Raw genomic sequence first — 57,671 nt, 5'->3', positions numbered from 1 at the left:
TGACATCACCGCCCATCTGGCCCGCCATGGCGTGCGTGCAGTACTGGACCAGCGGCCGGGCGATGATGCCGGGGCCATTTTGCTGGAACGCTGCCGCGAACTTCACGCCGACATGCTGGTGATGGGGGCCGTTGGCCGCTCCCGGATCAGCGAATTCGTCTTCGGCGGGGCCACGCGCAAGCTGTTGGACAAGGCGGAATTGCCGTTGCTGCTGTCGCAGTAAAGTTGGTCATGCCGCCACCGGCATCCCCGCCCCGCCGGCCAGGCTTTCCGTCAGAAAGCCGACCAGCGGGCGGACCAGATCGCCGGCGCGGTCTTCCCCCACCACGGTGATTTCGGTCTGGGGCAGGGCCGGCCAGTCCGGCCCTTCGGGCAATATCCGCAACCCGTCGCGCAGGAAGCAGCGGCCCAGCACCTTCACCCCCAGCCCGCCCGCCACCGCCGCCTGCACCCCCATCAGGCTGCTGGCGGTGCAGGCGGCCACCCAGTTGCGGCCATTGCGCCCCAGGGCGGAGACCATCAATTCCCGATAGGTGCAGGGGGCCGGCAGCATCACCAGCCGCAAGGGGCCAGACAGGTCCAGCGGCTGGTCCGCCGCCGCCATCCAGACCAGTTGTTCACGCCAGATCACCCGGCCCCGCTGGGCGGTGCCGTCCTTCTTGGCGATCACCGCATCCAGCCGCCCCTCATCATAGGCCGCCAGCAGGGCACAGGACAGACCGGTCATCAGTTCCAGATGCACCGCCGGGTACAGCCGGCTGAACCGGGCCAGCAGGCGGGGCAATTGCTGGGGGATGAAATCTTCCGATATGCCCAGCCGCAAGGTGCCCGACGCCAGGGGGGAACGCAGGTCGGCCACCAGCCGGTCATTGAATTCCAGCATCTGCCGGGCCGATGCCAGCAGCCTTTCCCCCTGGGCGGTCAGGCGCAGGCTGCGGCTGGTGCGGTCGAACAGGCGCAGTTGCAGGATTTCTTCCAGCCGCAGCACCTTCTGGCTGACCGCCGATTGCGACCGCCCCACCAGATCGGCGGCGGCGGTGAAGCTGCCGGCATCCACCACCGCCACGAAGGCCCGCAACAGGTCGATTTCCAGATCGGGGTGACGCATCGGGGGGCTCCGGTGGTGGGACGTCTGTTATGGGTAAGGGACTGATTTACCCAAACGCACAAGGCTGCCTTCCCCGCGCAAGCGGGGATCCAGGGGCCAATGGGACTGAGGCGTATTTCCTGTGGCCCCTGGACCCCCGCTTACGCGGGGGAGGCCGTGAAGGAACGGAAGACCTGAACCGCTTCAGACGGCCCTCCCAGCCCTCAGAACCCAGCCAGCACCTTCTTGCCGAAGGAGCGGCCGCTTTCCAGCAACTGATGCAGCCGCGTCAGGTTGGCGGCGTTGATGGTGCCTTCCACCCCGGTCAGGGTGGTTTGCAGCAGGCCGGCATCCACCAAGGCAGAGACCTCGCTCAACAGCCGGTGCTGTTCAATGATGTCCGCCGTGGCAAACATCGACCGGGTGAACATGAACTCCCAGGAAATCGTCACGCTGCGCCGCTTGAAGGGCAGTACATCGAACGTCGCCGGGTCGTCGATCACCGACAGGTGGCCCTGCGGGGCAATCATCTCCACGATTGAGGGCATATGCTGATCGGTGTTGGAGAGGGCCGCGACATAATCCACCGCCTTGATGCCGATGGCGCGCAAGCCCTCCGCCAGCGGCTGGCGATGGTCGATCACATGGTGGGCGCCCATCTTCTGCACCCATGCCACCGTTTCCGGGCGGGATGCGGTGGCAATCACCGTCAGCCCGGTCAGCCGGCGGGCCAACTGGATCAGGATGGACCCCACCCCGCCGGCCCCGGCGATCACCAGCAGGGTGCCCGTCTGGTTCTTCACGCCATAGGGAACGCGCATCCGGTGGAACAGCATTTCCCAGGCGGTGATGGCGGTCAGCGGCAGGGCGGCAGCGGCCGGGAAATCCAGGCTGGCCGGCTTAGGCCCGACGATGCGTTCATCCACCAAATGATATTCGGCATTGGTGCCGGGCCGCGTCAGATCGCCGGCATAGAACACCGCATCACCCGGCTTGAACAGCGTCACCGCTGACCCGACGGCGGTAACGGTACCGGCGGCATCAAAGCCCAGCACCTTATGCTGGCCTTCCGCAGGCGCCGCGTTGCGGCGCACCTTGGTATCGACCGGGTTGACGGAGACGGCCGCCACCTGCACCAGCAGATCATGCGGACCAGGGGTGGGCACCGGCAATTCGATATCGACAAGCGCGCCAGCGCCATCCACGGGGCCGGCCTTCTGGTAACCAACGGCTTTCATGACAGGCGAACCTTTCAATCGGGCGGCAGCCGCCGCCAGTGAGGGGGATGACGGCAAAGGTGGGCCGGAACCGATAATAAGAAAAGCGCATAATTCAAATCGAATCCATCAGTTTATCAACTGCATATCCCCTCCAGGGGGATAGGACTCGCCCACTGTCCCAGCCTGTGCTAGGCTCCATCCCATGAGCCACGCACAAGACCCCGAGATCATGAACCGCCTGCGCCGTGCCCATGGGCATTTGGGCGCCACCCTGCGAATGCTGGAGGAAGGGCGCGACGCGTTGACCATCGCCCAACAGCTTCAGGCCGTGCTGAAGGCGCTGGACAAGGCCAAGACCGAACTGGTGCTGCACCATATCGAGCATCATCTGGAGGAGGTGACCGGCCCCCTGCCCAAGGAGGCGCGGGAGCGCATGGCCAGCATTGCCGAAATCACCAAATATCTCTGAAGGTTACGCATCATGACGCCCTTTGCCGATCTGTTGCGCGAAGGCACGGCCCATGCCTGGCTGTTCGCGCCCACGGCCATCCTGTTGGGGGCGCTGCACGGGCTGGAACCGGGCCATTCCAAAACCATGATGGCGGCCTTCATCGTGGCGGTGCGGGGCACCGTCACCCAAGCGGTGCTGCTGGGCCTGTCGGCCACGCTGTCACATACGCTGGTGGTATGGAGCGTGGCGCTGCTGGGCCTGTATTTTGGCCAGAATATGGATGTGGAGGCCAATGAGGGCTGGTTCCAACTGGCGTCGGGCGTGATCATTCTGCTGGTGGCACTATGGATGCTGTGGCGCACCTGGCGCGACCTGCATCCGCATGGGCACCATCATCATCACGGCCATCACCATCATGGCCACCATGACCATGGCGGGCATCATCACGGGCACGACCATCACCATGACCACCATCATGACCATGATGAAGATGAGCCCCAGGGTGCCCATGAACGCCAGCACGCCATGGAGATTGAGCGGCGCTTTGCCGGTCGCGCGGTGACGACACCGCAGATCATCCTGTTCGGCCTGACCGGCGGGCTGATCCCCTGCCCCGCCGCCATCACCGTGCTGCTGCTCTGCCTGCAACTGAAGGAATTCTCGCTGGGCGTGGCGCTGGTGCTGTGTTTCAGCATCGGGCTGGCGCTGACCCTGGTGCTGGTGGGGGTGGCGGCGGCTTTGTCAGTGCGCCATGCCGCCAGCCGCTGGCCCGGCTTCAACGCGCTGGCCCGCCGTGCCCCCTATTTCTCCGCCGGGCTGATCCTGCTGGTCGGGCTTTATGTCTGCTGGAGCGGTTGGCACAGCCTGCCAACCTTATACCAACCCGCCTGAAGGTTGGCCTTTAGGCGGGTTGGAGGCGGGCGACTGCCGGCCCGCCGCACGTGAGGGAACGCAAAATCTCCCTGGATCGGTCACGATCAAGGGAGATTGGTATTTTAACGCCCCCCTCCGTTACGCCGGCCGAATGGCCTGGGCGAAGGTGAAGAGGGACTTGGGGTCCACCTGTTTCTTCACCTTCTGCAGGCGGGGGTAATTCTCCCCATAATAGGCGATGGGCCAGTCACCCAGCGTGGGGTCGGAGAAGTTCTGATAGGCCCCCACCGCCCCGGTCTGCTGATTGGCCAGATTATAGAAATTCTGCTGCCAGAGCAGGTTGGCTTCCACCTGGGCTGGCGGATCAGTGGGCTGCCACCAGTTCATTTCCACCGTGAACAGCCAGTCAAACCCGCGATGCACATAGGCGGTTTCCGTCGGCTTCATCTGGTTGATGGTGCCGCCGAGCTGGAAGAATTTGAAGGCCACCGGCATGGCCGTGCCGGGCAGCTTGTGCGCCAGCTCCATCATTTCCCCGATGGCGGCCTCTGTTACGCGGCGGGCCATCATGTAGCTGGATTTTTCCTGATAATAATAGGGATAGGGAGATTCGCTGAGGAAATCCTGGCCTTCCCAATAGGCGATGTCCGGCTTCACCACCTTCTTGGTGGCTGTTTCCCACCATTTGCCAAAGATGGTTTCCAGGGTTTTGTCGCATTTATGCAGCTGGCCCAGCACCGAAAGGCTGATCCCCTTGCCGGCGCAGCGTTCAGCCAGGCTGGGCATGGTGACGCTGATCTTGCTGCCAAATTCCTTCGGCGCGCTGTTCAGCTGTTCCAGCAAGCCCGTCAGCACCTTTGTCAGGTCGCCCCCCTCCCAGGTCAGCTTGAATACGGTGACGGTGCTGACCGGGTAGGTTTGTAGGGTAAAGGCGGTGTTGATGCCGAAATTGCCGCCGGCCCCGCCGCGGCAGGCCCAGAACAGGTCGCGGTCATGGGTATCGTTGGCGCTGTGCAGCTCCCCCTCCGCCGTGACCAGATCGGTCGCCGTCAACAGGTCGGAGCCAATGCCCAGCAGGCGCATGTTGAAGCCGATCCCGCCGCCCAGCAGGAAGCCCGCCGCCCCCACCGCATCACAGCGGCCATGGGTGATGGTGCGGCCCATGCGTTCCAGTGACTTGTAAACCAGGGCGTTGGAGATGCCGCCCTCCACCCGCACCAGCCCATCCTTGCCGACAGGTTCCACCCCCTTCATCAGCGACATGTCGATCAGCAGACCGGGGGTGGAGGAGAAGCCGGCATAATTATGCCCGCCAGAGCGCACGGCGAACGGCTTGTTATGCTTCTTCACCCACTGAATGCAGGTCAGCACATCCTCCGCCCGCTCACAGCGGGCGATGCCCTGGGGCGGGATATTGTAGCGCAGGTTATTGGGACGGCAGATATCGGCGAAGTTCGGGTCTTCCGGGCGCAGCACCGGCCCCTGCATCGCCTTGGCCAGATCGGTCCAGGCGGACGGCGGCGGACAATAGGCCCGGTCGCCATCGGCGGCCCGGGCCAGCCGTATCGGCCCCGGTATTTGTGTGGCCACGGCCAGCCCACCCAAGCCAGCCAGGAAGGAACGGCGGTTATGTTCAATTTTTCGCAGCATGATGCCTCCGATATCCTATCGCATAGGTTTATCAGGGCATATGCGCAGAATGCAATATTTCAGCGAATGATTTGGTGAGTTTTACAATCAAAACGGCAGAACGCCGCGGGGCGGCGTGATCGCCGCCCCGTCACCGTCACCAGTAGAATTTCACGCTGAGGGAGGCGTTGCGGGTTTCCCCGACGCTGCTGAAACTCCAATATTTCTTGTTGAACAGGTTGTTGATATTGCCGGTAATATCGGCCCGCTGGCCGGCGATGCTGGTACTGTACTGGAACCCGACATTGGTCAGCACCCGGCTGGGCATATAGAGCGCATTATCATCGGCAACCGGCGCCTTGCCAAAATAGCGGACATTGCCGTGCAGGCGTAGCCCCTCCACCGCAGGCACCTGATAATCGGCATTGGCCAACAACTGCCAGCGCGATGCCTCAGCCGGGGTATTGCCTTCCAGCGCCGCGTTCCCGGCGGATACCTTGTCGATCTTGGGATCCAGGTGCAGGGCCCCAACGCCCAGACGCAGATCTGACGTCACCTTGTATGAACCGGAAAACTCCACGCCCTTGTAGATGTTCAACCCATCCTGGGAGAGATAGCGCAGCCCGTCTGTTTCCGTATCGATCTGGTTGGCCCGTTCAACGCGAAAGGCCGCCGCCGTCAAGCTGAGACTTTGATGTTCATACTTAACCCCGCCCTCATATTGTTTGGAAATGGTGGCCCCCAGGATTTCGCCCGCATTGGCATAATCCCCGCCGACACGGGTGCCCGCCTCCATGGATTCCACATAGGACCCGTAGAGCGAGACATATTCCGCCGGCTTGTAGATCAGCGCCAGGGTGGGCGTCGTGGCAGTGGTGCGATAGCCGCTATCGACTGAGGGGTCACCATCGAAATCCAAGGCCTTGTAGCGGGTACGCCGGGCCCCCAAGATCGCCTGCCATTGCGGACCGAAATGCAGCGTATCGGAGATGAACAAAGCCGTCTGCCGGTCCTCCGATGGATTGCCATTGGTGCTGTAATCAATATCGCGGGTGACCAGGAAATTCTGTTCCTGATAAATATTGCCGTTGAAATCATTGCCCCAGTAATAGCCATTACCAAAATCGCTGGGTCGGCGCAGCAGCGAAACACCCGCAACCAGTTCATGACGGATGGGCCCGGTTTCCACCTTGCCCTGCACCATGGCCTGACCGAAATGGCCCTGATCGGTCTCAGCGAAATTATAGGCATAGCCCTGATAGTCACCAGCCTGGTTCAGCATATAGATGAACATCTTATTCGACTGGTGCTTCTTATAGGCATAGCCATAATTCAGCTTGGCCGTCCAATCGGCTGCCATGTCCCAGTCCAGCCCGGTCGCCACGCTGGTGGTACGGGTGCGGTAATAGGAATTTTCGACATTCACATTATCGAAATCCAGATCGGGGGATGGCAAATCCGTACCTTCGTACTGGCTCCAATAGACGTGGAACGGCTCATGCTCCAGCTTGCTTTCTTCATGCGTCGCGGTGACATACCAACGCAGGTCCGGCGTGATGGCATAATCCAGCGCCAGGGAGCCAACCCAGCGATTGACCCCCGCCTTGGTGTAAGCTGTCCCCTGTTCGCCGGCCAAATTCAGGCGGTAGCCCAGCCGGCCATCGCCCACCGGGCCGCCAGCATCGATATGGCCATAGCGGACGCCAGGATTGCGGTAACCCAGTTCAGTGGTCAGCAGCGGCTGCGCCGTCGGGCGCTTGGTTTGATAAAGGATGGCCCCGCCCGGTGAGCCGAAGCCATACATGAAGCCGGTCAGCCCCTTCATGGCCTGTACGCTTTCCACCGGCTCCAGCGGGAAGTCGCCGCCCCAGTAAAGCAGCAGCGGTACATCATCAATATAGAAATTATTGACACCAATACCCCTGATCTGTGTGCCCCACCAGTTGGTAGTGCCGGGGCTGGAATAGGAGAAGACGCCGGGATCATTGATGAAAATCTGGCCGATGCTGGTGGCCTGACGTTTGGCGATTTCGTCCTTGTCCACCACACTCGTGGAAAAGGGGGTGTCCAGCAGGCTTTTTTCCCCCAGCGCCCCGCTGGTCACCGGCTGTTTCAGTCTTTCATGGGTGCCGATGACAACAATATCATCATCCGCCACGCGCTGGGCCAGTTGGTCATCCCCCTGCTGCGCCGCCACGGGTGCTGCCAGCGCCCCCAGCAGCCACAGGGCAGCACCCGCCCGCAACATCCCCCGCACCTTCATTGGTTTCCCCATCTGGCTGTAGACATTCATTCATACGGGTTTGGGATTTAATAAGAGTCACTATCATTTGCAAATCATCATGGCGGGTGGCAGCCGTGCGGCGGATGGGCAGCAGCCTTCCCCTGGGAGGGGCGTGCAATCTGCCAGCAGAATCCCTATGTTAATTGCCCTGCTTTCCGGTGCGGCCAGGGCCGCCTTCGACGATTGGTGATTGGGAATGAGCCGTTTCTGGAGCCCCCTTGTTCACAGCCTGACCCCGTATGTCGCCGGTGAACAGCCCCGGATTCATGGTCTGATCAAGCTGAACACCAATGAGAACCCCTATGGCCCCTCCCCGCGCACGCTGGCGGCCATCAAGGCGGCGGCGGATGACACGCTGCGCCTGTACCCAGACCCGACGGGGCTGGCCCTGCGGCAGGTGATTGCCGACAGCCACGGCCTGTCGGTGGATGAGGTGTTTGTCGGCAATGGGTCGGACGAGGTGCTGGCCCACTGTTTCCAGGCGCTGCTGAACCATGATCAGCCGCTGCTGTTCCCGGATATCAGCTATAGTTTCTACCCCACCTATTGCCGGCTCTACGGCATTGATTTCCGCACCATCCCGCTGGATGCGGCGATGCGGGTGCAGGTGGCGGATTACAAGCTGCCCTGTGGCGCCATCATCCTGCCCAACCCCAACGCCCCCACCGGCATCGCCCTGCCGCTGGCCGAGATTGAAACGCTGCTGCGCGACCATCCCGATCAGGTGGTGGTGATTGACGAGGCCTATGTGGATTTCGGCGCGGAGAGCGCCATCCCGCTGGTCAAGACCTATCCCAACCTGCTGGTGGTGCACACCTTTTCCAAGTCGCGCAGCCTGGCGGGCCTGCGCGTCGGCTTTGCCGTGGGCCAGCGCCCGTTGATTGAGGCGATGGAACGGGTGAAGGACAGTTTCAATTCCTACCCGCTGGACCGGCTGGCCCTGGCCGGTGCCGTGGCCGCCTGGACCGACCAGGACTGGTTCGAAACCCACCGCCAGCGCATCATCGCCAGCCGGGAGACGCTGACGGTCGCGCTGCAGGGGCTGGGGTTCGAGGTGCTGCCCTCCGCCGCCAACTTCCTGTTCGCCCGCCACCCGGACCACGCCGGCAAGGAACTGGCCGCCGCGCTGCGGGAAAAAGCCATCCTGATCCGGCACTTCCAGAAGGACCGGATCGGGGACTTCCTGCGGATCACGGTGGGGACGGAAGCCGAGTGCGCGCGGCTGGTGGCGGCGTTGGGGGAGGTTTTGGGATGAGGGGTGGCGGGTAACGGCTAGGCTGTCGCTACCCCCTGATTGAGCGTATATTTTCTTTCCCCACATACGCTGAAATCGCCAGGTTAAAGGCGCGGACAACGCTGATTGCCGGACTTTGGCGGGAGAGGAACAGAAAATGAGCAGCAGTGCTGACCGTATTCTCCAAGGGCTTCAGGAAGCCCTTGCCCATGCCAAGGGGGAGGATGTGCCGGGGCTGGTGGTGCATGTCCCCGAAACGGTGGATGTTGCCGCCGTGCGTCGCCAAAAAGGACTGTCTCAGGATACTGCCCCCGACCGCATCGGAGTTTCGTCTGCAACACTGCGGGATTGAGAGAAGGGTCGTCGTTCCCCAGAAGGCGCGGCACGGGTTTTGCTGGCGTTGCTGGATCGTAATCCGAGGATTGCGGAGGAGACTTTGGTTTAGGAAACCCAGAAGGCGGGGACCTAAAAACGAGGCAGGTCGAGAGAAAAACAACCATCAGATAGGACGCAATTGCTGCTTTAAATAAATTTATATCCAGGATATCATAATTTCGTATTTATAGATTTTCAGTATATACCCTTGAATGGAAAGGGACGGAAATATATTTTTCACTTTATTTATGAACGCAACAATCAAAGGGCTATAACCCGCGTTAGTCAAAGGTGCTGTAATAAATCTGGTTCATTCATAATAGAATCAGATATTAATATTTTTCATATAAAAATAGAAATAAAAAAACAGAGCAGCAAGAGGCCAAAAAATAAAAGGATACATCGAATGGAATATGATAAATTACGAAAAATATGGAATCAAGGAAAGATACCAGTTGCCCTAAGAAGAACTGGACCATGGGAACTGTTAAGGGTTCGCATCCCGCATAGCGAATTAAATTACAAATGGCTGAAAAACGGACGAAAATCGTCTCCGATATGGATAAGATCGGAAAATTACTGGGAGATACCAAAATCTTGGTTTAATGATTTTGTCGATAGATCCCTAGAGGACTATGGTCAGTTGTATATAATACAACCATATAGAGAAAAAGAAAAATGCGCTTCGGCGTGCTTACATGCAGAAGGCCACGAGTGTCAGTGCTCTTGTATGGGGCAAAATCACGGCACCGGAAACGATGGAACTTGGTTTGAAATCTCAGATGCTTTTGCTTGCAAATGGGGGGAAAAGAAATATGCGTGCAGACTAATGAAGAAGAAATATAAAATATACTGTTTTTAGTTATTTAAAATACCTGAAATAGCATTATTCTTAGTGTCCGTCCGGAAAGTTTCACGTTATTTCAACGTCTTACACGTCTTATCTTTAAACGCTACCGTCACCCCGGCGAAGGCCGGGGTCCAGAATCACAGGCGCTTTGCTCTACGAACTGGACCCCGGCCTTCGCCGGGGTGACGGGATTAAAACATTAACATGTTGAGAAAGAACGAAAACTTTTCAGACGGACTCTTAAATTCCCCCTCACCGAAACGTCTCAATCTCCAACCCGAACCGTTTCAGCTTATCGTACAGCGTCTTCCGCGGCACCTGCAACTCGGCACTCACCGCCGCCACATCGCCCTTGTGGCGGCGCATAGAGTCCGCGATCAGGCGGCGTTCGAAGCCGTCCACCAGATCGGCCAGACTGGCTGAACCGGGGGTGCCAGCGGGGGCCGTGGCCGGGGGTGCCCCTGCCCCACCGCTCAGCCCGGCGGGCAGCAGGGGCAGGCCGATCACCGCGCGTTCGGCCAGGTTACCCAGTTCGCGCACATTGCCCGGCCAGCCATGGGCGAACAGGGCCTGTCGTTCGGCCTCCGACACAAAGGGCGGCACGCGGCCCAGGCGGCCCGCCGTCTGGCCCATGAAATGGTCCAGCAGCAGGCCGATATCCTCCGGCCGGTCGCGCAAGGGCGGGATGGTCAGGGGCACCACGTTCAGGCGGTAATATAAATCCTCCCGGAACTTGCCGGCGCGCGACAATTCCCCCAGATCGGCCTTGGTGGCGGCGACAAAGCGCAAATCCAGCGGGATCGCCTTGTTGGCCCCCAACCGCTCCACCTTGCGATCCTGCAACACCCGCAGCAGTTTCACCTGCAGGGCCAGCGGCATACTCTCAATCTCGTCCAGGAAGACGGTGCCGCCATCGGCATATTCCAGCTTGCCGATGCGCAGCTTGCCGGCCCCGGTGAAGGCCCCGGCCTCGTGCCCGAACAGCTCACTTTCAAACATGCTTTCCGGGATGGCCCCGCAGTTCAGCGCCACAAAGGGCCGGTTGGCGCGGCTGGAAAACTGGTGCAGGGCGCGGGCCACCATTTCCTTGCCGCTGCCCGTCTCCCCCAGCACCAGCACATCGGCCCCGGTATCGGCCACCTGCAAAATGGTGCGTTTCAGCGCCTGCATGGCGGGTGACCGGCCCAGGATCAGGCTGTCAATGCCATGGTCACCATCCAGGGCCGCGCGCAGCCGCCGAACCTCCGCCGACAGGCGGCTTCGTTCCAGGGCGCGGTGAACGGTGGTGGTCAACCGTTCAGAGGCAAAGGGCTTTTCAATGAAATCATAGGCCCCGTCGCGCATGGCCCCCACGGCCATGCTGATATCGCCATGCCCGGTCATCAGCACCACGGGCAGATCGGGGTCCAGCCCCTGGGCGGCGCGCAGCAGGTCCATCCCGTCCATGCCGGGCAGGCGCACATCGGTGATCAGCAGGTCGGCGGGCCCGGCCTTCAGCGCCGCCAGCGCCGGTTCAGCGGCGGCAAAGGCGGTGACGGGCAGGTCCGCCAGTTCCAGCGCCTGTTCAATGCCCAGGCGCACGGCGTCCTCATCCTCCACCAGCAGGATGCGCGGGGGTCTCTCAGCCATGGGCGGGCAGGTCGATGGTGAACATTGCCCCTCCTTCCGGGCGGTTGGCGGCGTGAATGCTTCCCCCATGGTCCTGCACCATCCCGGCAGAAATCACCAGCCCCAATCCAAGCCCCTGGCCCGGCGGCTTGGTGGTGAAGAAGGGTTCGAACAGGTGGGGCAGGCTTTCCGGGGCAATGCCGGACCCGCTATCCAGCACCCGCACCAGGGCGCGCGGGCCTTCGCGCACCGCCTCCAGCCGCACTTCCCGCACCGGTCCACCGGCCACGGCATCCAGGGCATTGCCCAACAGATTGACCAGCACCTGTTCCAGCCGGATGGGATCAAACCGCACCCACAGGTCGGGGTCGATGGCGGTTTCAACATTCGCATCCAGCCGCCGGCTTTTTTCCGTCAGCAAAGCCAGACTATTACCGGCGGCCACGGCCAGCCGCACCGGTTCCGGCCGGTTTTCCGACTTGCGGGCAAAGCCGCGCAACTGGCCGGTGATGCGGGCCATGCGTTCGGTCAGCTGGCCGATCATGGTCAGATTTTCCGTCACCCGGTCCACCTTGCCGCGCGCCAGGAAGGCGGCGGCATTGTCCGACAGGGTGCGCAGGGCCGCCAGCGGCTGGTTCAGCTCATGCGTGATGCCGGCGGCCAACTGGCCCAAGGCTGCCAGCTTGGCCGCCTGGACCAACCCATCCTGGGCGCGGCGCAGATCATCGTTCGCCGCCACCAGCTCCGCCGTGCGGGCCGCCACCTCCCGTTCCAAGGCCTGGGCAGAACGTTCCAGGGCCGCACGGGTGGCGCGTTCGGCCGCGCGCGTGCGGCGGCGCTGGCGCACCAGCATGGCCACCAGGGTCAGCAACAGCACCGCCGCCGCCCCCGCCGCCCAGGCGATGCGTTGGGCATTGGCCACCGGCGCCATGTCGGTCAGCAGCAGCAATTGCCAATCGGTGCCAGGTACATTGCGGGCCGTGGCCAGCAGCGGCTTGGCCCCCGGCCCGCCAATGCGCAGGACAGAGGCCCCGGCACCCAGATCGGCCAGCTGCTGCACCGCCAGCCCCTGCAGCTCCACCCGGTCATATTGGCGGGTGGCGGCCAGCCGCTCGCGCAAACCATCGGACAGCGGTTCCAGGGTGCGGAAGGTCCAGCCCGGCACGGAGGACAGGATGGTCACGCCATGCCCATCCTTTACCAGCACCCGGTCGGCCGCCTGCCCCCAGGTGCGTTCCATGCCGGTCAGCGTCACCTTCACCACCACCACCCCCAGCACGCCATCGGGGCCGGGGATGGAGCGGGCAAAGTAATATCCCGCCTCCCCGCTGGTGGTGCCAATGCCATAGAAGCGGCCATAGCCCTTGGCCATGGCATCGCGGAAATAAGGCCGGTAGGAGAAATTCATGCCGACAAAGCTGGCCGGCCCCTGCCAGTTGCTGGCGGCCCGCGTCGTGCCCTCGGTATCAATGGCATAGATGGCGGCGGCCCCCGACACGGTAGCCACCTGTTCCAGATAGGTGCTGGCCCGCTGGCTCAGCGGTTCATTGCCGGGGGCGGACAGCATCTGCCGCAGGGTGGTGGAATAGGTCATGACCGACGGCAGGGTCTCGTACCGCCCCAGTTCGCTGCGCAAGCCTTCGACATAGATGTCACGGCGGGGGCCTGCCTGTTCCAGCAGCTGGGCAATGGCCAGCCGCTCCGCCAGCCACCCCGCCCCGCCGGCGGCCAGCACCGCGATCAGGGCGGGGATCAACCAGAACAGGGCACGGCGCCAATGCGGTTTCAGGATGGGCCTCGCTTGGGTTGGGCGATCTTTACCACCATAAACAAAGGGCCGGCGGTACGGAACAGGCGATGGGGTGGTCTCGCTTAGCACCCCATCGCTGTTCCGCACCGCCGGCCCTGGCCGGGAGACCCTGGGGCTTATTCAGCCGGGGCCAAACGGGTGGCCGGTGCGGCTTCCACATCCGGGGACGGGTTGGCCAGCTCCCGGGTCAGCTTGTCCTGATCCAGCGCGCCTTCCCACTTGGCAACCACCAGGGTGGCGACGCCATTGCCGATCAGGTTGGTCAAGGCGCGGGCTTCGGACATGAAGCGGTCAACGCCCAGGATCAGCGCGATGGAGGCAACCGGGATATGGCCCACCGTGGCCAGCGTGGCCGCCAGCACGATGAAGCCGGACCCGGTGACCCCCGCCGCCCCCTTGGAGGTGAGCAGCAGCACGGCCAGGATCGACAGTTCCTGCCAGATGGTCAGGTCGGTGTTGGTGGCCTGGGCCAGGAAGATGGCGGCCATGGTCAGATAGATGCAGGTGCCATCCAGATTGAAGGAATAACCGGTGGGCACCACCAGACCGACGACAGACTTTTCCGCCCCCAGCTTCTGCAATTTGGTCATCAGACGCGGCAGCGCGCTTTCAGAGGAGGAGGTGCCGAGCACGATCAGCAGCTCTTCCTTGATGTACTTGATGAAGCGCCAGACGGAGAAGCCGGTGGCGCGGGCAACCGCGCCCAGCACCAGGAAGATGAACAGCAGGCAGGTGAGATAGAAGGCGGCCATCAACTGACCCAGCGACACCAGCGTACCCACGCCATACTTGCCGATGGTAAAGGCCATGGCACCGAAGGCACCGATGGGGGCCACCTTCATGATGATGCCGACGATCTTGAAGAAGACGGTCGAGGCGCTGTCGATCATGTGCAGCAGCGGGCGGCCGCGCTCACCCATGGAATGCAGGCCGAAGGCGAACAGGATGGCGATGAACAGCACCTGCAGGATCTCACCTTCCGCGAAGGCACCCACCACCGTGGAGGGGATGACATGCATCAGGAATTCGATCGTGCCCTGTTCCTTGGCCTTGGCCGTATAGGTGGCAATCGCCTTGGTATCCAGGGTGGCGATATCGACATTCATGCCGGCGCCCGGCTGCCACAGATTGACAACCAGCAGACCGATGACCAGCGCCAGGGTGGTCAGCACCTCGAAATAGATCAGCGCCTTCAGGCCCACACGGCCCACCTTCTTCATATCCTCCATCCCGGCAATGCCGTGGACGACGGTGAAGAAGATGATCGGCGCGATCAGCATCTTGATCATCTTGATGAAGGCATCGCCCAGCGGCTTCATGGCGGTACCAAGCTCGGGATAGAAATGCCCAAGCGCGATACCGATGGCAATCGCCGTCAGCACCTGGACATAGAGGCTCTGATAAAACTTCTTGGGCTTTGGTGCCGCCACGGCACCACCGGTCATTTCCTGGGCCATTCTTTGCCTCCCGTTCGAACCATGACCACCCGCGGACAGAACAGGGTGGCTTGGGTATCCCTATAGGCACGTGGCGTGCCAACCGGCAGGTTTGGGAGGTCATCCCGATAATCGTTTGAAACAAAACAATTTCGCAAATGCGGAAAAAATATGCGGCGTTGCAACAAATTCTGCTTTTCCGGACTTTTACAGCGGCGCGTCCGGAAAACCAGACACCCCTTCCCAGAGGGGTGACCTGCTCCCCTAATTGTCACCGTTTATAAGTAGAGGCCTCTGGTTTGGTATTGGGGTTGAGGGGCGTTCAGGACCGGGGGCATGCGCTGAACGCATCCGATACGAAATCCAGGCTCCAGCGCTGGTTGAGCCCCTGAGGCACATTCATCGGCGCCCGTGTGCCCAGTGCGCGTTTACGGCCCCGTCGCCGGCGCACCGCCAGCCCTTCCTCCCGGTAAATCCGCTGCAGCTTCTTATGGTTCACCGCCATCCCCTCCCGGGCCAGCAGACATCCCAGACGCCGGCAGCCAAAACGCCGTCGCGCCGATGCCAGTTCCCGCAGCCTTCGCCGCAAGGCACCGTCATCGGGGCGCCGCGACCGGTAGCGGATCGTCCGGCGATGCACTTTCAGGACAGAACAAGCCCGCCGCTCACTGACACCGAACGTTGCCCGCAGATGGGCAACCGTCCGGCGGCTGGCGGCGGGCCTTACCACTTTTTTCCCGCCACCTCGCGCAGCATCGCGTTGTCCAACATCGCCTCGGCTAGCAGCTTCTTCAGCCGGCTGTTCTCTTCCTCCAGGCTCTTCAGGCGCTTGGCCTCCGACACCTCCAGCCCACCATATTTCGATTTCCAGGCGTAAAATGTCGCCTCCGATATCCCGTGCCGCCGGCAGATGTCCGCCGTCTTATGCCCAGCATCCTGCTCCCTCAGGATCCCGATGATCTGTTCCTCGCTGAAACGGCTCTTCTTCATCAAATGGCCCTCCTCGCATGGGAAGGACTCTACTTTACACCGGGCACATTTTCAGGGAGCAGGTCACACATGGGCTGTCAGTATAGGAAGCTCCTCAGAGCTCAGAAGGGGTTGGCAGCCTGCATACTCTAGACGCTCAATCCCTTCTCGGCCTTCCTTATGGTAAAGGCTGCGATGCGCCCGCACTGTTCCTTCATCCAGAAACAGCGCCGTCGCTACCTGCGACACTGACCAACCAGCGTCAAGTAGCAGCAACGTGTTCATCCAGCGATGAATGGCGCTGTTGATTTGACGCCGCATCATCGCCCGAAAATAAACCCGATCCGCCTGGCTCAGAACCAATTCGCTCATAAACATAGCGAATCAGAAATCTCAAAACATGTAAACCCCTCTCAGGAATTCTCCCGGATTCAGGGTATATCAGACCAATCTCCCTTGATCGTGACCGGTCAAGGGAGATTTTGTGTTCCCTCAGGCGCCGGGCGGGCGCATCCGCGCCCTTGGCTTACGCGTCACGAGGTGCTGAGCCGGCAGTCGCCGGCCCACAATCCGCCAAGGGTCAAACCCTCGGCGGATTGGTATTACATCTCGTTCTTCACCTGAGGGTCAGAGCTGGTGATGACCTGCCGGGTCTGGGTCAAACGCGCCCACAATTCAAAAGAAATACCGACCGGATGCGGATTCGTCACCGGCAAAGTATTTGCAAAGAAAATTGACGCTGTGCTGATGGTGCTGCTGCCATCAATGTTACCGGCATCAAATTGCAAGCCCAAAATCTGATCGAAGTCAGATAAACGGGTCGCAGCAGCCGGATTCGTATTGATCAGGGCGCTGAAAAGCTGATAGTCGCTGGAGTCTATCTTATAAATTACTTCCCACGGCCCATCATTGGCCGGAACTGTAACCGACCCGTGCGGCCCCAGCTTCGCATTTTCCGGCCAGGTTTCTTCGTTCCACTTGCTGTAGGACCATTGATAACCTTCATCAGAGGGCTGTATGTCAACCCGCACCGTTGCCTGATTGGTAACCGCAATCATCGATAAATCCTTTCTCAACCCTTGGATATGAAGCGCACATAGCTGGGGCGTTTGTAGCCGATCTTGGCAAGCCACTTTACGGATTCGGAAACCTTGTCAGTTTCCCCCAAGCAAATATGGGCTCTGACCCAAGAATCTTGTACCGAGAATCTTTTTCCGTCAACTGCAATTATTGGCTGCAACAAATTTACCACCTGGCGGCAATATTTTTGGGCTTCCTCCTGATGGCCAAGGCGTTTTTCCGCTTCTGAAAGGAACAGCAACCCCAATGTCAGATGCTGCGCGAAGACCACATCCTTACCCATACGGCTATCAGCAGACTCCAGAATCTGCTTCAGATGCTGACGCGCCTCCGACACCTGCCCCATCCGCAGCAGCGTTTCCCCCAAGAAGATGGCATTAGCAGTTTCCACCTGTCGCCACACAGCGTTGGTTGGGTTCTCCCGCGTCAACACAGCCAGCTTGTCAGCAGTTTCCTTCTGCAGCGCCAACACCATCGGCATTGGACGACGTTCCACCCATATGCCAGCGGCAACCCAGTTGATTCTCAGCAATGCATGTTGCCAAATACGGTTGCTCGGGTCGTGCAAAACCAGCGACTGGGCCAGTTGTTGCCCTTCCGTCACGGCAGCATCCGCTTCATCACCACGCCCCATTGCATCCAGCAAACGCGCATAGCGATGCAGGGCCGTGACGTGATCGTAGGTCCAGCGGAACTCCGACGGGGCGGCAGCCCGCAGCGCGCGCAGTTCAACCTGCTCCTGCTCATACAGGCCAAGAGCTTGCTGAAGTTCTCCTTCCTGTTCACGAACAGTACCCAGCCAGGAGAGAGTGTCTGCCAGTTCAGCCCGGAGCCCCCGGTCATCCGGGCGTCGCTCCAAAGCACGACGCTTCAGCTCCAACGAACTTCGAAAATATTCGCCCGCCTTCTCACTATTACCCTGCCCGCGGTAAACTGATCCAAGGCTGTTTCTCGCGTAGGAAAGCTCAATCCACGCATCAACATCCTCCGGACTCAACTGGTTCATCCGCTCTGTATGAAACTCGTATTGCTTGAAATACTCTTCGGCCTCGTCAAATTTATTGGCATCCAGTGCGATTTGCCCCAGCCAAAAGGCGTCCGCCCCCAAATCCTTCAGCAGGTCCAGTGACTCAATCCCCTGGGCCAGATTGGCATCCAGCAGTTTCTTAGCCAGCAACAGGGCGCTGCGGGCCGCATCCGGGTCGGCCCGGGCCCGCGCCACCTCGGCAATGGTTTGCAGGGCGCGGGCCTGCTGCATCCGCGCCTCGGGCGACAAATCATTGATATTACTGTTGCCAAAATAGCTGAGCGCCTTGCCGCCAATGTCCGACAACAGGTCCAGCCGGCCCAGCGGGCGCAGTTTCTCGGCGAAGTCGCCCACCATGAAATTCATCAGGTCTTCGGCCTGACGGCGGCGATGCTCGGCCATGTCCTCGGCCTGATTGGCGCGCAAGCCCAGCAACAGGGCCACCAGCGCCACCAGCCCGAACCCCAGGGAAATCACGAAACGGCGTTGATCGGCCTGGCGCTCCCGCCGCGCGGAAGCGGTGATGAAGGCACGGACATCGCCGCTGAGCGGGATCTGCACCTGCCGGGTCAGTTCCCGCGCCTCTTCCAGCTGCTTGCCACGCGGCAGCAGCAGATCGACGCGCCGCCCCTCCTCCGTCCAGCGCCGGGCCGATTCCTCCAGCCGGCTGCGGGCATTCAAAGCCTGACGATGCTGAGCAATCCAGCCCGTCACACGCGGCCATTGGCGTAGCATGGCTTCATGTGCCACCCCGAAGACCGGAACCCCATCATAAACCAGACTGACGAACAGGCGCTGCTGCACGAAGGTGCGCACCAAAATGCGCTCCATCTCGCTGCCCAGGGAGGACCAGGGCATACGCCGGCTGCGCGCTGCACCATCGGTAACACCACTGCCCCCCATGGTGACGATCAGGGACAGAACCTGCGGCAGACAGAGGCGCGATGCCTCCGGCAACTCGTTCAGGGTGGCCTCCGCCCTTTTGCCGATAGCGCCACCGATCCCGCCCAAGGCGCGATAGGCCGCGACCGTCAGCTCGCGGCTGGTGCTGCGCTGCAGATACAGCTCATGCAATGTATATTGCAGCAGGGGCAGCGCATCGGGATTATCCGCCGTGCCGTCGCACAGAATATCATCCAGCTGCGCCTTGCTTTCCTCATCCATCCCAAAGCTGAGCCCGGCGGCCAGGGCGGGCATCCGGATCATCTGCATGATCTCTGCCCGGCTGGGCGGCGCCAGATCGAAATGGGCACCGGCCGCCTTGGCCGCCATCAGCACCGGTTCGCGCGCCACGTCGGGGTAGAAATCATTCCGGCAGGCGGCCAGCACCAGCACGGCACCGGTGCGGGCCAGACGATCCAACCCGGTCAGAAAGCCACGCCGCTGCCCCTCTTCCACCGCCGGATTGTTGAAAATCGCTTCCAGCCGATCAACAAACAGCAAGACGCGGGTGTCGGGTGGCATTGCCGCGAACAGGGCATCCACCGCAACCGGCTGATCATCGGCCAAGGCTGCAGCAATTGTCTCCGCACTATGCCCATTCAGCAGCGGTTCCCCCGCCACCTCCAGGTCCAGCAGGGCGCCGCCGACCGCCATCAGCAGGGACATGTCGCTGATATCGCCCATGTCCAACATGCTGCTGTCCAGCAGGCGGAATGGCTGATCCGGGCGCCGCAGGGCCGGCAGCAGGCCAGCCCGGATCAGCGAGGTCTTGCCGCTGCCACTGGCCCCCAGCACCAGCACCGGGCCCCCGTCCGGCATCGCCGCCTGACGCAAGATTGTGTCCCGCAGGGCGGCGATGGCCGTATCCCGGCCAAAAAATACGGCCGAGCGCGATTCATCAAACGCTTCCAGACCCACAAAGGGGGATTCTTCGGACCAGTCGCCAGGAGATCCCGTTGCGGCAAGATCAGAAGCAATAGTGACAGGTGCGACGGTCCTGTAACCACGCTTACGTATGTTCTCTATATAACGAACCTGCCCCGGATCATCGCCCAGCAGCTTCCGCAGCTGGGCGATGGCCTTATGCACCTGGTTGTCACCGACCGCCAGCCCATCCCAGCAGGAACGCAGCAGGTCTTCCGCGCTGAAAATTTCCCCCGGTCGGCTGCACAGCGCCACCAGCACATCCATGGCACGCGGCTCCACCTTCACCGGCTGCTGGCGCTGGTGATGGGTCAAGGTGCAGCTGCTGGCATCGACCTGCCATTCGCCGAAATGGAAAAATCTTATCCGCAATATCGCCCCACCGACCAATTTGCCTGTGCCAGCCCCATTCTGCTGCGGTCACCCACCTGCATCCCCGCAGATCCGCCATCGCCAGAATGGAATCATGACACGGGCAGCCCCTCCGACCGCTTTCCCGCTTTCCCTGTGGTTTCCGGGGAAGCCGGTCGGTACCCCTTGCCAGCTGGAATGATAGGGAAGTCGAAGGTCATAGTCCAATCTGATTAACCCGATCAAATCGACCTTAGATTATGTATGTTGAAATTGATACCACATATGCGTGCATTCATAATCCTTCCAGCGAACTTCCCCACCTCGGGTGTGCTCACTTCCCCTTCGCTTCCGGGAGGAGAAAGGCCGCTTCCGGTATCGGAAAATCGCCTCTGCCGTTTCCGATATTTTTCATTATAAACAATTGGTTAGGTGTCGGAAGATTTTCAGAAGCACCCGATTTCGGAAAGCTGGTCTAGGCTTTGTGTCCATAGCGAACCTGCCGGGTTGGGTGACCCAGGGCAGGCCGCTGATTGGATCGAACGCCCAAGCAATTGGCCGCATCCCGGAAGAGGGTCGTGACATGGATTTCCACATTCCGTCGCTCATGAAGATGAACGAGGCACTCGCCTTCGGTCGCCTTGGCGCCCTCCATGGTGGAACCTATTTTCCGCGGGGTGAACGCCCTGCTCGCCGTGACCGATCACATTCAGCGGCCATCAGCGCGGCACAGCAGGCCATTGCACACCCTGTCACGCAGCCACAGCGTCCGCTCCCTCTGCCGCCCATGGCGGCCCCCATGCGCTGCATCACCCCGCAGGCACCCCGCCTGGATGATTTATGGACGACGGCTGAGAAGGATCAGCTTGATGGGCGCGATTGCTGGGTGATCGATGGCAGCAGGAGCAAGGAGGAGGATGGCGCGATGGCTTTCTTCTCCTTCAATCTGGAACGCCCGTGCGACATCGGTCTGACCCTGTCGATGCGGGCCGCCGACCCCGGCCCGTCCGCTTTCGAAATTATCGTAACCGGTCACGTTATCAGCCGGCATTATACGGTGGTTGACCGTTTCATCTCCCGGACCTTCACCATTCCGGCCTCTGTGCTGAGCACAGGGCGTAATGCGCTGTCCATCAGCACCATTCCGGGTTATCATGGTATCTGGATCGAATCGGCAGGCGTCAGCCCGCTGGGATGAGTCCGCAATGGTGAGTTTGTCCGGTTGAAAAGCCCGGTGACAGGGACTGCCATCCCCGTCGCCGGGCTTTTCATTATCGGGGTTTCATTGGCTCTGTTTCATTGGCTGCGGGCCAGCATGGCGCGGAATTGTGGCAGGGCGACTGCCAGAAAACCCGCCCCCAACCCTGCCAGGACCAGCAGTTGCGGCCAGATGATGGCCAGCCCGGCCCCGCGGTAAAGGATGGCTTGGGCCAGCTGCACGAAATGCATGGTGGGCGAGACCTGCACCAGCCATTGCAGCACCGTCGGCATACTTTCCAGCGGCGAGGTGGCGCCCGACAGCATGTTCAGCACCAGGAAAACCGGGATGCCGACCAGGGAAAACTGCGGCATGGAGCGGGTGACCGTGGCCAGCAGGATGCCCAGCGACATGGTGGCGAACAGGTAAAGCGCCACACAGGCCAGAAACAGCGGGATGGAACCTTCGATCGGCACGCCCAGCCAGAGCCGCACCACGAATTGCAATGACAGGCCGGTGGCCACCAGAATCACCAGACCATTGGCCCAGATCTTGGCAGCCGCGATTTCAGAGGCCCCCAGCGGCATGACTAGCAGATGTTCGATGGTGCCATGCTCCCGCTCCCGGATCACGGCGGCCCCGACCAGCAGGATGGACATGATGGTAATATACTGGATCACTGCCATCACCGCCTGGAACCACATGCCCTCCAGATTGGGATTGAAATAAGTGCGGGTCACCACGGAAACCGGGGCCCGGTTGGGTGCATCCGGCGACAGCGCCTCCGCCACCTCCTGATTGATGATGGTCTGGATATAGGCACTGCCCAGCCCGGCCATGGTCATGGCCGTGGCATCGATGTTTAACTGGATGGTCGGCTGGTGGCCTTCCCGCAGATCGGCTTCCAGCCGGGGCGGCAGGTCCAGCACGAAGGCATAGCGGCCTTCATCCATGACCCGATCCACCTGCGACCGGTCGATCAGCTCCGGCGTCTTGAATTGTGGGGGCAGCAGGGCATCGCGGATGCGGCGGGACAGGGCTGAGCCGTCAGCATCCACCACCGCCACCCGCGCGCCTGCCACATCCGTTTTCACGCCGGTGGCGACCGTATAAACGCTGACCGAAAAGCAATAGATGATGAAGGCCAGCAACACCTTGTCGGCCAGCACGGAAGACAGTTCCTTGACGCCCAGATAATAGACGGTGAGGAACCAGCGCTGGATATGGCCCATCTCACGCCTCCTGTTTGCGCAGCAGCAGCGATGCCGCCGTCATGAAACCCAGGGCGAACAGGCCCAGCATGACAAATTCCAGATGCAGCGCGCTGAAATCACGCGCCTTGGCAAAGGCGCCCAGGCTGATGGTCTGGAACCAGAGGGAAGGGAAGGCCCGACCGATCAGGGCGGCCCCCCCTTCCAGGGTCGAGGCGGGGTAAAGGAAACCGGAGAAATTGATCGCCGGCACCACGCTGATGATGGCGGTCACCAGAATGGCGGCCACCTGGGTGCGCACGAAGGTGGAGACCAGCAGCCCCAGCCCAGTGGCCGCCATGATATAGAGCGCGCCGCCCAGCAGCAGCCCGGCCAGCGAGCCATTCACCATCACCCCGAACAGCAATACCGTGGTGGCCACCAGGATCAACAGGCTGACAAAGCCGATCACCACATAGGGCATCTGCTTGCCCAACAGAAATTCCGGCACCGAGGCAGGGGAGGCGTAGAGATTGGCGATGGAGCCGATCTCCCGTTCCCGCACCACGCCGATGGCCGTCAACATGCCGGGGATCATGATCATCACCACCATGATGACACCCGGCAGAATAGCATTGGCGCTGCGGAAGGACTGGTTATAGCGGAAACGTGGCTGAATGATCGGCCCGCTGGCCTCTGCCGTGGCAAGGGTGGAACGCCGCAGCAGTTCCCGGGCATAGAGCTGGGCAATGCCCTGCACATAGCCACGCGCCGTTTCCGCCCGGAAGGGCATGGCCCCATCCAGATAGACCGCCAGTTCCGGCTGATGGCCAGTCAGCAGGTCACGCCCGAAGGAGGGTGGGATCGCCACCACCAGCCGCAGTTCCCCACTGCGCAGCCGTCGTTCGATCTCCAGATCGCTGCGCACCGGTGCCCTTTCCTGGAAATAGCGTGAGCCGGAGAGATTCTCCACCAACTGCCGGCTCTCCAGTGACTGGTCACGGTCAAATACAGCGTATGGTAGGTTTTCGACATCAAAGGTGATGCCATAGCCAAAGGTCAGCAACAGGATCAGTGGCCCGATCAGGGCGAAGGCAAGGCGTATCCGGTCACGCAAAACCTCCGTCATTTCACGGCGCGCAAAGGCCCAGATCCGCCCGAAGGAAGCCGCCAGTTCCCCCTTGCCCCCACTCTTCACCGGTTCGGCCGGCAAGTCCGGTTCCGCAGCCGGCGGCGGCTGGCTGGGGGAGGCTTCCTCCAGAAAGGTGATGAAGGACTCCTCCAGCGTCGCCCCGCCCTTGGCGTCGCGCAGCTCCACCGGGGTGCCCACCGCCAGTACCCGGCCGGAATGCATCAGGGAGATGCGGTCGCAGCGTTCCGCCTCATTCATGAAATGGGTGGAAACGAAGATGGTCACCCCGTCGCGGCGCGACAGGTCGGCCAGATGCCGCCAGAACAGGTCGCGCGCCGCCGGGTCAACGCCCGATGTCGGTTCATCCAGAATCAGCACATCGGGCTTGTGCAGACAGGCGGCCGCCAGTTGCAGCCGCTGCCGGATGCCCAGCGGCAGGGAAGCCGGCAATTCATCCGCCACCTCTGCCAGCCCGAAGGTCTGCAACGCCTCATCCGTGCGGGCCTGCACGGCGGCCGCATCCATGCGGTAAAGCCGGGCGTGCAGCAGCAGGTTGGCGCGGACGCTCAATTCCTCATAAAGTGAGAAGCTTTGCGACATATAGCCGACGCGCAGCCGCGTTTGCATGTCCGCCGCCCCGATGGGCCGGCCCAACAGGCTGGCCGTGCCCTCGGTCGCCGGCAACAGGCCGGTCAGCATCTTCATCGTGGTGGTCTTGCCGCAGCCGTTGGAGCCGAGGAAGCCGAAAATCTCCCCCTTGGCGATGCGGAAACTGACATGATCGACCGCCGTGAAGGCGCCGAACCGCCTTGTCAGCCCATCCGCCACAATGGCATCCGGCCCGTCATGCAGCACGCGCGGCGGCATCACCAGGGCGGCCCCCGCCCCACCCCCGGCGGCCAGATTGGCAAAGGCCTGTTCGGGATTATCGGCGCCGGCCTGTTGCAGCACCGCCTGCATCGGCCCCGCCGCCAGCACCCGCCCTTCATCCACCACCACCAGATGCTGGAAGCGCGCCGCCTCCTCCATATAGGCCGTCGCCACGATGACGGTCATGCCCGGCCGTTCGGCGCGGATATTGTCGATCAGGCTCCAGAACTGGCGGCGTGACAGCGGGTCCACGCCCGTGGTCGGCTCATCCAGAATCAGCAGGTCGGGATCATGGATCAGGGAGCAGCAGAGCGAGAGTTTCTGCTTCATGCCACCGGACAGCTTGCCCGCCGGCCGGTCGGGAAACGGGTCCAGCCCGGTGGCGCGCAGCAGCCGGTCGATGCGCTGCCGCCGTTCCGCCGCCGACTGGCCGAACAGCCGGCCGAAAAAATCGATATTCTCCGCCACCGACAGGGTGGGATAGAGATTGCGGCCCAAACCCTGGGGCATATAGGCGATACGCGGGGCCACAAGATCGCGGTGTTTGGCATCGGCCATATCACCGCCCTGCACCCGCACTTGGCCCGTTTGCAGCGCACGTACCCCGGCAATCAGGCCCAGCAGGGTGGATTTACCCACCCCATCCGGCCCGATCACCGCCACGGTGGCGCCGGCCGGCACCTCCAGACTGACGGCATCCAGGGCCACCTTGTCCCCATAATGGTGGGAAACGGCGCTCAATGTGATGGCGGCTTCAGACATGGGCTGACCCCCAGGGCGGCAGCGGGAAGGAACGGGTCAGCGGGCCGGCTTGGGCGGCAGTTTCACCGCCAGATCCGCCGGCCATTTCGCCCCCAGTTCCGTCAGCACATAGCCCTGGCCGGTCAGCCCGGCGCGGACATAATCCCGGTAGGTTTCCAGCAATTGCGGGTCGACCGACAGCTTCACCCGGTACATCAGCTTTTCCCGCTCGTCGCTGGTTTCCACCGTCTTGGGCGTGAACTGCGCCTCTGCGGCCACGAAGGAAACGCGGGCGGGGATGACATAGGTGGGGGCAGCATCCAGCACGATCCGCGCCTCTGACCCATGCGCCACCCGGCCCGCCTGCGATGTGGGCAGGAAGATGGTCATGTAAACATCGCTGAGATCCAGCAGGGTAGCCACCCGCCCGCCGGCGGCCAGCACCTCCCCCGGATGGGCCAGCTTATATTCAATGCGGCCGGCAATGGGCGCGGCCAGCACCATATCGGCAATGGTACTGTCGATCTGCGCCACCTGGGCGCGGGCCTGTTCCACGGCGGCCTTGGCGTCGGCCACGGTCGCCTCCGCCGCCTGGATATTGGCGTAATTCACCTCATGCTGGGACTTGCGACGATCCACCTCTGAGGCGGGCGTGGCGGAGGTTTTCAGCAATTCCTGCACCCGGCGCAGTTCCACGCCGGAAAGCTTATATTCCGCCTGCCGGATGGCCACCATGGCTTCGGCCTGGGTCACCCCGGTTTCCGCCCGGCGCAAGGCCGCCTGGGACGCGGCCAGTTCAGCCTTCAAGGTGGTGGTATCCAGATTGGCCACCACCCCGCCGCGCGGCACGGCATCGCCTTCACGGACAGTGATTTCCACCAGTTTGCCGGCATATTTGGTGGCGATATCAACCCGCTCCACCTCCATCCGACCATTGGCGGTGGCAAGCCCGGCCGGCAACTGCCCCGCCCGGCTCTGTTGCCAATAGAAAAAACCACCGGCCCCCAGGGCAGCCACGGCGACAATGATCAGCAATGGTGCGGCACGCATACTGAATTCCCCCTGGGGTTTTCCGTTCACCTTGGAAAGGCTCTAAACCTCATTGCCCGCTGCCGCATTGCGGAAGATCAATCCGTCACCGAAGTGTTTCCACTTTCGCCCGCTTCCGCCAGCAGCCAGTCCCTGAAGGCCACCAGCGGGGCATAGCGCTCCTTCTCCGCTGGATAGACGAGGTGATAACCACCGCCATCCTGGCCGGCAGCACCAGGCAGGCGGCAGAGGCTGCCATCGGCCAGCTCATCAGCCACCAGGATGCCGGGCACCAGGGCGCAGCCCAGCCCGGCCACGGCGGCGCGGATGACCAGCAGGAACTGTTCGAACACCAGCACCGGCTGATGCGGGTCCGCCGCCAGCCCCTGGGCGGCAAACCAATGGCCCCAGGCGGTGGGCCTGGTTTCCTGCTGCAACAGGGTGGCGCGGGCCAGATCGGCCGGCTGGTGCAGCCCCAGCCTTGCCACCAGGGCGGGGGCAGCCACCGGCACCAGCTCTTCCCCAAAGAAACGATGGCAGATCAGACCGGTGCTACCAGGATCAACGCTCATGATCGCCGCATCGATCCCTTCCGCCCGCAAATTAAAGGGGCGCACCCGGGTGGAGAAATTGACACTGATATCCCGGTGCCGGGCAAAGAAGCCGCCCATACGCGGGATCAGCCAGCGGGCACCAAAGGTGGGCAGGATGGCCAGATCCAGCGTACCGCCCCCGCCGGCAAAGGCGATGGTCTGTGCCGCCGCCTGGGCGATGCGGGCCAACGTATCGCGCGCCTGTTCGGCCAGGAAGCGCCCTGCCGGGGTCAGCACCACCCGCTGGCGCACCCGTTCAAACAGCACCACGCCCAACTGCCCTTCCAGTTGGGCCACCTGCCGGCTGATTGCGCCCTGGGTCTGGTTCAGCTCCAGCGCCGCCGCCCGGAATCCGCCCAGCCGGGCCGCCGCTTCAAAGGCAATCAGGGCGGCGGTGCTGGGGATCAGGCGGCGGGAAAACATAGGTGCGGATCAGCCAGAAGATGATGAGGGTTCATGCCAAGCTACCACGCATTTGCTTTGAACATGACACCAACTTGATGCCGATTAGGCATCAAGTTGGTGAGAAAACATGGTTTGCCGGCCGGGCCGGGCAGGCGTAAGCCAGAGACAGCAACCGCCCTTCCAACCAAGAGGACAGATGATGGCCGGCGATCTTGGCAGCTTTCAGTGGGATGACGCCTTTCTGCTGGATGACCAGTTGGACGAGACGGAACGGCTGGTCCGCGACAGCGCCCGCGCCTATGCCCAGGAAAAGCTGGCCCCCCGTGTGCGGGAGGCCTTTGCACGCGAACATACCGACCCGGCCATTTTCAAGGAGATGGGCGATCTTGGCCTGCTGGGCGTCACCATCCCGGCCGAATATGGCGGGGCCGGCCTGGGCTATGTCGCCTATGGGCTGGTCGCGCGGGAGGTGGAGCGGGTGGATAGCGGCTATCGCTCCATGATGAGTGTGCAGTCATCGCTGGTGATGCACCCGATCTTTGCCTATGGCAGCGAAGATCAGCGGCGCAAATATCTGCCCAAGCTGGCCTCAGGCGAATGGATCGGCTGTTTCGGCCTGACGGAACCGGATGCCGGTTCCGACCCGGCCGGAATGCGCACACGGGCGGAAAAGATCGATGGCGGTTATCGCCTGACCGGCGCGAAGATGTGGATCACCAATTCCCCCATCGCCGATGTCTTCGTCGTCTGGGCCAAGTCCGACGCGCATGGCGGTGCCATTCGGGGTTTCGTGCTGGAAAAGGGCATGAAGGGCCTCTCGGCCCCCAAGATCGAAGGGAAAATGTCGCTGCGCGCCTCGGTGACGGGGGAAATCGTCATGGATGGGGTGGAAGTGACGGAAGAGGCCTTGCTGCCCAACGTCTCCGGCCTGAAAGGGCCGTTCGGCTGCCTGAACCGGGCGCGCTATGGCATTTCCTGGGGGGCAATGGGGGCGGCAGAAGCCTGTTTCCATGCCGCCCGGCTCTATACGCTGGAGCGCAAACAGTTCAACCGCCCGCTGGCCCAGACCCAGTTGGTGCAGAAGAAACTGGCCGACATGTTGACGGAGATCAGCCTGGGGCTTCAGGCCTCCTTGCGGGTGGGACGGCTGTTTGAGGCGGGCAAGCTGGCGCCGGAAATGATTTCCCTGGTCAAGCGCAACAATTGCGGCAAGGCGCTGGATATTGCGCGGGCCGCCCGCGACATGCATGGCGGCAACGGCATTTCCGACGAATATCCGGTGATGCGCCATATGGTGAACCTGGAAACGGTGAACACCTATGAAGGCACCCATGATGTCCACGCCCTGATCCTGGGCCGCGCCATCACCGGGCTGCAGGCGTTTTTCTGAAGGCGGCAGGGCCTGACAGACCGCACAACATGGTGGCTGCACGGCTCAGCACCTTTGCTGCCCGGCAACCACCCGCTCAACCGTCACCCCGGCGAAGGCCGGGGTCCAGGGGCCACAGGCGCTTTGCTCTACGATGCTGGACCCCGGCCGCAGCATGGGTGACGGTAATGTGAGATGTCAGCTGCTTGGCACCGTAATCCAGGAGCATTCGTCGATGGCAGCACTGGCGGGCATCCGCGTCCTTGACCTCAGCCGGATTTTGGCGGGGCCCTGGGCAACCCAGATGCTGGGTGATTTCGGGGCGGAGATCATCAAGGTGGAACGCCCTGGCGAGGGGGATGATACCCGCCGCTGGGGCCCCCCCTATGTGGAGGGCGACGGGCCATCCGCCTATTTCCTGACGGCCAACCGCAATAAACGCTCCGTCTCTATCGATTTCACCGGACCGGAAGGCCAGCGGTTGATCCGCGATCTGGCCGCCCGCTGCGATGTGCTGGTGGAAAATTACAAGGTCGGGGGGCTGGCCAAATATGGGCTGGATTATGAGAGCCTGCGGCAGGTCAATCCCCGCCTGATCTATTGCTCCATCACCGGCTTCGGCCAGGATGGGCCTTATGCCCAGCGCCTGGGCTATGATTTCCTGATTCAGGGGATGAGCGGGCTGATGAGCGTGACCGGTCCCGCTGACAGCGGTCCGCATAAGGCCGGCGTGGCGCTGGCCGATATCATCACCGGGCTTTATGCCGGCAACGCCATCCTGGCCGCCCTGCACCATCGGGAACGCACGGGGGAAGGCCAGCATCTGGATCTGGCCCTGCTGGACTGCATGGTCGCCGCCATGGCCAATCAGGCGCTGAACCGGCTGGTCAGCGGGCGCGATCCGGGGCGGCTGGGCAATGGCCACCCCTCCATCGTGCCCTATGACACGTTCCCGGTGGCCAATGGGCATATCAATCTGGCCGTCGGCAATGACCGGCAGTTCCAGCGCCTGTGCACGGTGCTGGAACTGCCGGAACTGGCCAGCGATGACCGCTTTGCCAGCAACAGCGCGCGGGTAGCCAACCGGGTTGCCCTGACCAGCCTGTTGAGCGAGCGGCTGCGCCGCCGCAACGGGGCAGAGTGGCTGGCAGCCCTCGAGGCGGCGGACGTGCCGGCGGGGCCGATCAACGGGCTGGGTGCCCTGTTCGACGATCCGCAGGTCCGCCATCGCGGGCTGGCCCTCGCCATGCCGCATGAGAAAGCCTGCACGGTGCCGGGGGTTGCCAGCCCGGTGAAATTCTCCGCCTCCCCCGTGGTGGAAAGCAAGGCCCCGCCGGAACTGGGGGCCGATACCGATCAGGTGCTGGCCGACCTGCTGGGGCTGGATGCGGCGGGGCTGGCGGCCTTGCGGGCAGCGGGGGTGGTGGGGTAGTCGGCCTTACCAGCCCTTGTCGGCCACATCTTCCACATAGACCAGCGCCCGGCCCTGGGCCAGCATCTGACGATCCAGTTCACAGACCGTTTCCAGATCCACCAGATGCTTATCCGGGCGCAGGCGGGTGATGGTGACGCGGGCCAGAAGCGCCCGCCCCAGCGGGATGGGGGCCAGGAATTGCGTCTGCTGTTTCAGGTAATTGGTGCCCGGCCCCGGCAGCTTCACCCCCAGCAGATAGGAGAACAGGGCCCCCACCAGCGGTTCCGCCACCTGGCCTTCCGGCATCGGGGCGCCGCCCAGCGCCAGATAATCCGCCATATCGGCAGCGGTGAAGGTGCGGGTAAGGTGGGCGCTGTCGCCAAGCTTCAGCATGTCGTCGCCATCTCAAACGTCCCATCACAGGTGACCACGCCATCAGCGAGGCGGGTGACGGTTACCGCGATCTGCTGACCGGTCAGGGTGGCGCTGAAGCGCATCGGCTCCCCTGCATAGGTGGGGGCGGGAAAGCGGATATCCTGGCCCAGCAGCACCGCCCCCGGCAGCAGCCGGCCCGCCAGCCCGCGCAGGATGGTGCAGAGCAACAGCCCATGCGCCACCGTGCGCCCGAACCGGGTACGGGCGGAAAAGCCGGGATCGACATGGATCGGGTTGTCATCACCCGACAGGCGGGCGAACAGGTCAAAATCCGCCTGGGTCAGGGTGCGGTCGATCACCAGGGTGGGGGCGGTCATGGGGTCACCTGCTGCCGGTCCAGCTTATGTTTCTGCACCTTGCCGGCGGCGGTGCGCGGGAACTCCGACACCATCAGGAACTGTCTGGGCACCTTGAAAGCGGCCAACCGGTCGCGGCAGAACCGAGCCAGTTCCTCAGGATTCAGCGCCGGCCGGCCCGGCTTCAGCCGCACGAAGGCGCGGCCCACCTCCCCCCATTGCGGGTCGGGCACACCGATCACGGCCGCTTCCAGCACCGCCTCATGCTGGGTCAGCACATTCTCCACCTCCGCCGGGTAGACATTCTCCCCGCCGGAGATGAACATCTCCTTCAACCGGCCGACGATGTAGTAATAGCCATCCGCATCGCAGCGGGCGATATCGCCCGAGCGCAGCCAGCCATCCTCCGTAAAGGCGGCCTGATTGGCCGCCGGCTGGCGCCAATAGCCGGGGGTGACCCCCAACCCGCCGAACAGCAGCTCCCCCGCCTGGCCCGGCGGCACATCGCGGCCCAGCGGATCGACAATGCGCACCCCCACCATGATCTGCGGCTTGCCGACGGAGCCGATCTTTTCCAACGCATGGTCGGGATCGCCCAGAAAGGCGGTCGGCCCCGTCTCCGTCATGCCCATACCATTGCAGACGCGGGCCCCGCGTTCAGCGTAACGGCGTACCAGCACATCGGGCAAAGGCGCGCCGCCACAGCCCCAATGGCGCACGCGCGACAAATCCACCTGATCAAAGCGGGGATGCTGGGAAAGCTGCAGATAAACGGCGGGCACGCCGAAGAAATGATCCAGCCGCCCTTCCGCCAACAGGCCAATCATCACATCGGCATCAAAGCCCGGCAGCACCAGCACCTGCCCGCCCGCCATCAGCGTGGGCAGCGTGTGCAGGTTGATGCCGGCAGTATGGAACAAGGGCAGGAAATTCAGCGTGCGGTCCCGGCCCGACAGGCCGATGGGCTGGCTGATATTGACGTAATTCACGAACGCCATGGCATAGGTGTAGATCACCGCCTTGGGCGTGCCGGTGGTGCCGGAGGTATAGAGCAGATACCAGATATCATCCGCCGGCCAGCCGCCCCGGCCCGGATGCGGGCTGGCCATATTGCGCCGCTCAGCGTAATCGGTATCCAGGTCAAGCGTGACCAGACCGAGCTGAAACAGCTCCCGCGCCACGCCTATATCTTCCGTCCCATGCAGCAGCAGGCAGGGCGCGCAATCGGCCAGCAGGGGGCGCAGTTCGGCTGCCGGCATCCGCCAGTTCAGCGGCACCAGAATCGCCCCCAGCTTGGCACAGGCGAACAGGATTTCAAAAAACTCGATCCGGTTGCGGCAGAGAATAGCCACCCGGTCGCCCATCCGCACCCCGTCGGCCGCCAGCAGGCTGGCGGCACGGGCGGCGCGATCCTCCAGCCCGCGATAGGTGACGCGCTGGCCGCCCACCAGTTCCTCCATCGCCAGATGGTCCGGCGACAGCAGGGCGCGCCTGGCGGTGATGTCGGCGATCTCCCGGCTCATGACATCCCTTCCCCCTTATGCGGCGACAAACCAAAGGTGATCAACTCAGCAGCGGCGGCAGCAATCTCCGCCGCGGGCCGATCATCGCTCCACACCGCATAGCGCAGGCCCAGAAACACGCTCATCCCGATCAGGGCCCAGGCGCGTTCCTCCTCATGGCCGGGGCTGATCTCCCCCTTGGCAGAGGCATGGACCAGATTGCGGCGATAGGCTTCGGCGAAGACCCGGTAATAATTGCGATAGGCATCCTCGGCGACGAACTGCGCCTCCATGACGATACGATATAAATCCTTGTGCCCGCGCACAAAATCGATGAAGGCCTCCAGCCCCAGCCGTTCCGCCGTCAGCCGGTCACTGGTGCCGGTCACCCGCTCGGCAATATGCTGGCGGGTCAGCCGGCCCATATCATCCACCAGCGCCCGGAACACCTGCTCCTTGCTGTCGAAATAGGTGTAGAAGGTGCCCAGCGCCGCCCCGGCCCGCTGGGTGATGCCGCTGATCGAGGCTTCGTGATAGCCGCGTTCACCAAATTCCGCCGCCGCCGCATCCAGCAGCTTGCGCAGGGTGCGCTTGCCCCGTTCCGTGCGCGGGGCCTTGGAGAGGGCGGCATCCGCTGCCGGCCCGTCCGTCACATCCACACTTGCCGCCTTCGCGGTCATCTTCATCCCTCCCTAGCGCCTTCGATCCGGCGAAAGACGCATTCTACCGGCTTTGCCGGTCATCGGCACGGTCGGTATTTCTTCTGAAGTTGAATATTGACTCAGGTTTCGGTTTGGCGCAAGCATGGGGACGTTCAGCCGGCACTCGGGCCCCGCCACAGGGGCCAAACCAAACAATCGACAAAGCCGGCGGGCAGGGAAGCGGAACCAACCAGGGGGCGGACGGCCTATGCCGGAACTGCGTCTCAGCGATGGCGCCTTGATCGCCTATGAGGATGTGGGCAATGGTCGGCCCCTGCTGCTGATCCATGGCTGGGGCACACGCGCCAGTTTCTTTGCCCCCCAGTTGGATGGGCTGGCCGACGGGTTCCGCCTGATCGCCCCTGACCTGCGCGGCCATGGCCAATCGCGCCAGCACGGAGCCGGGGCCGATATCCCAAGGCTGGCCGCCGATATCAGTGAACTGGCCGCGGCGCTGGACCTGCGCGGCATTCTGGCCATCGGCTGGTCCATGGGGGCCATGGTGCTGTGGCAAGCCCTGCTGGAAGGCGGTTTGCGCCAACGCACTGCCGGGCTGGTCAGCATCGATATGGCGCCCAAGGTGCTGAACGGGCCGGACTGGCCGCATGGGCTGCGCGGCAGCCACCCGGCCAAGGCCGGCAGCCAGGCGCTGGACCTGATGCGGCTTGGCTGGGCCGCCGTGGCCCCGCGCATTGCCGCCCGCATCTTCGCCCAGGGGCACGAGGCGGAACGCGCCGTGCTGCGCCGCTGGGCAGCCATGGAAATCGCCGGGGCCGATCCGGTGGCCATGGCCAGCCTCTGGGCCTCGCTCACCGCGCTTGATTTCCGCGACCGGCTGCCGGGCCTGGATTTGCCGGCGCTGGTCAGTTTCGGCCAGCTCTCCCGGCTTTATCCGGCGGAGACGGCCCCCATCCTGGCCGGGCTGCTGCCCCAGTCCCGCCTGTTGGGCTTCCCCCGGTCCGGCCATGCGCCGCAACTGGAGGAACCCTTATCCTTCAACCAAGCCATCCGTGACTTCGCCGCCCGCCTGCCGACACACGCCGATAATGATAAAAGAGGGGAGTGAAACCATGAAAGCGTCAGCAAAACCCACTATCCGCCTGCTCTATGCCAGCACCGCCCTGTTCACCCTGCCGGTGCTGGGAACACCCGCCGCCCTGGCCCAGCAGCAGACCGCCGCCAGCGCGCCGATGATGGAGGAGATCGTCGTCACCGCCCGCCGGCGGGAGGAATCGCTGCAGGATGTCCCCGTCTCCATCACCGCCTTGACGGCGGAAACGCTGGAGATGCAGGGCTCCCCCGACATTACCAGCCTGACCAAGATGACGCCGAACCTGACCATGCAGCCGGCGCGCGGGTCCAATTCCACCCTGATCGCCTTCATCCGTGGCGTGGGCCAGCAAGACCCGCTCTGGGGGTTCGAGCCGGGCGTGGGGCTTTACCTGGATGATGTCTATCTGGCCCGCCCGCAGGGTGCCGTGCTGGATATTTTCGATATTGAGCGGGTGGAGGTACTGCGCGGGCCGCAGGGCACGCTTTATGGCCGCAATACCATCGGTGGAGCCGTGAAATATGTCACAAAGCGCATCAGCGACACGCCGGAAGGCAAGATCAAGGCGCAGATCGGTTCCTATGACCAGACCGACCTGATCCTCTCCGGCTCCACCCCCATCGGTGAAAAGGTGGGGGTCAGTGGGGCGGTGGCGATGTACCGCCGGGGCGGCTATGGCACCAACCTGACCACCGGCCAGGACCATTACGACAAGGATGTCAATGCCGGCCGGCTGGCGGTGGAGTTCAAGCCGACGGACACCCTGTTCATCCGGGTCGCCGCCGACAAGACGGTGGATGATTCCAACCCCCGCCACGGGTACCGGCTGGTCGCCACACCTACTGTACCCAAGCTCCTTTCCGTCTATGACACCCAGGCGGGGCTGACGGGCAAGAACAAGGTGAAAACAGAGGGCGTGTCGCTGACGGCGGAATATGAGGCGTCCGACACCATCACCTTGAAATCCATCACCGCCTACCGCGATGGGCGCAGCGACACGGTGATCGATTTCGACAATCTGCCGGCCAAGATTCTGGATATCCCCGCCTATTACAAGGATGACCAGTTGAGCCAGGAATTCCAGTTCCTCTATCAGGGTGAACGGTTCCAGGGCGTGGCGGGGCTTTATTACATGGATGGCCATGCCGAAGGGGCGTTCGACACCATTGTCGGGCTGGCCAACCTGACCACGCTGACATCCGGCAGCGTGGATACCAAGAGCTATGCCGCCTTTGCCGACTTCACCTATGACATTACCGACCAGTTCAAGATTTCGCTGGGTGGCCGCTATACGATCGACAAGAAGGAAGGTACGGTCTATCGCGCCAATTTCGCCGGGCTGACCAGCCCGTTCTTCGGCGGTACGGCGCGCAACCCCACGCTGATCCGCAGCAATTACACCAATGAGCGCACCTTCAAGGAATTCACCCCGCGCGTCAGCCTGACCTATCAACCGACGGATGATGTGACGCTCTATACCTCCTATGGCAAGGGCTTCAAATCCGGCGGCTTCGACATGCGCGGCGATGTGATCCTGACGCCGGACACGGTGAAGGGCTATGATCCGGAAATTGTCGATACCTATGAGGTTGGGTCCAAGCTGCGCTTCTGGGACAACCGCGCACGGCTGAACCTGGCGGCCTTCTATTCCGACTATGATGGCCAGCAGGTCACCACCCAGGTGCCCGCCGGCACCACCATCGCCAGCTTTGTCGATAATGTCGGCTCCTCCAAGATCAAGGGCTGGGAGGCGGAAGGCCAGTTCCTGCTGACCGAAGCGCTGATGGCCAGCTTCGCCGTTGGCTATATCGATGCGGAATTCAAGGAATTCCTGCGCTATGACCTGACGACCAAGCAATATGTGAATATTGCCAACACGGCCGTGTTCCAGAACACGCCGAAATGGACGACGAACTTCACGCTTTCCTACACCCATGACATGGGGGATGCCGGCACCGCCACCCTGACCGGCTCCGCCTCCCACCGCAGTCATTTCTCCCTGTTCGAATTCCCCAACCCGACCCTGGACCAGAAGGGCTATACGCTGCTGGATGCCAGCCTGGTCTGGACCACGGCGGATGAACGTTGGCGGGTGGGGCTGCATGGGCTGAACCTGACCGACAAGCGCTATCGGGTGGGTGGCTATAATTTCCCCGGTGCCACCTTTGGCGACAGCATCATCGGCTTCTATGGCGCGCCGCGCACGGTAACGGCGACGGTGGAATATCGCTTCTGATGGACGGCCGGCGGGAATGGCGCGCCACTTGCCGTTCCCGCCAGCCCCGCCTATTGCTTCTTCCGCCCGCGTCCCCAGAGGAAACCAGCCTATGCAAGCAGCCGTATCCCAGGGCCAGCGCCCCTATTATCGCTATTACGTGCTGCTGATTCTGATCCTGGTCTATATCTTCAATTTCATCGACCGGCAGATTCTGGGTATCCTCGCCTCCGCCATCAAGACGGAACTGGGGCTCAGCGATCAGCAATTGGGCCTAATGGGCGGCATGGCCTTTGCGCTGTTCTACACCGCCCTTGGCATTCCCATCGCCCTGGTGGCAGACCGCAAAAGCCGCACCTGGATCATGACCGGGGCGCTGACCATCTGGAGCGGTTTCACCGCCTTATGCGGCTTTGCCACCGGCTTCTGGCAATTATTCCTCTGCCGGCTGGGCGTAGGCGTGGGGGAAGCGGGCGGCGTGGCGCCAGCCTATTCCCTGATTTCCGACTATTTCCCGCCGCAGGAACGCGCGCGCGCGCTGGCCGCCTACAGCTTCGGCATTCCCATCGGCATGGCGGCGGGCGTGCTGTTCGGCGGGCTGATCGCCCACCAGATCGGCTGGCGCTGGGCCTTCATCATCTGCGGGCTGGCGGGGCTGCTGCTGGCGCCGCTGTTCAAGCTGACGGTACGGGAACCGGTGCGCGGTGGGTTTGATGCCAGACCGCTGGGGAGCCAGGCCACAGCCAGCCCCGGCCTGGGCGATGCGCTCGCCCTGCTGTTCCAGAAACCCTCCTTCTGGTTGCTGGCGCTGGGGGCTTCCTGCTCATCCATTCTGGGCTATGGGCTGGCCTTCTGGCTGCCTTCCTTCTTTGAGCGCAGCCATGGGCTGGCTTTGGTGGACCGTTCCATCTTCTATGCCGGTATCCTGTTCTTCGGCGGCATGGTCGGCGTCTGGTTCGGCGGGTCGCTGGGCGACCGGTTCGGGGCCAATGACAAGGGCAATTATGCCCGCGTGCCGGCGGTGGCCTTTCTGATCTCCCTGCCCTTCTTCATCGGCGGCATCATGTCACCGTCGCTGCCGCTGGTCTTTTTCTTGTTTGTGGTACCGCAGGCCCTGTCGCTGATGTGGCTGGGGCCCACCCTGTCGGCCGTGCAACATCTGGTGCCGGCCACCATGCGGACCACGGCATCGGCCATCTTCCTGTTCGTCAACAACCTCATCGGAATCGGCTTCGGCACCTGGTTCCTGGGCGTGCTATCGGATTATCTGGTGCCGCGCTATGGGGCGGACAGCCTGCGCTATTCCATCCTTTATGGCATGGGCTTCTATCTGCTGGCCTCGGGGCTGTTCTTCCTGGCCGCCCGCCGGCTGAACCAGGACTGGCACCGGGAATAAGGCTCGGAGCCTGCCCGAAAACTTTACACGCACTCAGGCCGCCGGCTTGTCCTGCAGGGGCAGCAGGGCGGTCAGGGTGCTGACCAGATTTTCCACCCGGATCGGCTTGGTCAGGAAAGCCTGAATGCCGATATCGCGGCAGAGCTGACGGATCTCCGGGGTGATCAGGCCGCTGTTCAGCGCCACGATGGGCACATTGCCGGCCGGCAGCGGCAGGTTGCGGATATGGCGGGCGGTTTCCAACCCCTCCAGCGCCGGGGTGGAAAGATCGATCAGGATGATGTCGATACGGCGCTGGGCCAGCAGGGCCAGCGCCTCCCCGCCATCGGCGGCCTGCACCACATCGGCCCCGCGCCCGACCAGCAGTTCGGTGGCAACCACCCGGTTTACATCATCCCCTTCCAGCAGCATCACCGCCGGGCCGCCCAGGGGGCCATGCGGCAGCAGCGGGGCGATGTGGCGCGGGCCCCCTTCCGCCTGGGAACCGGGCTGCACCACCGTCAGCGGCAGGGTGACAGTGAAACGGCTGCCCTGGCCGGGTACACTCTCAACCCCGATGGAACCGCCCATCATCTCGGCCAGTTGCTTGGCGATGGAAAGGCCCAGGCCGGCACCGCCGAAGCGGCGGGTCAGGGTATTGTCGCCCTGGGAAAAGGACAGGAAGATGCTGTCCAGCTTGTCCGCCGGCACGCCGATACCGGTATCCGTCACCTCAAACCGCACCCAGACGGGGGGCTGTCCATTCTCCAATGCCGACGCTGCCGCAGCGCCGGGCGGGGGGACAAGCGGTTCCACCGTCAGACTGACATGGCCCTTTTCCGTGAATTTCACCGCATTGCCCACCAGATTGAGCAATATCTGACGCAGACGCCGGCCATCGGCCAGTACCGCCGCCGGCAGGCCAGGGGCCGGGCGCAGGCTGAGCATCAGGCCCTTATGATCGGCCTTGGGCGTCGTCAGCACCATCACTTCACGCAGCAGGGCGCCCAGATCGGTGACGCCGGGGTCCAGCGTCACCCGCCCCGCCTCCATGCGTGCCATGTCCAGCACATCTTCGATCAGGGCCAGCAGATTGGCACTGGAGCTGCCCATCACCTCTGCCAGACGCGCCTGGGAAGGGTTCAGCCCATGGGCACCCAGAATTTGCAGACAGCCCTGGATGGCGTTGATCGGGGTGCGGATTTCATGGCTGATGGTGGCCAGGAATTCCGATTTGGCACGGTCGGCGGCACGGGCCTGTTCAGCCGCCTGCTCGGCGGCAAGGCGCTGCGCCTCCCGCTCTGCCATCAGCCGCTGCGACATGGTGATGACGCCGCCCATGCCGATGGTCATGACAATGAAGGGCTGAGCCATCAGCAATATCTTCATCGTCTCCGTATCCGGCAGGGGGCGGGGCGGATAGGAATTGAACAGCAGATCAACGATATGGACGGCATTGGCGAAAAGCAGGAAGCCGAACCCGCCCAGCAGCAGCCACTCCCCCGCCCCGGTCGGCAGCCCCCAGCGCCGCGTCCCATCGGCCGGGCGCAGCATGTCGATGGCGGCGGAAATCACCGCCGCCTGGATGAAGCCGGAATGCAGCAGCCGATGCAGCCCCTGATCCCCCCGGATCAGGGAGATGGCGGAAATGGCGACGATGACCGCGCCGGCAAACAGCCAGCGCCGCCAATGCATCCGCCGGCCGCGATAGCGGGCCATGCCATCGGCCAGGAAGAACAGCCCGGCATCACGGCAGATGGAGCCCAGCAGCGCCAGGAAGATGCCCACCGGGCCGCTATGGGGTGACAGCCCCAGCAACAGCGGCAGGCCCGGCAAGGCCACCAGCAGCGCCAGCGCCCAGGAGAGCGCGTACCGTTCCGTCCGCCCCTGCCACCAGATGGTGCCCAGCGTCACTGCCGCCCCCAGAAGGGTGGCCGAATTGACCAGCAGGATGGAGAGTAACAGGCTCATCAGCAGGCGGTTCGGGGGAGACGGGGCATGGGTGGCACGGGTTGAAACTGTGATACAGGAGCCGTGTTGATACACGTGAACGCATCATTTTTCTATAGTCGTTTATCAAACAATGCAACACAAACGCCCGAATGGACAAATTTCGATGACTTGCCCTATATTTGCCCCCGCCAGATAAAATCGACCAAAAAGTTAATGCATTAACACGGTATTTTAAATATTCACTTTGCAACACTGGTTGAATTTACACCGGTCGGCCACCGGCTTATCCTTTCGCGTCACCCGGACCAATGGCCTGGAAAAAAGGCCCCCGATGTGATTCAACAGGGGCCGTCGGTCAATCTACCACCATGGTACAGGCCGTGATGGCATCTGGTATCCCTGTCGGCCTCTGGAACGAAATTCATAAGGAATCGGGCTCATGAAAAAGCATCTCCTGCGGTTGGGGATCCTGCTGCTGCCCCTGCTGGGCCTGACGGTGCCGGCATCCGCCTTCCGCCTGATTCCCATCGAAATGAATTTCGAACCCTCTGGCCGCGGCGCCACACAGATATTCCGGTTGGAGAACGATGCCCAAACGCCGGTGGCGGTGGAAATCAGCATCGTCGGTCGCGGCCAGGATGAGAATGGCGAGGATGTGCTGAGCGGGAGCGGCGATGATTGGGTGATCTTCCCCGAACAGCTGATCCTGGAGCCGGGGCAGAACCAGTCCGTCCGGGTGCAGTGGATCGGCAATGCCGCCCCCCCGAAGGAGCTGCCCTTCCGGCTGGTGGCCGAACAGCTGCCCATCGATGTCGGGCAGGCGCCCGCCCAGGGGGCACAGGTGCGGCTGCTGGTGCAATATAAGGCCTCGCTCTATGTTGTGCCGCCGGGTGTGGCGCCGAAGCTGACGGTGCTGTCGGCCGGCCCCACCACCCTGTCCGATGGCGGCACGGTGCTGGACCTGCGGGTGCAGAACAGTGGCACCGCCCACCAGATCCTGCGTGACCCGACCCTGACCCTGGCCGCCGGCAATGCCAAGGTCAGCATCAAGGCGGACAAGCTGGGGGGACTGGCCGGGGAAAATCTGCTGCCGGGGGTGACGCGCCGCTTCCTGCTGCCCTGGCCCAAGGAACTGCCGGTCGGCCCGCTGACGGCCACGATCGCCCTGCCCTGATCATTGCCGGTCCGACCCCTTGCCCCCTTCCCGCCCCTGTCGCCGGTTGCTGCCGCATCGTCCCTGGATGATGCGGCCCCTGGTTGTCTGCGCCCTGGTGCTGCTAGCAACGGACCTGGGGCGGGCGGCGGAGGAAAAGACGGCGGGTAAGCCCGCCGCCTCGGCTGAAGAGCTTTACAAAAAGGTGTTTGGGGCCAAACGTCAGGCCGCGCGCACCCAGAAGGCCGACCTGCCCGTGTTTTTCGACGGGGCGGAGATTGGGCAGATACCGGGCATGGTGGGGCTGGACCCAGCCGATACCGGCTTTGATCTGACAGCGCTGGCAAGCCTGCTGACGCCGCTGGTGCAGCCGGGGGCCTTGACGGAATTCAAGGCCCAGGCCGATCCCGGTGGCTGGACGAAGCCGGCCCAGCTGTCCCGCCAGGGCATCCAGGTGGCCTATGAACCGACGACCCAGGTTCTGCAGGTGACGGTACCGGCCATCGCCCGGCAGCGGCGGGAATTGTCGGTGATGGAACGGGGGGCGGCGGCACGATCCTATGTCGTGGTGCCGCAGGCCGATTTCAGCGCCCAGATGAACATGCGCGCCGCCGCCGATTATCTTTCCGTTCCCGATGGCTTGGGCGAAAGCGGGCTGGGGCCGCTTTCCGTCGTCTATGAACCGGCGGTGAACTGGAAAGGCTGGGTGGCGGAAGGCAATGTCTATTACCGGGAGGATGGCAAAAAACGCTGGGCACGCGGCCCGGTGAAGCTGCTGCATGATTTCCAGGCCAGCGGCATCCGGGCGCAGCTGGGCGATCTCAGCACCCCGGTGACGGGCAGCCAGGTCGGCAAATCCGTGCTGGGTCTCTCCGTGGCGCGGGAATTCTCCATCCGCCCCTATGATCTGGTGCAGCCGGCCGGCAGCCGGGATTTTGTGCTGGAGAACCCGTCGGTGGTGGAGGTGCTGGTCAATGGCCGGCCCAGCCGATCCTTCCGCCTGCAACCCGGTCCTTATAATCTCAACAGCTTTCCGGGAGCGTCGGGCACCAATGATGTGCAAATCCGCATCACCGACGGGTTCGGCCGTGAGCAGGTTATTGATTTCCCCTTCTTCTTCGACAGCCAGCTGTTGGGCGCCGGGGTGCAGGAATTCGGCTATACGGTAGGTCTGCCTTCCAGCATCCGCGATGATGTCTATACCTATGACACGGCCGACCCGATGCTGACCGCCTATCAGCGGGTCGGCCTAACCGATCAGCTGACCATCGGGCTGGGCACCCAGATCGACCGCACCGAAACCAATGTGACGGGGGAGGTGCTGTTCTCCACCAACCTGGGCACGTTCGGGGTGGAGCCGGCGGCCTATCTGCGGCGCAAACCCAACAAGGATGCCGACCCGACGGATAAGGGGCGCAAAGCCGGGCTGGCCGGCACCCTGCGCTACCGCTCCTATGATAATGGCGCGGATAGCTGGGCCAATGGCTCCGTGACAGCGCAATTGAGCTGGTATCAGAAGGATTACCGGAATTTCGGGTCTAATTTCGATAGCGATACGAAATTGGACATGGCAGCCCGCGTTACCCGACCGCTGCTGGAGACTCTGACCCTTTCGCTGGGCGGCCGTTATCGTGATGTGCGCGGCACGGATAGCCGCGATAATTACAGTATTGACCTGTCGCTGCGTCAGCGACTGTGGCGCACGGGCAGCCTGGATGTCACCTTCTCCCACGGGCGGGACAGTCTGGGGGAGCGGGATACCGGCGTCTATGTCACCTCCCGTTTCTTCCTGGATGGCGGGCGGCAGAGCCTGGGGGCCAGCATCGATACCATCGCCGGGCAGCAGCGGCTGGACTGGCGTTATCAGTCCATGCATCCGGTGGATGCGTTGAGCGCCCGGCTGGAATTGACCAATCAATATGGCTCGGCCGGGGACCAGATTCAGGGCGGGCTGAGCTATGTGAACCAGCGGTTTGAAACATCGGTGCAGCATAATCTGGTCCGGCGCAGCCTGGATGCGCGCAGCGAACTGGAAAACCGCACCCAGATGACGGCAGCCACGGCCCTGGCCTTTGCCGACGGCCATGGCGCTGTCACCCGACCCATCAGCAACAGCTTTGCCATCATCGTGCCGCACCCGCGTCTGAAGGGGCGGGATGTCGGGGTTGATCCGGTGGATGATCATTATCTGGCGGAAACCGATTGGTTGGGCGTGCCGGTGGTGCCCAATATTTCCGCCTATCTGGTGCGGCCGCTGCTGCTGGATGTGCCCGACGCGCCGGCCAATTATGATCTGGGGGATGACCGGCCGGCGGTGCAACCGGGATACCGCGCCGGCACCATCGTCACCATCGGCACCGATGCCGTCGCCTCCGTAACCGGTCAGCTGCTGACGGCCGACGGGACCCCCGCCGCCCTGCTGTCAGGCGTGCTGCGGCCGCTGGACAGCAGCAAGGGGGCCAAGGATTTGCCCTTCTTCACCAACCGCAAGGGGCAGTTCCGGGTGGAAAGCGTGCGGCCGGGGCGTTGGGCGCTCAGCATTTTCGGTGTCACCATGGTGGCGGAGACGGTTACCGTGCCGGCCGACGCGGATGGGGAGATCAAACTGCCGCCGATCCACCTGCCGGCCCCGTAACCGCCGGTGCCAGCAGGGCCGCCACGTCCGGCCGCCGCTGGTGCCAGTCGGTGGCCTGCTGATAGGCGCTGGCGATCCCCAGCACCATCCCTTCCCGCCAGGGCAGGCCCAACACCTGCAGGGAAATCGGCAGGCCGGCCCGGTCAAAGCCGCAGGGCAGGGCCGCTGCCGGCAAGTCCAGCCAGTTGGCCGCCCGCACAAACCGGCTGAACGGCAAGGTGCCCTCATCCGCCGCCGCCAGGGCGGGGGCGGTCAGCGCCAGGGTCGGCGTCAGCAAACCATCCACCTCCTCCAGCCAGGCATGGAAACGCTGCTGATCGGCCCGGCGACTGTTGCGCAGGGTCGTTAATTCCGCATCCGAAACGTCTGCCCCCATTTTCAGCCGGGCGCAGGTACCGGGGTCCATTTCGGACTCGTAACGATCTAAGCGATCCCGCCACAGCCGCCAGGCAACCCCCGCCATCAACAGGCCGGACGGTTCGATGGCCGCCGGCAGCGGCAGGGGTGGGCGCACCTCCACCAGCCGGGCGCCCGCCGCCTCCAGCACGCGGCAGGCTTCCAGATAGGCGTCACCCACGGCATTGCTCACCCCATCCAGCCCCTGGTCTGCCAGCACGGCCAAGCGCCGGCCGCGCATGGACAGGGCCAGCGCGCGAGCCGGATCAAAGGGACCGGGTTTCGGCCCCCTGGGTTCCAGCAGGGTGGGCGGGTCGGCGGGATCGGGGCCGGCCATGGCGGCCAGCATCCAGGCGAGTTCCGCCACACTGCGGGCCATCGGCCCCACCGTGTCCAAATCCGGGCAGAGCGGCAGGCAGCCGTTGCGGCTGACCCGGCCCAAGGTGGGCTTCAGCCCGGCAATGCCGTTAAGGGCGGCCGGGATGCGGATGGAACCGCCCGTATCCGTCCCCAGCGCCAGATCGGCCAGCCCCGCCGCCACGGCGACGGCCGACCCGCTGCTGGACCCGCCCGGCACGCGAACCACCGCCGCATCCCACGGGTTACGCGGGGTTGCCGTGGCACGGTTGATGCCCCAGGTACCGAACGCCAGTTCCACCGTATGGGTTTTGCCCAAGGGCAGCATTCCCGCCGCCGCCAGCCGGGTAACGGCAACAGCGTCACTCTCCGAGTCGGCCTTGTGCGGCTGGCGGGAACCGCCGCCGGTGGGCAGGCCGCGCAGGTCCAGCAGATCTTTCACCGCCAGTGTCAGGCCGCACAACCGCCCCTCGGGGAAGCTCTGCCGATCCATGGCCCAGGCCCGTTCGCGCAGCCATTCCGGCTCAAACCCGGCAAAGGCCTGCAGATGCGGGTCCAGCCGGGCGATGGTGCTGATGGCATGTTCGGCACGCTGGGCGAAACGGGTCGGCGAAACGGCGTTCATGGCAATGGTCTCCCATGGCGGGCGGGGACGCGCATGATAGTCGCCATCCGCCCCAGGTCCAGCCCTGGTGATGGGGACAACCACTGCAGGCTGCAACAGGTCGTAGGGCGAATGGCCGATGGGTCATACCACCCAAGAACCCTGGTATTTGCAGATGAAACGGTTAATGATCAATAACCCTTTCTGTTGAGCCTCCTTGATCCCCGTCCATAGCCAGGACGGGGATTTTCTTTTGCCCCATCCCAGGCTGGCAGCCGGCGGGGCGAACTGGCATCCTGCCGGACGGGCATCCGCACCGGGTGCCCGCGCCGATGCCATGTGATGCGATGCCGATGCCTTCTTCCCCCTGCCGCCGCCGGCTTGCCGCCGCCTTCCTGCTGCTGGCGGCGGCATTGCCCGCCCATGGCACTGACCGCTGCGAGGTGGAGGTCGACAATATCGACCGTATCGAGCCCGATGATGATTATGATCCGTTCCGGGGGGCCAATCTCAGCTATCACCGGCTGGAGATAGAGCATGATGATGGCCCCGCCTGCAGTGTGCTGATCGGCATTGATGATGGCCGCAACGGCACCCGCATCATGGAAGATGGGCGCGACCGTCTGGTCTATGAGCTGTACAAGGACAGCGCCCGATCCCAGCGGTTGAACGATATTGGTGGATCGCAGAGCGGCCTGTTCCAGGCCACGTTGACCAAAAAGAACGAAAAACAGAGCCTGACCTTCTATTCCTATATCGAGCCCGGACAGGTGGTGAAGAAGGGCACCTATACCGACCGCGTCACCGTGAATATCTATGAGCTGCGCAACGGGGTTCCCGTCGGCCCCATTGACAGCCGGTCGGTGCAGGTCCGCGCCAAGGTGCGGGAAGTGGTGGGCGCCAGCGTCACCGTCAATGGCGTTTCCCGCCCCCTGTCGGGCAATTCCGGCGTGCTGGATATGGGGGAGCTGTCGCGCACCGGCGGCGGCTCCTTTGAAATCAAGGTCATGGGCAATAGTGACTATGACCTGTCGCTGTCCTCCGACAATGCGGGAAGGCTGGTCTCCGCCGATAACCCCGACGGGATCGGTTATAGCGTCGCCGTCGCCGGGCGCAGCGCCCGGCTGACGCGCGGCAGCAGCTTCAGCCTGGGGGGAGAGGGGACATACCGCATCGATGTGCAGGTGGATGATGTCAGCCGGGCATTGGCCGGCACCTACGCTGATAACTTGATCCTAATCATTTCGGCGCGATAAGCTTCTATCGGATAACCGTCACGACGCGGGACCGATCCGTCGTGGTGCCCAAAATGGGCAGAAGTGGGGTGCATGATGCGCAAATTATCGCAGATTGCCGCTGTCATGGCGGTTGCACTGCTGGCACTGGCCAATCCGGCCGGCCCGGCACAGGGGCAGGCTAGCCAGGCCACCCTGACCATCCGTGGCAGCGTCACGGCCGAATGTTCCATCGGCATTTCCAACAATACCGCCACGGTGAACCTGACGGCAGGCCAGGCCACCGTCCCCGTCGCCACGGTGGAGGAACGCTGCAATGCCGCCAATGGCTATGTGGTGACGGTCGCCTCGCAGAATGGCGGCAGCCTCAGTTCCGGAACGGCGTCCGTGGCCTATGGGCTGCAATATGGTGACGTCGCCGCCCAGAATGGCAGTGTCGCCACCACCCGCGCCGCCAGCGGCCAAGCCCGAAGCACCACGGTATCCGTCTCCGTCCCCGCTTCGCCCTCCCTGCCGGCGGGTGAGTACGCCGACACGGTGATCATCAGCATCACGGCGAAGTAAAGCCCACCCTGTCACCCGCTCTGTTCCTTCAGCGCGGGCGGCAGGGTTTTTTCATATTTTACTTGAGAACAAATCAGGAACATTGTAGCGTCTCCCTATCAGGCCCCGTCATCAGGGAGAACCGTCATGAAGCCCGCCATCCGTCACAGTGCCCTGCCCGGCAGCATTGGTTGCGCCAATTTCCAGGGACATGATTTCGCCATGCATTGCGTCTGCTGTGCGGAGGAATGCACCTGGCGCAGCGATCTGCTGCTGCGCCAGCACGGGCATGATTATCCGGTGGCGGAATTCAGCCGGCAGTTCGTTTGTCAGGGCTGCGGCGGGGTGGGCACCTCCGTTCTGCGGCGGGTGGAACGGCCGCTGGAGCAGCAGGCCAGCCGGTTCCGCCGCATGGCACCGCGCGTGGTGACGGCACCGGAAGGCACACGCCACCCCCGCCCTGTCTGGGGAATGCGGGCGGCCGATGACGGGCTGGCGGCGCTATAGGCCGGCCAGCACCGGCCAGACCGCCCGGCACCGTTCAGAAAAAACCCGCAGATGGCCGATGCTGGCAACACCTGCCGCCGCTGGTTCGATCAGGTGGTTTTCCACCTGGGCGGCCGGATAGAACCCGGCCAGATCACGAACCACCGGCGGCGGCAGCATCGGATCATCGGCAATGGCCACCAGCCGCAACCGGCCCTTCATACGCGACAGGTCCGGCTGCGGCAGGCGGCTGCCCCAATCCCGGCGGTAAAAGCCAGGGGTGACACACCAGCGCCGCCATTCCCAATAGGCGCTGGCCGGCAGGTGCGCCCCCTGGCCCAGCACCCAACCCGGCATATAGCCCAGCAATGTGGTCAGCAACGGCCCCGCCAGATACCAGAAGGCCAGCGCCTTGGGCACGAATCCGGGCGGATGGCGGGACCAATGGGCCGGACCGCTGGCCACGGCCACCATGCGCACCACCTGCGCGGCGCGGTCATGAAAGGGCAGGCCCAACCCGCCCAGCGAATGGCCGATCACCTCCAGCGGCAGATCGGGAAAGCGCTGGTGCAGCAGTTCCAGCGCCGCCGCCTGATCGTGCACGGCCCAATCGGCCATGGTGGCGCGGGCCTGTTTCACCGGCACCTGGGCGGAATGGCCGCAATCACGATAATCATAGATCAGAACCGCCGCCTGGCGTGCCTCTGCCGCCCAGGCGGCAAAGCGGGCGTAGTAGTCCCGTGGCACGCCGGTGGCGCCATGCAGCACGATGGCCGCCTGCGGTTCCCCCGCCGGCTGGAACAAAAGCCCGGCCAGGCTCACCCCCGCCGCACCCGGAATATTGACAGAAGCTGGGACTGCCGCCGTTGCCATGATGCCACCCGTTCGTTCCTGGTCCCTCTCGAATATACGAACGTTCGTGCGAAAATCCAGCACCTTCCGCCAAGCCGCCCAGGTGCGACCGATTGTGCAGGGAGACCCAAGTAAAAAACTGTGCCTATGCCTGCGACAGCATGATATTTGTTGAAACCAGAACCACGCACATAGAAAGCACGGACCCGATAATCTGCCGCAGAAGCAGATATAATAGTTAATTATAACGAAATCCGGCTGACGATGTAAACACGTTAATGGGTTTCTTGAAACTGGTGAGTGTGAATGCTGCTAAATGGCAAGTATCGGCGATTGATGGGACGGCTTGACATACGGTCGAAGTCACCCAGTGCCATTGCCATGTGCGCACGCTCCCAAATTGCCGGCGGGCTGACCCAGGTGACCGTGGCCAGTGCCCTGACATTGGCATTGGCGCAATCCCTGCATCTGATCGCCCTGCTTTCCTGGGCGGCGGCGATCTGGCTGGTATCCCTGTACCGGATATTCACGGCACGCGGATTGTTGCCGCAAACGGCGAATCGCACGGCGGTGGGCCGCTGGCAGCGCGGCAATCTGTGGAATTTCCTGCTGACCGGCCTCCTATGGGGCACCCTGCCCTGGCTGCCCCGGGATGGAGCCAGTGTGATGGTGGTCAGCCTGATTTATCTGGTGCCCACCGGCATTTCGGCCGCCGCCTCGCATAATCTGGGCGCCATGCCGATGGCGCTGCTGGCCCTGGTGGGGCCGATCGCCACCAGCCATGCGCTGTTCGCGCTGGAGATTTTCGACGGGCCGACTGCTGCCGTCATGGCCTTTTTCTCCCTGCTTTACATGCTTGTCATGTGGGTGGGCGTGTTGATGGTGAACAACACGCTGCTGTCGGAATGGCGGCTGGTGCGGCGGAACCGGGGGATTGCCCGGCGCAGCAAGGCCCAGGCCGCCGCCTTGACGCAGATTCGGGCGGAATTGCTGGCCGCCAATGAAAGGCTGTCGCGTCTGGCCGCCCTCGACCCGCTGACCGGGCTGGCCAACCGGCGGCAGTTCCAGGAAAGGCTGCGGCAGAATCTGGCCCAGCATCGCCGCCATGGGACGGCGGGCGCCCTGGTGGTGCTGGATCTGGATTATTTCAAGCAGGTCAATGACACCTATGGCCATGCGACCGGCGATCTGGTGCTGATGGAGGCGGCAGCGCGGATGACCACGTCACTGCGCCCCAGCGATCTGGCCGCCCGCGTCGGCGGGGAGGAATTTGCCGTGCTGCTGCCGGACAGCGATATTGGCACCGCCGTCACCGTGGCGGAACGGCTGCGGGCCGTGCTGGCGGAACTGGTGGTCTACGCCCCGGACGGGCGGCCCGTGCGCATCACCGCCAGCATCGGCGTGGCCGCGTGGCAGCATGATGACCGGGACGAGAGAGACCTGCTGGAACGGGCCGATCAGGCGCTCTACGCCGCCAAACATGCCGGCCGCGACAATATCCGCATCGCCGTGCCTGGCCTGTCGGTGGTGCGCGGCTGAGCCACTGCATACGAATTCTTCTTGGGTGCCGGGGCAAAGCCCTGTCAGATGGCGGCAAGGGCGGCATCTGACAAGCCGCTGGTAATGAAGGTCCAAGGGGGAGAGGATGCCGCCCATCAACGGTCTGGCGACGCTGGATTATGCCGTCATCGCCGCCTATCTGATCGCCATCATCGCGTTCGGCCTGTTGCTGACGCGGCGGCGAGCGACGACGGAGGATTTCTTCCTGGCCTCGCGCGGCTGTACCTGGCCGGTGATCGGCTTGGCGCTGCTGGCCTCCAACATCTCCTCCACCACCCTGATCGGGCTGGCGGGTGCCGCCTATGGCACCGGCATTTCCGTTTATAATTATGAATGGATGGCGGCGGTGGTGCTGGTCTTTTTCAGCATCTTCTTCCTGCCCTTCCTGCTCCGCTCCCGCGTCTATACGCTGCCGGAATATCTGGAGCGGCGGTATAATGGCACGGCCCGGCTCTATTTCTCCGGTCTGACGCTGTTTCTGAACATTGTTGTCGATACGTCCAGCGCGCTTTATGGCGGGGCCCTGCTGTTCAAGCTGCTGCTGCCCGATGTGCCACTCTGGCAGATCGTCATCGGGCTGGCCCTGTCGGCCGGCATCTACACCATCGCCGGTGGTCTGCGGGCGGTGATCTATACAGAGGTGATCCAGGCGCTGCTGCTGCTGGGCGCGTCGATGATCATCGCGGTGAAGACCTTCGCCGCTGCCGGCGGCTGGGACCGGGTGATGGCGGCGGTCGATCCGGCGAAACTATCACTGATCCGCCCGCTGGATGATCCCACCCTGCCCTGGCTGGGCCTGCTGACCGGGGTGCCGCTGCTGGGCTTCTATTTCTGGTGTACCAACCAGTTCATGGTGCAGCGGGTGCTGACCGCCAAGGACGAGAATCACGGCCGCTGGGGCAGCCTGTTCGCCGGCTTTCTGAAACTGCCGGTGCTGTTCTTGATGGTGCTGCCGGGCACGGCGGCCATCCTGCTCTATCCCGGCCTGGAAAGCCCGGACATGGTGTATCCCACCCTGCTGTTGAACCTGCTGCCGGCTGGGCTGGCCGGCATTGCGGTGGCGGGCTTCATGGCCGCACTGATGTCCTCCATCGCGTCCACCTATAATTCCGCCTCCACCCTGTTCACCATGGATTTCGTGCTGCGCCGCTGGCCCAGCCTGTCCAACCGGGCGCTGGTGCGCATCGGGCGGGTGGTGACACTGGTCATGGCCGTGGCGTCGGTGCTGTGGGCACCGCAGATCGAACGGTTCGGCTCACTCTGGCAATATCTGCAGATCATCATCGCCTATGCCGTGCCGCCGGTGATGGCGCTTTATCTGGTGGGGCTGTTCTGGCGCCGGGCCAATGCCGCCGGGGCCATTGCCTGTATCGCCACCGGTGTGGTGGCCGGCATCGCCCTGTTCCTGGCCGTGCCAGTGCAGGGGCTGTTTACGATCCATTTCCTCTATATCGCGCCCTTGCTGTTCCTGGCCTGCACCCTGGCCCTGGTGGTGGGCAGTCTGGCGACCGCCCCTGACCCGGCGGCCAAGAGTGCGGGCATGATCTGGACCCCGGCCTTTTATCGGGAAGAAAGCGCCCGGCTGGCCGGTGAACCCTTCTGGCGCAATTACCGGGTACTGGCGGCGGCCCTGCTGGCCCTGACGGCGGTTATCGTGTGGAATTTCCGCTGATGGATCGCGCATGGGGAGAATTGCCAGCCTGGGTACCCGTCCGCTATCCTGCCGCCGGTCAGCAACCCAGCGCCGGAAGCACAATGCGGGCAAAACGGCCGACCTCATTTGATATTGCCGAACTGGCGGGGGTCTCCCAGTCCACCGTGTCGCGCGCGCTGCGCCATGACAGCATGGTCAGCGAGGATACCAGGCTGAAGGTGGAACGCGCAGCCCGGCAGCTGAATTACAAGGTCGATGTGAATGCGCGCAACCTGCGCTCCCAGAAGACCAACACGCTGGCGCTGCTGATCTATGAAGATCCCGGCACGTCCGACAGCCTGATCAACCCCTTCTTCCTGGCCATGTTGTCCAGCGTCACCCGTGCCGCCGCGCGCCATGGCTATGATCTGCTGGTATCGTTCCAGCAGCAGAGCGGGGAGGGCAATGCCGATTATGCCGCCTCCAAACGCGCCGACGGCATCATCTTTCTGGGCTATGGCGATTACCCCAGCTACATCGCCCGCATCGCCCGGCTGGACGAGGCGGGGATACCCCATATCACCTGGGGCCCGGTGCTGCCGGGGCAGCCGGGGCATTTCATCGGGTCCGATAATGTGCAGGGTGCGCAGGAAGCAGTGGCCCACCTGATCGCCGCCGGGCGGCGACATATCGGCTTTATCGGCGATATTTCAGAGAATTGCCCGGAATTCCGCGACCGGCACCGGGGCTATCTGCTGGCGCTGGAACAGGCGGGGCTGACCGCCGACCCTGCCCTGCGCCTGGATGCGGAGGCATCGGAACAGGATGGCCACCGCGCCGCCCTGGCGCTGCTGGACCGGGGCCGCCCGCTGGATGCGATTTTCGCCGCCTGCGACCTGCTGGCCATCGGCGCCCTGCATGGCGCGCGTGACCGGGGCCTGACGGTGCCGGGTGACCTGTCCATCGTCGGTTTCGACGATATCCAGGCAGCCCTTTACACCAACCCGCCACTGACCACCGTCCGGCAGGATACCGAGGCCGCTGGCCGGCTGCTGGTGGAAAACCTGCTGCGCCTGATGGAAGACCGCCCCATCGACCAGACCATCATCCCGACACGGCTGGTGGTGCGGGGGTCTTGCCGGCGGGTGGGGTGACCTTACCCTGCCGTCCCTTCATCGGCTTCCGCCAGCATCGCCACATCCTCATTGGGACTGATCTCGCGGGATTTGATGGCGGTGACGGCCAGCATCTGGCTCATCATATCTTCCAACTGGCTGTTGGAGGCGCGCAGGTTGCGGGCCAGGATGCGGACGATGGAGGCGACGAACGGGTCGGCATCGGCCAGCCGGGCCCGCACCTTCTCCCCCGAAATGATGATCAGCACCGTATCTTCGATGGCCGTGGCCGAGGCGGACCGGGTGCCGTCGTCGATCAGGGCCATTTCACCGAACAGGCAGTTCGGCCCCACCTCCGCCAGCACCACCGGATGTTCCGGTTCCCCCCGCCACAGGCGGACACGGCCCGACTGCACCAGATACATATGTTCGCCCCGGTCACCGGTGGCGAAGATCTGCTTGCCCGTGGCCACGAACTTCCGATTTAAAATCCCGCCCGACATCGCATCAACCCTTTCCCGATCCCATGCAGGGATCATCCCATCCTCAGCCCGTCAATTGGCACGCCATCCCCGTGCCGGCAAGATCAACCCTTCAGCAGGGCCTGCGCCTGCCGGTCGCAGCCCCGTGCCAGCAGCCAGCCGCCCACCATCTTCCGTGTCGTCACCGCATCGGGCAGATGGTGGAAGGTGATGGCCGCCGCATTGCCATCCAGCTCCAGCAGGAAGGTGGCGCCTTCCTGCACCGGCAGTTCGGGCAGGGCCAGCCGCTGTTCCCCCGCCGGCCAAGTAGCATTGGCGGTCCAGCTGCGGTCGGCCGGCATCAGGGTCAGGCTCTGCTGCTTCTGCGCGGCGGCCCGCCACAAAACCAGAGTATGGCCGGGTCGCAGACAGCCGGAACCAGAGGCAGCGGCATCAATCAGCCAGGGGTCCGGCAGGGGCACCGGCTGGCCAGCATCCCGCGCCGCCCCCAGCGCGCTAGTATCGGCGGCCCGCGCGCCCATCAGGTCCGCCAAGGCCTGTACCGTGCCGCCCTGGCTGCCGGCGGCCTTGGCGGGAATGCCGGTGAAGGGGCCGCGCAGGGTGATCTGGCTGCCATCTTCGGCGATCAGCACCATCTGCGCACCATCGGGCAGGGTGAGGGGCTTGTCATCCGGCACCAGGGTGCCGGGCGCCATCGCCACCCCGCGCGCGTCCACCAGCACCAGCGAGCCTGCCAGGGCGGCGGGCACCAGCAGCAGGGCGGCAAGGGCGACGGAAAGACGGTGCAGCATCATCATTCTCCGGCAGCGTGGGCGGGACCGGCGGCCCCCACCAGGGTGAAGGCCGCCCAGTTGAACGGGTGGGCGCTGGCCGGCTGGGCCACCATGGCGCGTTGGGCGGCGGCCAGGGCACCGGCCAAGTCCCCCTGCGCCGCCGCCCGGTCGAACAGCCCGGTCATCAGCCGTACGGTGGGCAGGGAAGGCACCTGCCAATGCGTGACCAACAGCGACCGGGCCCCGGCAAAGAAGAAGGATTCCGCCAGACCGGAGAGGGCCTCTCCGCCCAGCCTGGCATCACCGCCCGCCGTGTTGCAGGCCGACAGCACCACAAGATCAGCTTTCAGGCGCAGCAAGGCAATATCCGATGCCGTCAGCAAGCCATCATCGGCAGCACTGGCCGGGCGGCTGGCGGGTGGGGCCAGCGCCAGACCCGGCTGGGTCTGGCAGCGCAGTTCGCCGGGCAACAGCCCATGGGTGGCGAAATAGATCACCCGGTAATCGCCCAAGCCCCGGTCGCGCACCGCCGCCTTGGTGACAGCGGCCCCGGTCAGGATATCGGCCGGGACTGCACCCAGCTTGCCCCCCACCTGCCGCACCTCATCCGCCGTTTCCGGCAAGGGGGTAAGCGCGCGCAGCAGGGCCGGGTCCATCACCGCATCGGTGCGGCAGCTTTGCGCCAGGGCGGCCATGCCATTGCCCCCCTTGGTCCCCTGGAAGGGCGGGGCGGCGAAGCCGATAAAGGGTTTGGGGGCTGCCGGACGCGCCGCCAGCCGTTGCAGCGCCACCAGGGCCGGGATGGAGGGAACCACCGATACCGACCGGTCCCGGATCAGCCAGGCCGCCCCGGCATAGTCCCCTGCATCCCCCGGTGCCGACACCAGCAAAGCCGGCGGCAGGCTGAGCAGGGCGGCGGTGGGCACGAAGACCAGTGATCTGGCGCCCTGCAACGCCCCCTCCGCCGGCCCCAGCAGCCGGCGATAAAGATCATGGGAAAGCGCCAGATCGAACGGCGGCAGGGCACCGGCCCGCGGGGTCAGGCCCCGGCGCAGGCTGGCCACCCGCTCTTCCAGCGCCGCGCGGGAGAGGGAAACCGGGAAGGCCGTCACCCCGTCCCGCCGCACCACGAAGCCGAAGCCGCCCTCGCTGCCGAACACATGATAGATCACCGCCTCATCCGCCCGCAGCAAGGCGGACAAATCCGCCGGGGCTACCGGGGCCGCACGCGACAGGCGGGCATAGTTGGGGAAGGCCGCCTGAAGCTGGCGTTCCAGCGCCTGGGCCGATGTTGCTGCCGCCTCTAACTGTTTCAGCAGGGTCGCTTCGCGTGCCCGGTCGCGCTGGCTGTCTGGCTTGGCGGTTTCCGCCGCCGCCTCAATGCGCAGCCGGTCGCGCTCGCGCACGGCATCTTGCTGCTGGCGCACCAGATCGGCCACGGCGGGGTCAGCGGTGGCAAAGCGGGTGGCAGCACGGGTGATGGTCTGTCCCACCACCCCTTCGCGTACCTGCTGCACGGCCAGAAACATCTCTGCATTCAGGGCCGGACGGGCGGCGGGGTCCGCCGCTGCCAGCCGGTCCAGCACCGCCAGATAGGGCATGATGCGGTCCAGCGGCAGCGGCGCGCCACCCGGCAGATCGCGTACCATGGCCAGCCCTTCGCGGTAGATGCTGGCCGCCGCCGCATCCTGGCCCGCCTGGGCATAGACCCGGCCCAGTTCCAGCATCGCCGAGGCGACAGGCCAGCCCTGGCCGAACAATTGCCGGTTCGATGCCACCGCCTTGGACAGCAGGGCCGCCCCACCCGCCACATCCCCCCGCCCGGCCAGGGCCAGACCGTGGATGCCCAGGATACGGGCGTTCCACCAGGGCGGCAGGCCGCGCGTGCGCTGATACAGCCGATCTGCCTCCGCCGCGGCCGCCTCTGCCAGCCCATACTGCTTCAGGCGCAGGGAGACGGTGGCTTCCAGCAGCAGCGAATGGATCAGGTCGCCGCGCGCCGCCGCCAGACTGCCCAGCACGGCGCGGTTGGCACCGCCACCGGCGGCATCTTCCAGATCATCCACCAGGGCGCGCCGGGTGGCGCTGGCATCACGGCTGAGACTGAGTGCGCGCTTTTCCTCCCCGTTATTGGCGGCGTGGAAAGCCATATAGCTGGCCAGCCGGGCGCGGGCCGCCTTGTCGAAGGATTGCTGCAACAGCCTATCGGCGCGGCGGAACAGGCCGTCGGCCTCCTCCCCCCGCCCCTGGTTGCTGACCTCCAGTGCCAGGGCCATCAGCGTGTCGCCAGCACCGGGGCTATCATCGCCCAACGCCCGCGTCTGGATGGCGAGCGCGCGACGATAGGCCTCCTCGGCGGCGGCATAATCCTCCACACTGTTGGAAAGCCGGCCCAGCTCGCTCAACCGCTCGAAATCATTCAGATCGCCGCGCCCGAAGCGCAGCGCATCATCGCCCAAAGCTGCCCGCAGGGCCGCCTGGATATCCTGCATCCGGGCGGTCGGGGCTTCGCCCCCCTTGCCTTCCAGCCGGTCGGCCATGCCCAGCAGCAGATCGGCCACGGCGGGGATACCATCGGCCTGATAAAGCTGCTTTCCCCGCGCCAGGGTGATGCCCACCCAGGGCCAGCCGCCTTCGCGAAGCTGGCAATTGGCCAGCAGGGCGCTGCTGCCATCGGCCAGGGCGATGGGCTGGGCCGGCTGGCAATTGGCGCGTTGGGCCAGCGATCCGGCCCAGCCGGTGCGCCCACCTTCCACCGCCAGTTGGCGCAGCCGGGCCGCAGGTTCCTCGGGCAACGGATCGTAAAGGGCGGTCACGGCAATGGAACCGCTGGCCTGTTCCCAGGCCCCGCAGAACAGGCCGAACGGACGCGTGCCACCATCGGCGGTGGCGGGAATGGCGCGGCATTCCTCCCCAATGGCATTGGCGCCGAAGGGCAGGGGCGCATCGGCCTTGGCCGCCGCTGTACCGTTGGCCGGTTTGCCCGCCTGCCCGCCACAGCCGCCCAGCGCCAGCAGGGCCAGGGCGGTGATGGTTGCCTTCCAGACGCTCACCATACCCTCCCCAGGTTGGGGAATTGCTGTTCCAGGCCGGGGGTACCCTCCGGCGCCTCTGACGGCAGGCGGCGCTGCTGGCCCAGCAGACCGGGGATCATCTCCTCCGTTTTGGAATCCTCATCCGCTGCGGAACCGGAGGCCGATTGCACCACCTGGGTGGTGGCGGCCAAGGCGGCATCGGCGCTGATGCTGGCGGCGGGCGGATTGCTGCCGCTGCCGCCGGTCGTGCCTGCCCCGCTGGCGAGGCCCGCCGGGGCGGTGGTAATGCTGCCCGCGTTCGCCACCACTGGGGCTGCCACGCTGGCCAAGGCGGCGGTGGCACTCGCCACGCTGGGGGTCTGCGGCAGCTGGGTGATGGTGGTGACCGGGGCGACATTGGCAACCGCCGCCGGCAGGCTGCCGCCACCGGTAACGGTCAGCAGACCATCGATATAGGTGATGTCGTAATTGCCATTGCGGATGCCGCCAGCCTTGATGGCATAGGCCCCCGCCGGGGAATCCACCGTAGCGCTGGTGGTAAAGGCCAGCCCCGTCAGGCTGGCCACGCCATCCCCATTCACCAGCCCCTGATAACGGGCGGTGAAAACCGGGTTGGCCACACCGGCCGCCCGGCTGACACTGTCCACCGCCACGGTCAGCAGGGCCGGTGTTATCGTCAGGGCCGCACCCTGGTAACGGATCGTGTAATTGGCATTGGCGATCAGGCTGCCCTGGCCGATGGCGTAGAGGCCGACATTCTCCCCTGCTACCCGGTCGAGGGCGCCGGAGAGCACGGCCGCCGCACTGTCACCCCGCTTCAGGCCGGCAACGCTGTAGATCAAGGCCGGATCGGCATCGCCATAAACCCGGCTGATGGCGTTGGCCGTTACGGTCAAGGCCGCCGGCGTGATGCTGAGCGTCGAGCCCGTCACGCTCAGCGTGTAATTCGCGTTGGATGCGAGGCTGCCCTGGCTGATGGCGTAGGTACCGACATTCTCACCGGCAGCCCGGTCGAGGGTGCCGGACAGAACCGCCGTGGCGCTGTCGCCGCGCTTCAGGCCGGCAACGCTGTAGCTCAAGGCGGGATCGGCATCGCCGTAAACCCGGCTGACGGCGTTGGCTGTCACCGTCAAGGCCGCCGGCGTGATGCTGAGCGTCGAGCCCGTCACGCTCAGCGTGTAATTGGCGTTGGA

General features: G+C 63.8%; 44 protein-coding genes and 1 pseudogene (1 of these 45 running past the window's edge). 19 read left to right on the top strand and 26 right to left on the bottom strand.

The window, feature by feature from the left end; genetic code table 11:
* Window positions 1-223, top strand: the 3' end of a protein-coding gene (locus CHB97_RS16415) for a universal stress protein (protein ID WP_089289077.1). 617 nt of this gene lie to the left of the window's left edge; the window shows 223 of its 840 coding nt (coding positions 618-840); its start codon lies off the left edge, out of view; the stop codon is at window positions 221-223.
* Window positions 224-229: 6 nt separating this feature from the next.
* Here the strand turns inward: CHB97_RS16415 and CHB97_RS16410 are convergent, their stop codons facing one another.
* A complete protein-coding gene (locus tag CHB97_RS16410) occupies window positions 230-1,108 on the bottom strand; it encodes a LysR substrate-binding domain-containing protein (protein WP_089289076.1) in 879 nt (292 codons plus the stop codon).
* Between the two features lie 203 nt (window positions 1,109-1,311).
* The gene (locus tag CHB97_RS16405) at window positions 1,312-2,325 is read right to left on the bottom strand and encodes a zinc-binding alcohol dehydrogenase family protein (protein WP_089289075.1); all 1,014 of its coding nucleotides are present in this window, start codon (window positions 2,323-2,325) and stop codon (window positions 1,312-1,314) included.
* A gap of 184 nt (window positions 2,326-2,509) precedes the next feature.
* On the opposite strand from CHB97_RS16405, the gene CHB97_RS16400 reads away from it, so the two are divergent.
* Entirely contained in the window at window positions 2,510-2,776 is a 267-nt protein-coding gene (locus CHB97_RS16400) for a metal-sensing transcriptional repressor (protein WP_089289074.1), read from the top strand.
* A gap of 12 nt (window positions 2,777-2,788) precedes the next feature.
* On the top strand, window positions 2,789-3,649 hold the full coding sequence (locus tag CHB97_RS16395; RefSeq protein WP_089289073.1) for a nickel/cobalt efflux transporter: 861 nt from the start codon (window positions 2,789-2,791) through the stop codon (window positions 3,647-3,649).
* A gap of 120 nt (window positions 3,650-3,769) precedes the next feature.
* On the opposite strand, the gene CHB97_RS16390 is transcribed toward CHB97_RS16395, so the two are convergent.
* Complete coding sequence (locus tag CHB97_RS16390; protein ID WP_089289072.1) at window positions 3,770-5,281, bottom strand: FAD-binding oxidoreductase; 1,512 nt, start codon at window positions 5,279-5,281, stop codon at window positions 3,770-3,772.
* 136 nt (window positions 5,282-5,417) lie between these two features.
* Window positions 5,418-7,523, bottom strand: a complete 2,106-nt coding sequence (locus CHB97_RS16385) for a TonB-dependent siderophore receptor (RefSeq protein ID WP_200819986.1) — start codon at window positions 7,521-7,523, stop codon at window positions 5,418-5,420.
* 217 nt (window positions 7,524-7,740) lie between these two features.
* On the opposite strand from CHB97_RS16385, the gene hisC reads away from it, so the two are divergent.
* Together hisC and CHB97_RS16375 are read left to right on the top strand one after the other, a co-directional pair.
* Entirely contained in the window at window positions 7,741-8,799 is a 1,059-nt protein-coding gene (gene hisC, locus CHB97_RS16380) for a histidinol-phosphate transaminase (protein ID WP_089289071.1), read from the top strand.
* Window positions 8,800-8,935: 136 nt separating this feature from the next.
* Window positions 8,936-9,130, top strand: coding sequence for a hypothetical protein (locus CHB97_RS16375; protein ID WP_244559570.1), 195 nt, complete (start codon window positions 8,936-8,938; stop codon window positions 9,128-9,130).
* Between the two features lie 1,125 nt (window positions 9,131-10,255).
* Here the strand turns inward: CHB97_RS16375 and CHB97_RS16365 are convergent.
* From CHB97_RS16365 to CHB97_RS16335, 7 genes and pseudogenes are all read right to left on the bottom strand, one after another.
* Window positions 10,256-11,632 carry a sigma-54 dependent transcriptional regulator gene (locus CHB97_RS16365; protein ID WP_089289069.1) on the bottom strand — a complete coding sequence of 459 codons (1,377 nt, stop codon included), beginning with the start codon at window positions 11,630-11,632 and terminating at the stop codon, window positions 10,256-10,258.
* Window positions 11,625-13,490 (bottom strand): ATP-binding protein, encoded by a 1,866-nt coding sequence (locus CHB97_RS16360; RefSeq protein WP_143270966.1) that lies wholly within the window; start codon window positions 13,488-13,490, stop codon window positions 11,625-11,627. Before CHB97_RS16360 ends, CHB97_RS16365 begins: the two co-directional genes overlap by 8 nt.
* A gap of 47 nt (window positions 13,491-13,537) precedes the next feature.
* Window positions 13,538-14,878 (bottom strand): dicarboxylate/amino acid:cation symporter, encoded by a 1,341-nt coding sequence (locus tag CHB97_RS16355; RefSeq protein WP_371333085.1) that lies wholly within the window; start codon window positions 14,876-14,878, stop codon window positions 13,538-13,540.
* Between the two features lie 319 nt (window positions 14,879-15,197).
* Window positions 15,198-15,847 (bottom strand): annotated as a pseudogene (locus CHB97_RS16350) (transposase); the annotation flags it as partial.
* 63 nt (window positions 15,848-15,910) lie between these two features.
* A complete protein-coding gene (locus tag CHB97_RS16345) occupies window positions 15,911-16,198 on the bottom strand; it encodes a helix-turn-helix domain-containing protein (RefSeq protein WP_143270964.1) in 288 nt (95 codons plus the stop codon).
* Between the two features lie 230 nt (window positions 16,199-16,428).
* Window positions 16,429-16,884, bottom strand: coding sequence for a hypothetical protein (locus CHB97_RS16340; protein WP_089289066.1), 456 nt, complete (start codon window positions 16,882-16,884; stop codon window positions 16,429-16,431).
* A gap of 14 nt (window positions 16,885-16,898) precedes the next feature.
* Window positions 16,899-20,171: a winged helix-turn-helix domain-containing protein gene (locus tag CHB97_RS16335; RefSeq protein ID WP_089289065.1), complete on the bottom strand. Its 3,273-nt coding sequence runs from the start codon at window positions 20,169-20,171 to the stop codon at window positions 16,899-16,901.
* Between the two features lie 778 nt (window positions 20,172-20,949).
* On the opposite strand from CHB97_RS16335, the gene CHB97_RS16330 reads away from it, so the two are divergent.
* The gene (locus tag CHB97_RS16330) at window positions 20,950-21,348 is read left to right on the top strand and encodes a hypothetical protein (RefSeq protein ID WP_089289064.1); all 399 of its coding nucleotides are present in this window, start codon (window positions 20,950-20,952) and stop codon (window positions 21,346-21,348) included.
* Between the two features lie 98 nt (window positions 21,349-21,446).
* On the opposite strand, the gene CHB97_RS16325 is transcribed toward CHB97_RS16330, so the two are convergent.
* The 4 genes from CHB97_RS16325 to CHB97_RS16310 all read right to left on the bottom strand — a co-directional run bounded on the left by CHB97_RS16325 (window position 21,447) and on the right by CHB97_RS16310 (window position 27,326).
* A complete protein-coding gene (locus CHB97_RS16325) occupies window positions 21,447-22,571 on the bottom strand; it encodes an ABC transporter permease (protein ID WP_371333090.1) in 1,125 nt (374 codons plus the stop codon).
* Between the two features lie 10 nt (window positions 22,572-22,581).
* Window positions 22,582-25,302 carry a ribosome-associated ATPase/putative transporter RbbA gene (rbbA, locus tag CHB97_RS16320; protein WP_089289062.1) on the bottom strand — a complete coding sequence of 907 codons (2,721 nt, stop codon included), beginning with the start codon at window positions 25,300-25,302 and terminating at the stop codon, window positions 22,582-22,584.
* Between the two features lie 36 nt (window positions 25,303-25,338).
* Window positions 25,339-26,331, bottom strand: coding sequence for an HlyD family secretion protein (locus CHB97_RS16315; protein WP_089289061.1), 993 nt, complete (start codon window positions 26,329-26,331; stop codon window positions 25,339-25,341).
* A gap of 77 nt (window positions 26,332-26,408) precedes the next feature.
* On the bottom strand, window positions 26,409-27,326 hold the full coding sequence (locus CHB97_RS16310) for a LysR family transcriptional regulator (RefSeq protein WP_089289060.1): 918 nt from the start codon (window positions 27,324-27,326) through the stop codon (window positions 26,409-26,411).
* 181 nt (window positions 27,327-27,507) lie between these two features.
* On the opposite strand from CHB97_RS16310, the gene CHB97_RS16305 reads away from it, so the two are divergent.
* Both CHB97_RS16305 and CHB97_RS16300 read left to right on the top strand, forming a co-directional pair.
* Window positions 27,508-28,698, top strand: a complete 1,191-nt coding sequence (locus tag CHB97_RS16305) for an acyl-CoA dehydrogenase (RefSeq protein ID WP_089289059.1) — start codon at window positions 27,508-27,510, stop codon at window positions 28,696-28,698.
* Between the two features lie 214 nt (window positions 28,699-28,912).
* Window positions 28,913-30,109, top strand: coding sequence for a CaiB/BaiF CoA-transferase family protein (locus CHB97_RS16300; protein ID WP_089289058.1), 1,197 nt, complete (start codon window positions 28,913-28,915; stop codon window positions 30,107-30,109).
* Between the two features lie 6 nt (window positions 30,110-30,115).
* Here the strand turns inward: CHB97_RS16300 and CHB97_RS16295 are convergent, their stop codons facing one another.
* Genes CHB97_RS16295 through CHB97_RS16280 form a run of 4 tightly spaced genes read right to left on the bottom strand, consistent with a single transcriptional unit; the run spans window position 30,116 to window position 33,004 of the window.
* Window positions 30,116-30,484: a phosphate acetyltransferase gene (locus CHB97_RS16295; RefSeq protein ID WP_089289057.1), complete on the bottom strand. Its 369-nt coding sequence runs from the start codon at window positions 30,482-30,484 to the stop codon at window positions 30,116-30,118.
* Window positions 30,478-30,843: a MaoC/PaaZ C-terminal domain-containing protein gene (locus CHB97_RS16290; protein WP_089289056.1), complete on the bottom strand. Its 366-nt coding sequence runs from the start codon at window positions 30,841-30,843 to the stop codon at window positions 30,478-30,480. The genes CHB97_RS16295 and CHB97_RS16290 overlap by 7 nt, the downstream gene beginning before the upstream one ends.
* Window positions 30,840-32,345 carry a long-chain fatty acid--CoA ligase gene (locus tag CHB97_RS16285; protein WP_089289055.1) on the bottom strand — a complete coding sequence of 502 codons (1,506 nt, stop codon included), beginning with the start codon at window positions 32,343-32,345 and terminating at the stop codon, window positions 30,840-30,842. The genes CHB97_RS16290 and CHB97_RS16285 overlap by 4 nt, the downstream gene beginning before the upstream one ends.
* The gene (locus tag CHB97_RS16280; RefSeq protein WP_089289179.1) at window positions 32,342-33,004 is read right to left on the bottom strand and encodes a TetR/AcrR family transcriptional regulator; all 663 of its coding nucleotides are present in this window, start codon (window positions 33,002-33,004) and stop codon (window positions 32,342-32,344) included. The genes CHB97_RS16285 and CHB97_RS16280 overlap by 4 nt, the downstream gene beginning before the upstream one ends.
* 229 nt (window positions 33,005-33,233) lie before the next feature.
* On the opposite strand from CHB97_RS16280, the gene CHB97_RS16275 reads away from it, so the two are divergent.
* The 3 genes from CHB97_RS16275 (at window position 33,234) to CHB97_RS16265 (ending at window position 37,687) form a co-directional block, all read left to right on the top strand.
* Window positions 33,234-34,091: an alpha/beta fold hydrolase gene (locus tag CHB97_RS16275; protein ID WP_160105937.1), complete on the top strand. Its 858-nt coding sequence runs from the start codon at window positions 33,234-33,236 to the stop codon at window positions 34,089-34,091.
* A gap of 4 nt (window positions 34,092-34,095) precedes the next feature.
* Window positions 34,096-36,312 (top strand): TonB-dependent receptor, encoded by a 2,217-nt coding sequence (locus CHB97_RS16270; protein WP_089289053.1) that lies wholly within the window; start codon window positions 34,096-34,098, stop codon window positions 36,310-36,312.
* Between the two features lie 91 nt (window positions 36,313-36,403).
* Window positions 36,404-37,687, top strand: coding sequence for an MFS transporter (locus CHB97_RS16265; RefSeq protein WP_089289052.1), 1,284 nt, complete (start codon window positions 36,404-36,406; stop codon window positions 37,685-37,687).
* A gap of 33 nt (window positions 37,688-37,720) precedes the next feature.
* On the opposite strand, the gene CHB97_RS16260 is transcribed toward CHB97_RS16265, so the two are convergent.
* Window positions 37,721-39,637, bottom strand: coding sequence for an ATP-binding protein (locus tag CHB97_RS16260; RefSeq protein WP_089289051.1), 1,917 nt, complete (start codon window positions 39,635-39,637; stop codon window positions 37,721-37,723).
* Between the two features lie 421 nt (window positions 39,638-40,058).
* On the opposite strand from CHB97_RS16260, the gene CHB97_RS16255 reads away from it, so the two are divergent.
* The gene (locus tag CHB97_RS16255; protein ID WP_089289050.1) at window positions 40,059-40,793 is read left to right on the top strand and encodes a molecular chaperone; all 735 of its coding nucleotides are present in this window, start codon (window positions 40,059-40,061) and stop codon (window positions 40,791-40,793) included.
* A gap of 67 nt (window positions 40,794-40,860) precedes the next feature.
* Window positions 40,861-43,407: a fimbria/pilus outer membrane usher protein gene (locus tag CHB97_RS16250; protein ID WP_089367463.1), complete on the top strand. Its 2,547-nt coding sequence runs from the start codon at window positions 40,861-40,863 to the stop codon at window positions 43,405-43,407.
* Here the strand turns inward: CHB97_RS16250 and CHB97_RS16245 are convergent.
* Window positions 43,373-44,785, bottom strand: coding sequence for an amidase (locus CHB97_RS16245; RefSeq protein WP_089289048.1), 1,413 nt, complete (start codon window positions 44,783-44,785; stop codon window positions 43,373-43,375). The genes CHB97_RS16250 and CHB97_RS16245 overlap by 35 nt on opposite strands.
* 326 nt (window positions 44,786-45,111) lie before the next feature.
* Here CHB97_RS16245 and CHB97_RS16240 point away from each other — a divergent pair, with 326 nt between their 5' ends.
* The 3 genes from CHB97_RS16240 (at window position 45,112) to CHB97_RS16230 (ending at window position 47,049) form a co-directional block, all read left to right on the top strand.
* Window positions 45,112-46,020 (top strand): spore coat protein U domain-containing protein, encoded by a 909-nt coding sequence (locus CHB97_RS16240; RefSeq protein ID WP_160105934.1) that lies wholly within the window; start codon window positions 45,112-45,114, stop codon window positions 46,018-46,020.
* A 72-nt stretch (window positions 46,021-46,092) separates the two neighbouring features.
* Window positions 46,093-46,563 carry a hypothetical protein gene (locus CHB97_RS16235; protein WP_089289046.1) on the top strand — a complete coding sequence of 157 codons (471 nt, stop codon included), beginning with the start codon at window positions 46,093-46,095 and terminating at the stop codon, window positions 46,561-46,563.
* 126 nt (window positions 46,564-46,689) lie between these two features.
* On the top strand, window positions 46,690-47,049 hold the full coding sequence (locus tag CHB97_RS16230) for a hypothetical protein (protein WP_089289045.1): 360 nt from the start codon (window positions 46,690-46,692) through the stop codon (window positions 47,047-47,049).
* Here CHB97_RS16230 and CHB97_RS16225 read toward each other — a convergent pair.
* Window positions 47,044-47,901: an alpha/beta fold hydrolase gene (locus CHB97_RS16225; protein WP_089289044.1), complete on the bottom strand. Its 858-nt coding sequence runs from the start codon at window positions 47,899-47,901 to the stop codon at window positions 47,044-47,046. The two genes, CHB97_RS16230 and CHB97_RS16225, sit on opposite strands and share 6 nt — an antisense overlap.
* Before the next feature lie 360 nt (window positions 47,902-48,261).
* On the opposite strand from CHB97_RS16225, the gene CHB97_RS16220 reads away from it, so the two are divergent.
* The 3 genes from CHB97_RS16220 (at window position 48,262) to CHB97_RS16210 (ending at window position 52,227) form a co-directional block, all read left to right on the top strand.
* Window positions 48,262-49,419, top strand: a complete 1,158-nt coding sequence (locus tag CHB97_RS16220; RefSeq protein ID WP_160105931.1) for a GGDEF domain-containing protein — start codon at window positions 48,262-48,264, stop codon at window positions 49,417-49,419.
* A 106-nt stretch (window positions 49,420-49,525) separates the two neighbouring features.
* Window positions 49,526-51,112 (top strand): sodium:solute symporter, encoded by a 1,587-nt coding sequence (locus tag CHB97_RS16215; RefSeq protein WP_089289042.1) that lies wholly within the window; start codon window positions 49,526-49,528, stop codon window positions 51,110-51,112.
* Window positions 51,113-51,195: 83 nt separating this feature from the next.
* Window positions 51,196-52,227 (top strand): LacI family DNA-binding transcriptional regulator, encoded by a 1,032-nt coding sequence (locus CHB97_RS16210; protein ID WP_089289041.1) that lies wholly within the window; start codon window positions 51,196-51,198, stop codon window positions 52,225-52,227.
* A gap of 2 nt (window positions 52,228-52,229) precedes the next feature.
* On the opposite strand, the gene CHB97_RS16205 is transcribed toward CHB97_RS16210, so the two are convergent.
* The 4 genes from CHB97_RS16205 to CHB97_RS26440 all read right to left on the bottom strand — a co-directional run.
* The gene (locus CHB97_RS16205; RefSeq protein ID WP_160105928.1) at window positions 52,230-52,661 is read right to left on the bottom strand and encodes a Crp/Fnr family transcriptional regulator; all 432 of its coding nucleotides are present in this window, start codon (window positions 52,659-52,661) and stop codon (window positions 52,230-52,232) included.
* A gap of 113 nt (window positions 52,662-52,774) precedes the next feature.
* The gene (locus tag CHB97_RS16200) at window positions 52,775-53,467 is read right to left on the bottom strand and encodes a hypothetical protein (protein ID WP_143270962.1); all 693 of its coding nucleotides are present in this window, start codon (window positions 53,465-53,467) and stop codon (window positions 52,775-52,777) included.
* The gene (locus CHB97_RS16195; RefSeq protein WP_089289038.1) at window positions 53,464-56,499 is read right to left on the bottom strand and encodes a CHAT domain-containing protein; all 3,036 of its coding nucleotides are present in this window, start codon (window positions 56,497-56,499) and stop codon (window positions 53,464-53,466) included. The genes CHB97_RS16200 and CHB97_RS16195 overlap by 4 nt, the downstream gene beginning before the upstream one ends.
* On the bottom strand, window positions 56,493-57,671 hold a 1,179-nt coding region (locus CHB97_RS26440; RefSeq protein ID WP_305764484.1), incomplete at its 5' end, for an MBG domain-containing protein. The genes CHB97_RS16195 and CHB97_RS26440, both read right to left, overlap by 7 nt.

Source organism: Azospirillum sp. RU38E (assembly GCF_900188385.1).
GTDB lineage: Bacteria > Pseudomonadota > Alphaproteobacteria > Azospirillales > Azospirillaceae > Niveispirillum.
Note: the sequence above shows the minus strand (reverse complement) of the source record. Positions and strands in the feature narration are given on the sequence as shown.

Excerpts from the sequence above, each read along its gene's own strand:
- CHB97_RS16295 (WP_089289057.1), bottom strand. The coding sequence starts at position 30,484 with ATGCTGAAGCTTGGCGACAGCGCCCACCTTACCCGCACCTTCACCGCT.
- CHB97_RS16310 (WP_089289060.1), bottom strand. The coding sequence starts at position 27,326 with ATGTTTTCCCGCCGCCTGATCCCCAGCACCGCCGCCCTGATTGCCTTT.
- CHB97_RS16200 (WP_143270962.1), bottom strand. The coding sequence starts at position 53,467 with ATGATGATGCTGCACCGTCTTTCCGTCGCCCTTGCCGCCCTGCTGCTG.
- CHB97_RS16395 (WP_089289073.1), top strand. The coding sequence starts at position 2,789 with ATGACGCCCTTTGCCGATCTGTTGCGCGAAGGCACGGCCCATGCCTGG.
- CHB97_RS16345 (WP_143270964.1), bottom strand. The coding sequence starts at position 16,198 with ATGAGCGAATTGGTTCTGAGCCAGGCGGATCGGGTTTATTTTCGGGCG.
- CHB97_RS16385 (WP_200819986.1), bottom strand. The coding sequence starts at position 7,523 with ATGAAGGTGCGGGGGATGTTGCGGGCGGGTGCTGCCCTGTGGCTGCTG.
- CHB97_RS16235 (WP_089289046.1), top strand. The coding sequence starts at position 46,093 with ATGATGCGCAAATTATCGCAGATTGCCGCTGTCATGGCGGTTGCACTG.
- CHB97_RS16225 (WP_089289044.1), bottom strand. The coding sequence starts at position 47,901 with ATGGCAACGGCGGCAGTCCCAGCTTCTGTCAATATTCCGGGTGCGGCG.
- CHB97_RS16285 (WP_089289055.1), bottom strand. The coding sequence starts at position 32,345 with ATGAGCCGGGAGATCGCCGACATCACCGCCAGGCGCGCCCTGCTGTCG.
- CHB97_RS16255 (WP_089289050.1), top strand. The coding sequence starts at position 40,059 with ATGAAAAAGCATCTCCTGCGGTTGGGGATCCTGCTGCTGCCCCTGCTG.
- CHB97_RS16410 (WP_089289076.1), bottom strand. The coding sequence starts at position 1,108 with ATGCGTCACCCCGATCTGGAAATCGACCTGTTGCGGGCCTTCGTGGCG.
- CHB97_RS16275 (WP_160105937.1), top strand. The coding sequence starts at position 33,234 with ATGCCGGAACTGCGTCTCAGCGATGGCGCCTTGATCGCCTATGAGGAT.
- CHB97_RS16340 (WP_089289066.1), bottom strand. The coding sequence starts at position 16,884 with ATGATTGCGGTTACCAATCAGGCAACGGTGCGGGTTGACATACAGCCC.
- CHB97_RS16375 (WP_244559570.1), top strand. The coding sequence starts at position 8,936 with ATGAGCAGCAGTGCTGACCGTATTCTCCAAGGGCTTCAGGAAGCCCTT.
- CHB97_RS16215 (WP_089289042.1), top strand. The coding sequence starts at position 49,526 with ATGCCGCCCATCAACGGTCTGGCGACGCTGGATTATGCCGTCATCGCC.
- CHB97_RS16300 (WP_089289058.1), top strand. The coding sequence starts at position 28,913 with ATGGCAGCACTGGCGGGCATCCGCGTCCTTGACCTCAGCCGGATTTTG.
- CHB97_RS16280 (WP_089289179.1), bottom strand. The coding sequence starts at position 33,004 with ATGACCGCGAAGGCGGCAAGTGTGGATGTGACGGACGGGCCGGCAGCG.
- CHB97_RS16260 (WP_089289051.1), bottom strand. The coding sequence starts at position 39,637 with ATGAGCCTGTTACTCTCCATCCTGCTGGTCAATTCGGCCACCCTTCTG.
- CHB97_RS16390 (WP_089289072.1), bottom strand. The coding sequence starts at position 5,281 with ATGCTGCGAAAAATTGAACATAACCGCCGTTCCTTCCTGGCTGGCTTG.
- CHB97_RS16245 (WP_089289048.1), bottom strand. The coding sequence starts at position 44,785 with ATGAACGCCGTTTCGCCGACCCGTTTCGCCCAGCGTGCCGAACATGCC.
- hisC (WP_089289071.1), top strand. The coding sequence starts at position 7,741 with ATGAGCCGTTTCTGGAGCCCCCTTGTTCACAGCCTGACCCCGTATGTC.
- CHB97_RS16230 (WP_089289045.1), top strand. The coding sequence starts at position 46,690 with ATGAAGCCCGCCATCCGTCACAGTGCCCTGCCCGGCAGCATTGGTTGC.
- CHB97_RS16210 (WP_089289041.1), top strand. The coding sequence starts at position 51,196 with ATGCGGGCAAAACGGCCGACCTCATTTGATATTGCCGAACTGGCGGGG.
- CHB97_RS16315 (WP_089289061.1), bottom strand. The coding sequence starts at position 26,331 with ATGCGTGCCGCACCATTGCTGATCATTGTCGCCGTGGCTGCCCTGGGG.
- CHB97_RS16195 (WP_089289038.1), bottom strand. The coding sequence starts at position 56,499 with ATGGTGAGCGTCTGGAAGGCAACCATCACCGCCCTGGCCCTGCTGGCG.
- CHB97_RS16270 (WP_089289053.1), top strand. The coding sequence starts at position 34,096 with ATGAAAGCGTCAGCAAAACCCACTATCCGCCTGCTCTATGCCAGCACC.
- CHB97_RS16240 (WP_160105934.1), top strand. The coding sequence starts at position 45,112 with ATGCCGATGCCTTCTTCCCCCTGCCGCCGCCGGCTTGCCGCCGCCTTC.
- CHB97_RS16405 (WP_089289075.1), bottom strand. The coding sequence starts at position 2,325 with ATGAAAGCCGTTGGTTACCAGAAGGCCGGCCCCGTGGATGGCGCTGGC.
- CHB97_RS16305 (WP_089289059.1), top strand. The coding sequence starts at position 27,508 with ATGGCCGGCGATCTTGGCAGCTTTCAGTGGGATGACGCCTTTCTGCTG.
- CHB97_RS16250 (WP_089367463.1), top strand. The coding sequence starts at position 40,861 with ATGATGCGGCCCCTGGTTGTCTGCGCCCTGGTGCTGCTAGCAACGGAC.
- CHB97_RS16330 (WP_089289064.1), top strand. The coding sequence starts at position 20,950 with ATGCGCTGCATCACCCCGCAGGCACCCCGCCTGGATGATTTATGGACG.
- CHB97_RS16265 (WP_089289052.1), top strand. The coding sequence starts at position 36,404 with ATGCAAGCAGCCGTATCCCAGGGCCAGCGCCCCTATTATCGCTATTAC.
- CHB97_RS16365 (WP_089289069.1), bottom strand. The coding sequence starts at position 11,632 with ATGGCTGAGAGACCCCCGCGCATCCTGCTGGTGGAGGATGAGGACGCC.
- CHB97_RS16400 (WP_089289074.1), top strand. The coding sequence starts at position 2,510 with ATGAGCCACGCACAAGACCCCGAGATCATGAACCGCCTGCGCCGTGCC.
- CHB97_RS16290 (WP_089289056.1), bottom strand. The coding sequence starts at position 30,843 with ATGACCGCCCCCACCCTGGTGATCGACCGCACCCTGACCCAGGCGGAT.
- rbbA (WP_089289062.1), bottom strand. The coding sequence starts at position 25,302 with ATGTCTGAAGCCGCCATCACATTGAGCGCCGTTTCCCACCATTATGGG.
- CHB97_RS16355 (WP_371333085.1), bottom strand. The coding sequence starts at position 14,878 with ATGGCCCAGGAAATGACCGGTGGTGCCGTGGCGGCACCAAAGCCCAAG.
- CHB97_RS16220 (WP_160105931.1), top strand. The coding sequence starts at position 48,262 with ATGTGCGCACGCTCCCAAATTGCCGGCGGGCTGACCCAGGTGACCGTG.